We start from the raw sequence: 57,671 nt of genomic DNA, 5'->3' as shown, positions 1-57,671 counted from the left end.
TTCAGTAATCCAAAAACATGGGTGTGTTTCTACAGACATGTTGTACCTACATTTGAGTAATTTTCAGTCGAATCGCCTTGGTATAGGCGTAAAAAAGGCTTCCGTGTGGAAGCCTACGGGTCTTTAAAAGCCAGCGATTATTTCAACAATATTAATCCACTAGCTTAGATGCCGACTCAATGCAGATAGCATCATGTCGCCAATATTCCAAATCACAATCAATCAAACCAGCGTGATTATCATAGTTAAGACGTTGCACTAACATCGCGGGCGTTCCCGCTGTGGCTCTGAGTTTTTGTGCCACGTTGCCAAACAATGAGGTTGTACTCACCCGATAACGGATCTCTGAGTAACGTACGCCAAACTGCTCACGATAAATATCAGTCAAAGACGATGATAAATCGCAGTCGAGTAAGGTTGGTGTTAGCGCCGGTATCACATAGTTCTTCACAAACATAACCGGACGCTGCTCTAAATAACGCACACGCTCTACCTGAAATACATCAGAAAATGCTGGTAAACCTAGCAATGCTGACACATGTTTATCTGCCAGCATGCTTTTGGCACTGATCAATTCCGTCAATGGCTCTCGGTTTTGTAATTTCGCCATATCGGCAAAATTGAGCGCAAGCGTTGGGTCATAGCGCAATGGCGCTGGAGAAATAAACCAACCTCGACGATCTTCTCTGTATATTCGGCCCTCAGCTTCAAGCAGAGATAAAGCCTCGCGCAACGTCACGCGAGTCGTATCAAATAGCTCAGCAAGCTTTCGCTCAGCGGGCAATTTTTGTCTTGGGCTAAGTTGTCCTGACTCAATTTGTTCTACGATAACGTCTTTAATTTTTACGTACTGCACTGATTTTCCTTTTATCGTTTTCGCCAGGCTTGTGTTTTCTTTCCTAGTAACTTATCCAAGCCAATATGTACTAGCTTTGCCACTGCGGCTGAAATCATGATCATTACTGCCATTGCCGCCGCTGCGCCAGTTTGGCCGGTATCGTCCATATTTAACACTGAAACAGACGCTGGGATGGTGTCGGTAGAGTATAAGAACACTACCGCCGAGGTCGTGGTTAAAGCGTTGATAAATAAGTATATCGCAATATCTAATACCGCAGGTAAACAAACTGGAAGTGTCACCTTAAAAAACAATTTATATTGCGGTAATTTAACCGATGCCGCGGTTGATTCAATTTCAGCAGGGATTTGTTTCAATGCTGTAATCGCGGTCATATGCCCAACGGTATAATAGTGAACCACCGTATTCACCACCAAAAATGCCATGGTGCCATACAAAAAGTTTAATGGGTTATTCGCATCATTAAAGTAAAAGATGTAGCCCAAGCCCAGCACCATTCCTGGTACGGCCATAGGAATAACACTGACCATTTGCATTGCTTGGCGTAAAGGAGCAAAACCGCGTCCTTTTTCAATGCAATAAGCACCGATGAAGATAATCACCGTACCAATAATTGCAGCCCAACCTGCCAAAGTAAGAGAGTTGTAATAAGGGTTCCAGCCATAAGTGCTCAGTTCGCTAAAGTTATAATTACTTAAAGTCAGCGCCTTATTCCACGGCCAGAAAGTGACTAAAGAGCCATACACCGCCATTCCCAAAACAGCCAACACAGCAATACTGATGGTGATGCAATACAGCAAACACAGTCCGTCACGTAGCGCATGAGGCTTTGGTTCGTAGGCGACAGAGCGCGTATCAAATAAGTTCTTTTGTTTCTTTTGCACCCAGCGATCCACCGTGAACGCAAATACCGCAGGCAGTAGCAGCAAAATACTAGTTACGGCACCCATAGCAAAATTTTGCTGACCAACAACTTGTTTGAAGATATCAGTTGCCAATACGTTATAGCTACCGCCAATCACTTTCGGCACACCAAAATCACACACCACCAGTGTAAAGACCACAATTAAGGTACTAATGACGCCATATTTTGCTGCAGGCAAAGTGACGATAAAAAAGGTTTTTAATGGTGAAGTTTTTAACGCTCGGCTTGCTTCATATAAACGTGCATCCGAGGTGCGCAAAGAGGTAATTAATATCATCAAGGCATGCGGGAAAGTCCAAAACACTAACCCCATGGTAATACCAATCAAACCGTAAACGGACGAACCGCCTAACCACTCTTTCAATACACCTTGGTTGCCAAACAAGAAGATAAGACTAATTGCAGGCAGTAGTGACGGCGCTAAAATAGGCGCCATACCTAGCACTTGAAAAAAGGTCTTAAACGGCAAGCAAGAGCGAGTGATGGCAAACGCATAACCAAAAGCTAACACTCCAACAATCACGGTCACCAACAGCCCAACTGTTAAAGTGTTGGTCAGTGAGTACCACAAACTAGGTGATGAAAAGTAAGTGATGAAGTTGGATAACCCAACAAAGTCACCATTTGAGTTTTGTACACTTTTGGTCAGCATTGCCCACAATGGCATAGCGACAAATAGCATCATGAACAATGACAGCAATGCCAAAATAACTAACAGCATTACGTTGTCACGGCTCATTTTACTCAGCCAAAACGTCCATATATTCGGACTAGGAACAGAGTTCTGATTCAAAATCGTCTCCTCGTTGACACTTACCACTGCGGTTTTCATATTATGCAACCTCTCGGATAACTGCGCTTGGTAGCGGGTAAGCATGCATATGCTTGGTCACTAGTTCGATGCGACGCTCTTGATCCAGTTGTAAATTCAACTTACGAGCTTCACGAACCGGAACATCTACAGCAATTAATGGCAATTCTGGATGCCCTTTTAAGCGACAATCAACGCGAACATAAGCGCCTTGAAACTCAATGATTTCAATCGTGACTGCTAAAGTGTTGTATTCAGATTCAGTAAAGAACAGGCTTTCAGGGCGCAGAGCGAGTTCAAATTCCTGCCCTAAGTCTTGTTGCATGTATCGTGCACATTCCACATTGATGATGTGCTCATGCACCTTAATTTGTGTGTCATTTAATCGCTGTGCGTGCAAAAAGTTCATGCTTCCCACAAACTGCGCCACAAAGCGAGTTTTCGGGTTTTCATAAATGTCTTGCGGCGTCCCCACTTGCTCAATCACGCCATGGTTCATAACCACAATTCTGTCGGCCATAGACAGAGCTTCTTCTTGGTCGTGAGTCACCATGATAGTGGTTATGCCTAGCTTGCGTTGCAGCTGACAAATCTCTTCACGTAGGTGAGTACGCACTTTCGCATCTAGCGCCGATAAAGGCTCATCAAGTAGTAGCATTCCTGGAGATAACGCCAATGCACGAGCCAGAGCAACACGCTGCTGCTGACCACCAGAAAGTTGATTTGGGTATTTTGTATTTGAAGTTGGCAGTGCGATGGTTTCAAGCCATTGTGAAACCGTTTCTTTAGCTTGTGCCTTTGAAGCACCTTGGTTTCTAAGCCCAATCGCAATGTTCTCTTCCACCGTTAAGTTTGGAAACAAAGCATAAGACTGAAACACGATCCCAAAGTCACGTTTTTCTGGGGGTAAAAAAGTAATGTCTTTGCTGGCTTGTTCTATTTGACCATAAGTCGGCAAATCCAATCCTGCAATAGCTCGTAGCAGAGTTGTTTTGCCACAGCCTGAAGGGCCCAAAAAGCAAACAAACTCGCCTTTATCGATCGTTAGCGATATATCATTTAAAGCCGTGAACTGGCCAAACTGCTTCACTACGTTATTGATTTTCAAATAGTTTTGGTTGATTTTCATAACACTCTCCAAATGGTATATACCAATAATAGAGTGTGACTATGACAATGAGATTACACCTGTGTTAGAGAATAATGACAAACATAAGTAGTGTTGAAATTTGCAAGACAGATGAAGAAAGATAGGGAAATTTACAATGTAAATTGTTCGTCACAACTAGCAGGCAACGGTGAATTAATAAACAAAAACACCCAGATTCAATTAGCGGTTTGAACCTGAGTGTTTCATTTACAGTCTTTCTAAAATGATTGCACCTACCGCCGTTTATTCAGCGACAGGCCCAACTAAAAAGTCTTACTTCGCTTCTGATTTACCATCAAACTTGTCAGACCAAGTTTTTAGTACATCAGCGCGCTCACTGCCCATGCGAGCAAAGTCCATTTTCGCCATCTTCTGTTGTACATTAGGGAAGTTAGCAACTACAGCTTTCACGTCTTTGTGTCCTACCACTGGGTACATTTCAACGTACAGCTCATTCGCTTCTTTTGAAATAGACCAATCCACTACGCGCTGCGCCGCTTTTGAGTCTTTTACTAGACCAACTGCTTCAGATTCCCAACCGATACCAGCAGGAGTAATCACATCCAATGGTGCGCCTTGAGTCTTTAATTTAGCGCCGCGACTTGCCATGGAAATACCGATAGCCACTTCACCCATACCTGCTTGCACACAAGGCTTAGAGCCAGAGTGCGTATAGTGTGTGATGTTGCTGTGTAGGTTTTGCATGTAAGCCCAACCTTTGTCATCACCCATATTTTGTAGCCATGCTGATACTTGCATGTAACCAGTACCCGAAGAAGCTGGGTTAGGCATGGCAATGTGGCCTTGGTAGACAGGTTTAGTCAAATCTTCCCATGAAGTTGGCTTAGGTAGGTTTTGTTGTTTCGCTACGATTTCATTGAAGCAAATCGCGTTGAAGAATGCATCGTTACCGTACCAAGCTTGAGACGATTGCGGGTCATTAAGTTCAGCATGTAGCTTATCTAGGCCCTGTGGCGTATACGACTTTAAAATACCTTCTTCTTTAAGCAGTGCCATAGATGAACCAGCAAGGCCCCATACGACTTCTGCTTGTGGGTTCTTCTTTTCTGCCAATAACTTAGCCGTCATGATGCCCGTAGAGTCACGAACCCAATTAATTTTGATATCAGGGTTAGACTTTTCAAATGCATTCTTATACTTCGCCAGAATATCTGTTTCAAATGCAGTGTAAACCGTCACTTCAGTTGCGGCCAATACGTTGGTTGACAACATCGCGATCATTGTTGCCAATGAGCCTTTAATAAAACGCTTGTTCATCTCTCTTCCCTTATTAAAATATAATTTGGTCTGCACCAGTAAATTTAGCGTTAGATTAAGCACCAAAGATGACGAATCAATGAACAAACAATGGCAGTTTTACGATAAACCGCTGAATAAACCGTCGAATTTGACGCTAATATGAAACTTTCGTTAAATACTGCAAAGTAACTTGCAGGTATGAATGGTCATGCTAAAGTGCTGAAAAACCAATGGTATACTCCAAGATTACATGGACAATAAAGAGCAACGAATGACATCAAATGCACTACTACAGTCACAAGGAAAAGGTTCTGCTTTAGTGAGCGCGGTAAACCTTGAACTATGCAGCTTTCTACTTGGTGGATGTTCGTTTGTAATGATGCTTGTTTGCAATAAAGACGAGACTTGCTCACCGATTTCAGCTTTATGCTAAGTCGTCACTTTTCCGTGATTAGCAAGGAAATGGCTCTGACAAAAATGTACCTAGGGTAGTTATCTAGAAGATTCATGCATTAATTAAGTATTCGCTAACAGAACTAAAACAAATTCAATAATACTATATCTGTTAAGTTTCCCCTCTAAATACAATAAGTTTGGACACCCCCTCTTGCTTAAATAAAACAACCAACTATTCAACCTCTTATCTAAAATAGAAAATCAGCCTACTCCTCATATCAACAGATAGCCACCACAACAAACTTACCTCAACAAAAACAATAACTTACATTAACCACAGATAATATAGAGCTATTAGACATCTATATTTCCACAGCTATTCACTTAATTTACCCTTAGATCATAATATAAATCAAAAAGATCATTTAAATAAAGAAAATGAAATATTACTGCAATGAATTTTGTTTACCTTAAGTCCCGTGCATTATTAATGGCGCGAATAATATAAGTAACATTTATAATCTAGTATGAACTTACTCCATTCCCATTTAATAAATTTCGAGTGGAGTAACCGTTACTCTTGGATATAGAAACATCTTAGTGAATGAATTTGTTTAGATTAATCTAAAGAACTGAAGGGACATATTGTTGTAATGAAGCTTAACTCTTTTGCCCGTTATTAATGCACAACCAAAGGCAACTCATAGCAGAAGAATTTTAAATGTTGCCTCGTTATCCAGTGTATTCGTTAAAAATTTATACATTCATCATATAAAACACCACAGTGTACATTAATAAAAGAAAGTACAACGAAGTGTTATTTTCAATAAAACTTAGGACAATATAATGAAAACCGTAAAATCTTTTCAACGTAAACTTGCTACTTCAATTCTACTTCCTGTATTAGGCTTTAGCAGCCTAGCTTCTGCGGCAATTGATAACAGCTCACTAAACCCAACCGAATTCAGAGAGCACGTGGCAACTTACGGCTTAGTATACCGCTTACCGGATGCTGTTAACGAAACATTGAACAAATCTGTTGTCCCTCTAGTGGACAAAAAACTGGTAGAGCTAAAGCTAACCGAAGAGCAAAAAACAAAGAATATCCCACACATCACTGTTGTGCATATTCACAGCGCAGATCCAAGCACTCCTGAAAAAATGCTAGAAGTGCTACCAACACCACCTAAGCCACTAACAGTTACTCTTCAAGATTTCACCATCACTGAAGCAGCAAAAGGCGCTGGCCACCCATGGTGGGTTGACCTTGGTGTTAACAAGCAAGGTAAAGGCTACAACGAGATGATGGATTACAACACAGTAGCTACTGCTGCCCTAGCACCACTGCGTGACGGTCCACTACCACGTGTTACTGGTCCAGTTTATGCAAACATGAGCGATGCGGGTAAAAAATTGGTTAGAAACGTAGGTGTAAGCGGTGTGAACGTTTCTGAGAACGGTAAAACGTTAGCAGTACATAACCCACACAACACATTGGTATACAGCATGACTCGCCTAACGCCAGCTCTACAAGCTAGCCTGGATGACTTAGCTGTAGATCTAAACAAAGCTCAGCCTGAAGGTATTAAAGCTGAATTTAAAGACATTTCTATCGTACAACTTGGCTTTGCAGGTAACGTATTTAAAGAAATCTACCGCATCGACCTAGCGAACGGCAAAGTAACTGACATGCGTAAATAAGTCTAAAGGATTCCCTTTAGAATAATTAGTATCAACAGATAAAAACAAGAGTGCATAATTAATAAGCTTACTTGTTAATTAAAATGCATGATATGAAAATTGATTAGGCCTAGTTGAATAATGACTAGGCCTTTTTTGTTTTCTTTTCGCTGGGAAGTATTGTAATCCATATATTAAATAATGTTTAATATTAAGTAGGGTGACATCCAATTAGTAATAATGATCTCTTACTCACAGCTATTTATAGTATAGAAACTACAACCAGAGTATCGTCTTTTATAGTAATTAACCTATAACCATTAATACCATCAGAATAGTTTGCCGGTTTATTTATAAAACCGTTATCTTCCTATAATTAAACTATTGTGAACTTCTGAGTATATAAATCTCGGAATGTAATACATGGGGTTGAAGAACGGCAATACATCGAACTCTGTCGCTTAATTTTCAGCACCAACGCCTAACCTAAAGTTCGACTCATTAACTTATACGACATTTAATCCCGAATTTAACTCTGAAGTGAGGTTTAATCGAATGCTTGGATCGCACAGAAAACTGTTAAAGCGTTTAGCAAAATAATCGATATTGGTGAGTGCTATAAACCGAAGTTCTAAGCATGTTTGCAGAAGTAGCCAAGCAAGAATGCTGAGAAGTAATCACAGCTAATGTTTTATTTACCCAGTTATATCAAATAATCCACGCATAAAAAAACACCCAGCTCCAATAATCATATTGAATCTGGGTGTTGCATTTGCAGCCTTTGTAGAACAACTGCACTTAGCGCTATTTATTCAGCGGCAAACCCAACTAAAAAATCTTACTTCGCTTCTGATTTACCATCAAACTTATCAGACCAAGTTTTTAGGACATCAGCGCGCTCACTGCCCATGCGAGCAAAGTCCATTTTCGCCATCTTCTGTTGTACGTTAGGGAAGTTAGCAACTACAGCTTTCACGTCTTTGTGTCCTACCACTGGGTACATTTCAACGTACAGCTCATTCGCTTCTTTTGAAATAGACCAATCCACTACGCGCTGCGCCGCTTTTGAGTCTTTTACTAGACCAACTGCTTCAGATTCCCAACCGATGCCAGCAGGAGTAATCACATCCAATGGTGCGCCTTGAGTCTTTAATTTAGCGCCGCGACTTGCCATGGAAATACCGATAGCAACTTCACCCATACCCGCTTGCACACAAGGCTTAGAGCCAGAGTGCGTGTAGTGTGCGATGTTGCTGTGTAGGTTTTGCATGTAAGCCCAACCTTTGTCATCACCCATGTTTTGTAGCCATGCTGATACTTGCATGTAACCAGTACCCGAAGAAGCTGGGTTAGGCATGGCAATGTGGCCTTGGTAGACAGGTTTAGTCAAATCTTCCCATGACGTTGGCTTAGGCAGGTTTTGTTGTTTCGCTACGATTTCATTGAAGCAAATCGCGTTAAAGAATGCATCGTTACCGTACCAAGCTTGAGACGATTGAGGGTCATTAAGTTCAGCGTGCAGCTTATCTAGGCCCTGTGGCGTGTACGACTTTAAAATGCCTTCTTCTTTAAGCAGTGCCATAGATGAACCTGCAAGGCCCCATACTACTTCTGCTTGTGGGTTCTTCTTTTCTGCCAATAACTTAGCCGTCATGATGCCCGTAGAGTCACGAACCCAATTAATTTTGATATCAGGGTTAGACTTTTCAAATGCATTCTTATACTTCGCCAGAATATCTGTTTCAAATGCAGTGTAAACCGTCACTTCAGTTGCGGCCAATACGTTGGTTGACAACATCGCGATCATTGTTGCCAATGAGCCTTTAATAAAACGCTTGTTCATCTCTCTTCCCTTATTAAAATATAATTTGGTCTGCACCAGTAAATTTAGCGTTAGATTAAGCACCAAAGATGACGAATCAATGAACAAACAATGGCAGTTTTACGATAATTCGTCGTAATAACGAACAAATCACCGCTTTACATGAAACTTTTATGAATTAATCAAAACAGACTTGCGAGTAGGTTTCGACGTGTTAAAGTAAAAACAAAGCAATGGTATAGTCCAAAATGAAATGAAAAACGAATATCTACTACTTACTCCAGGTCCACTGTCAACCTCAGAATCAGTACGTTCAGCAATGCTCAAAGATTGGTGTACTTGGGATGATGACTACAATAAAGACGTTGTAGAGGTAATCCGCCGCAAACTGGTTAAATTAGCCACCTCGCGCATTGGTTATACGAGTGTATTGATGCAAGGGAGCGGCACTGCATCAGTCGAAGCGACTATCGGTTCAGCGATTCCGAAAAACGGAAAGCTATTTGTTATTGATAACGGCGCATATGGCGCACGCATCTCACAAATTGCCGAATATTTGCATATTGATCAGCATGTGATGAGCTCAAGTGAAACCACTTTTCCTTCTATTGAGCAAGTAGAACAAATTTTCATTAACGACCCTGATATCACTCACTTTGCTATCGTACATTGTGAAACCACCACTGGGATGTTAAATCCGGTACAAGAGCTTGTGGCACTGGCAAAACGTTACAACAAAGTGGTCATTATGGACGCTATGTCCAGCTTTGGCGGAATTGAAATGGATATCGGCGACATGGATATCGATTTTATGATCAGCTCTGCCAATAAATGCATTCAAGGCGTACCCGGCTTTGGCTTTGTCATTGCTAAACAATCCCAATTAGAACTGTGCCAAGGTCAAGCTCGCTCGCTGAGCTTAGACTTATATGATCAGTGGCAATGCATGCAAGAGAACCATGGTAAGTGGCGCTTTACCTCTCCGACACACACAGTCCGCGCATTCTATCAAGCACTGCTTGAACTAGAAGAGGAAGGCGGAGTTTCCGCTAGAGCCCATCGCTACGCCACCAATCAGCAAATTTTGGTGCAAGGTATGCGTCAATTAGGGTTTCAGCCTTTGCTCGATGAGCCTTTGCATTCGCCGATTATTACTTCATTTTACTCACCCTCGCACAGTGAGTATCAATTTAAAGAGTTTTACGACCGCCTTAAAGCGCAAGGGTTTGTAATTTACCCAGGCAAAGTGTCAAACGCAGATTGTTTCCGCATTGGCAATATTGGTGACGTCTTTCCTGATGATATTCATCGACTCATTAACGCCGTAGCTAAAGCAATGTATTGGAACTGATCATGACGACGTTTACTGATGCGCCATCCTCGCATTTTAGAAGTGAGGGAGATATCAATACCACAGATGCCCGTGAGCAGTGGAATAGAGGTTTACAACACGCACGCACCGATGAATTACTGGCACGTGACAGCCAAGTATTTCTGCATCAGGCCATGTCGACGCCTTGTTTGGATGCATTAGTTGGCGCGAAAGGCATCTATATTGAAGATGCGCAAGGCAAGCAATATATGGACTTTCATGGTAATAATGTTCATCAATTAGGTCATGGTCATCCAGCGGTGATTGATGCTATTCAAACGCAGCTACAACAACTGCCATTTGCCCCGCGACGCTTCACCCACTCGACGGCTATTGAGTGCGCGGAAAAACTGACCCAAATTTGTGGTGGAAACCTAGACCGAGTGCTGTTTGCTCCCGGTGGCACCTCCGTCATTGGTATGGCGTTGAAACTTGCCCGTCACGTAACTAAAAACTACAAAGTGGTTTCGCTATGGGATTCTTTTCATGGCGCTTCATTAGACGCGATTTCGGTTGGCGGAGAAGCCTGCTTTAGAGAAGGCATGGGGCCTTTAATGGCGGGCGTTGAACGCATTCCACCAGCGGTAAGTTATCGCGGCGCACTGCCCTCGCCTGACGGCAGTGATGTGCACTATGCAGACTACCTTGAATATGTGATTGAAAAAGAAGGCGGCGTAGGCGCTTTTATCGCTGAAGCGGTGCGCAATACCGACGTACAAGTACCCAGCAAGGCGTATTGGAAGCGCGTCAGAGAAATCTGTGACAAATACAACGTGATGCTGATTATCGATGATATCCCCAATGGTATGGGCCGCTGTGGCGAATGGTTTACCTACCAAGCGTACGACATTGAACCGGATATTTTATGTATCGGGAAAGGCTTTGGCGGCGGCGTTGTACCTATTGCCGCTATGGTCACTCAAGATAAGTACAACACGGCAGCTAAGGTCTCTTTAGGGCACTACACCCATGAGAAAAGCCCTCTGGGATGTGCCGCGGCGCTTGCCACTATCAATGAAATTGAGCAACAAGCCCTACTACCAAAAGTGCGTCAAGATGCGCAATTTATGCAGCGCGAACTAGAAAGAATGCAACAAACCTATGCTCTAATTGGCGATGTGCGAGGCATCGGCCTGTTATGGGGCGTTGAACTAGTGTGTGACCCTATCACCAAACAAAGAGCCTTTGATGAGGCTGAAGCGGTGCTTTACCAATGCCTCAATAATGGTTTGAGCTTCAAAGTATCACAAGGCAATGTTATTCAACTGAGCCCGCCTTTAATCATTACTCGAGAACAACTTACCGAAGCGTTAACCCTCTTCGAAAATGCCATTAAAAAAGTATCTAAGGACTTTAACTATGTCTAATTCAACTGTTCAAGCTGTCATCTTCGATTGGGCGGGAACCATTGTCGATTTTGGCTCATTTGCCCCTACCAGTATTTTTGTTGAAGCGTTCAAGCGTGAATTCGATTTCGAATTATCTCTTGATGAAGCCAGAGAGCCAATGGGTCTAGGTAAGTGGGATCATATCCAAGCTGTTGGGCGCATTCCATCGGTTAAGCTACGTTGGATTGAACGTTTTGGCAGTGCCATGTGTAGCGAAGATATTGATCGCATCTACCAAACCTTTATGCCACTGCAAAAAGCGAAAGTTGCCGATCATGCAGAGCCTATTCCTCATGCGTTAGAAGTTGTCAACGCATTGAAACAAAAAGGTATTAAGATTGGTTCGTGTTCGGGTTACCCTCGACAAGTGATGGATATACTGGTCAATTCAGCCAAAGATTATGGTTATCATCCTGATTGCGTGATCGCTACTGATGATTTACCACAAGGCGGACGCCCTGCTCCATTTATGGCACTGCAAAACGTCATTGAACTGGGCGTTACTGATGTGCGTCAATGCATTAAAGTCGATGATGCCGCGCCGGGGATCGACGAAGGCAATAACGCCGGTATGTGGACAGTAGGACTGCTACTTTCTGGTAATGAAGCAGGTCTTACTTTAGAGCAATACCTTAATGCAAATGAAGAAACTCTTGCTCTAGCTCGCCAAAAAGCCAAAGTTAAGCTTGAAAAAAGTCAGCCTCACTATCTGATTGATACTATTGCAGACTTTCCAGAAGTTGTCGCTGACATCGAGCGCCGACTAGCCGCTGGCGAACGCCCTTAAATTAGTAAGCACAAATAAGGCGTCCGCTGCTGCGCGCGACGCCTTCTCCCCCCGAAGACCTCATTTTTAAAAAAGGATACACAGTGACTCAGTCTCTATACGTTTTTGATCTAGACGATACACTTATCGATGGAGACAGCGCTATGCTCTGGCATCAATATCTAGTCGAACATGCCATCATTCAAGACCCTGATTTTTTAGCCGAAGACCAAAGATTGATGAGCTTATATGCCAAAGGCAAACTGGATATGCAGCAATATTTAGATTTTGCCACTGCGCCACTGACCAAGATCAAACACGCTGATCTGGCTGTGCTCGCCGATAACTTTACTCAGCAATGCATTGCGCCTTTGGTTTTTCCACAGGCCAAAGATCTGCTGGATAATTTACAGCAGTCAAACACGACTGTGGTGCTTATCTCAGCCACCGTTGATTATCTGGTGCAAGCGATTGCCAAAATGCTAGGTATAAAGCACGCCTACGGCATTCAACTGGAAAGCAATCATTCTTACCTGCAAAGCCAAATTAAAGGCATTGCGACTTATCGCGAAGGGAAAGTCACCTGCTTAGAGCAATGGCTAGAACTGCATCCTAGCTATAAAGAGCATCACATCGTGTTTTATTCCGATTCTATTAACGATAAACCCATGTGTTTACGTGCCGATAGCACATTTGTGGTCAACCCTTGCCCACAACTTGCCGTAGCCGCGCACATCAACGGCTGGCCAGCACTAAACTGGGCTCTATAAGGCAATGCATGCTTGCTTCACCTAGATAGTTCCACTAGCATGGAATTATTATCAGGAGAGAAGCATGCAACTAGAATACGTCGCCAAAGCACTAAAAGAACTTGGTCATCCCACACGTCTCAGTATTTATAAATTGACGGTAAAAGCCGGTCATCAAGGTGTGCCTGTTGGCGATATTCAGCAACAATTGAATATCCCTAGCTCTACGCTCTCTCATCATATTTCCAACTTATCTTCTGCCGGATTGCTTTCTCAAAGACGTGAAGGTCGCACCTTATTTTGCATTGCTCAGTACGAAAACCTGCAACAGGTTATCGATTTCCTACAAGACGAATGCTGTCTAGACGAATATTGCCTCAGCGAATCAAAATAAAATTTCACTATAATTCAATGCATTACCTTATATTTCGACTTTTGTAGAAATAAACACTTGTAATAGCGACTCATATTTCTATAATTCCAATTTTATCGAAATATAGAGAGCAACACCATGAACAACCAATTATTAAGCATGGCGCAAGAAGCAGGACACATGTTCCTATTTTTGGCCGCAGAACTGACCCTTTTATTTCTTGCCATTAGTTATTTGGTAGGAGTACTACAAGAATTCATTACACCGCAAAAGATCCAATCGATCCTGAGCTCAAAAAATGGACGAGGATACTTTGTTGCCGCTCTTTTAGGCTCGATAACGCCGTTTTGTTCTTGCTCAACCATTCCCTTCTTAAAAGGTTTACTAAGAGCTCGCGCAGGGTTTGGGCCTATGATGGTATTTCTATTCGCCAGCCCGTTACTCAACCCCGTCATTATTGGCTTATTTGTGGTCACCTTTGGCTTTAAAGTGGCGATATTTTATTTTGCCATTGCTATGTTAGTGTCCGTGGTATCAGGGTATGTACTGGAAAAGTTGGGTTTTGAAAAGTATGTACGCCAAGAAGCTTACCAAGCAGACAGTGCGCAAACCTCTTGCTCTGCAACAAATACCTGTGCTGAGAGCAGTAGTGAAAGTTGTGGTGAATCTAATGTACCTAATGAACCTAATAAATCAAAGATAGCGAGTACTTCTTGCTGTACTTCAGGCACGGCAAATGCCGATAAAACACAACAACCAGAACCAACACTGCAATTAAACACCAACTGTGATGGTACGGTTTCACTACAAAAAACAGAGCCAAGCCGCTGGGTTCGTATTTGGGCATCCACTTGGAAAGACTTTAAGCAAGTACTTCCTTACCTTTTGGTCGGTATTTTGATTGGTTCATTCATTTATGGCTTCATCCCAACCGACCTAATTGCAAAATACGCCGGTGACAAAGTGTGGTACGCCATTCCTATTGCCGCCATTATTGGTATTCCCCTTTATATTCGCGCAGAAGCCGTGATTCCTTTAAGTGCGGCATTGGTGCAAAAAGGCATGGCACTAGGGTCAGTAATGGCATTAATTATTGGCAGTGCAGGCGCAAGTTTAACCGAGGTTATTTTGCTTAAATCTATATTTAAGAACCCATTAATTGCGGCCTTTTTAGTGGTGATTTTAGGAATGGCAATGGGCGCAGGTTATCTATATAACTTCATGTTTTAAATGAGTTTAGTCTGCTTGGTGTGACCGTCAGTAGCTGACTACACCAAGCTATATATGCAAGATTACCGTATACAAAGTTACTGCATTCAAGATTACCGCATATAAAACAGGAGGAATAGATAAAAACCTATGGTTTAACGCTTTGTGTCTGTAGGATAGTTCACTCTATTAAAGACTCATTCTAAGGACGAACGTGAGCTGGATCTTTTTCACCTTTTTGGCCGCTTTTAGCCAATCATGGCGCAACGCTTTTCAAAACCAATTGAGTAAAACCCTAAATGTCAGTGGCGTTACACTGGCACGCTTTCTATGGGCAAGCCCCCTCGCCTTATTGTATTTAATCGCCCTCTATCAATGGCAACCCGCCGCTATGCCAACCTTTACCGGTTATTCGTGGTTTTTCCTAATTGCGGCGGCCATCATGCAAATTGTCGCCACCGCGTTAATGGTACTGTTGTTTAAACAAAACAACTTTGCGATTGGCGCAGGACTGGCAAAATCAGAAGCGCCTGTTGCGGCGTTTCTAGGGGTACTGTTTTTTGGCACTAGCTTGACCTTTTTAGGTTGGGTGGGAGTTTTGCTGGGCGGTATCGCGGTTTTGATCCTCAGTTGCCCGAAAGGATTTCGGGGTATTTCGCTTAATACAGCGGCATTAGGTTTAGCCTGTAGCACCGCATTCGCACTGACGTCATTATGGATAAGAGAGGCAAGTTTAAGTCTAAGTTTGCCATTTCCACATCGCGCAGCATGGGTGCTGTTCATTGTTATCTTGCTACAAACCCTTTTGTTGACAGGCTACTTACTCATAAAAGACCGTAATACACTCAAACAGATGTTTAGCAAACCTAAACTTGTGGTCATGACTAGCTTAGCCAGTTTTATAGGCTCTTTTGGTTGGTTTAGCGCCATGTCGTTGCAAACCGTGCCTTACGTAAAAACATTGGGACAAGTGGAGATTTTCTTCACTATGCTTGTGTCGTACTTTTATCTTAAAGAAAGCATTCCAAAAAAGGATATCTTCGCACTAGTGTTGGTCGCCTGCGCGGCGGTATTGGTGATGTGGCAGTAGCTCGCTGTTATTGCGAATACTGTTATCGCTCATAAAAAAGATGCGCTACATGCTTGAGGCAAGATTTAGCGCATCCCTTTCAATGACGCAATTGAATCACTTGAGTTTTGGACTACTACGCCCTTTCACTGGCAAGTAATTTATCTTGCACCGCAGACACCGCCCGCTTGGTCGACTCAAACGCAAACTGAGACAGATCTATCTCTGCTAACGGCAACCACTGCAAACTTTCAACATCATCATTAGCCACAACCTCGGCACCGTCGGCCAATGTCACGATAAACACCATATCGCAGGTTTTATAGGTGACATTTTTATAAGGGTAAGTATTAGGAAAAGACGTTAAATATTGCGCCGAGGCGAGCTCTGCGCCAATTTCTTCTTTTAACTCTCTGTGCAATGCAAACTCCGCGCTTTCATCGGGATCAACAAATCCACCCGGTAAATCCCATAGCCCTTTACCGGGATCGCGCGAGCGAGTAGCAACCAACAACTGAGTGTGCTGTTGTGAGTCTTGCTTTATCACCGCCGCCATCACCGCGGCGGCCATATTTTGAAAGAAAGTGAAGTCACAATCACTGCAAATAAATTGGTTATCGTGAACGGCTAAACGTTGCGCCCCACACGCAGGACAATAAAGCATCTTCTAAAACCTTAGATAAAAATATTAACTTCTGTCACTTTATCATTGATAGAAAAAGGAAAGCATGACATTTGGCAGTATACTTAGTGATATAAGCATTGATATCAGCCATACTGAAAGGATTAATCATCCTAGATGGCCTAGACTAGTTTGTCTGGTGTTGAAGCCAAAATTGGCGCTTCATAGGAACACTATATTCCGCAGTAAAAGGACTTCATCAAACAACAGAAACACAGACTCGCGAGCCTATAATCAGCATCTTGTCATGCGACAATGTTTTTCGCACTGTGTTTTGTTATTCCTAATTGGCAATGAGCCAATATGTTGTAATAGGTAAAAATTATGTACTCAATTTTTGATATCTACAAAATAGGTGTCGGTCCTTCTAGTTCGCATACTAACGGCCCAATGTTAGCAGGCTATTACTTTACGCAACTTATTCAGCAAAATGTGGCACAAGTCGCGCGCATTCAAATTGATTTATACGGCTCACTGTCATTAACGGGTAAAGGTCACCACACTGATCGCGCTTCTATTTTAGGTTTGTTGGGAAACCGCCCCGATACCATCAAAATCGCTAGCGCCAATGCGCAAATGCACAGTGCAATTGAGGATGGAAAGCTCAACATCGCCAATCACCATGTGATTGATTTTGATTACGATAAAGACATTTTATTCCACAGCAACAATCTGTCATTACATGAAAATGGCATGACTATTTCGGCATTCGATGAGCAACACTCTCGCATTGGTTTTGAGACTTACTATTCCATTGGCGGCGGATTTATTGCCACGGAAAAAGAGCTGCAACAAGGCAAAAAATCCTCTGATGTTGATGTGCCATTCCCTTTCAATAGCGCCGAACAAATGCTGGCACAAGCAGAAAAGAATGGCCTCAGCCTTGGCGGCATGATTCTGCGCAATGAACAAGTATTCCAAGACATGTCGGCAATTGATGCCAAAGCCGATCAGATTTGGAAAGTAATGCGTTTGTGCATGGAGCGCGGTTTTGAGACCGAAGGTATTTTAGATGGCGGATTAAACGTCACGCGCCGCGCGCCTAACTTATTGAAAAAGCTAGAAGCAAATGCTCTTGTAGAAAATGACCCAATGGAAATCCTTGACTGGATCAACCTGTTTGCCTTTGCCGTAAGTGAAGAAAACGCCGCTGGCGGTCAAGTGGTCACCTCACCGACTAACGGTGCGGCTGGCGTTATTCCTGCGGTACTGATGTATTACCATCGCTTTATCAAACAGCTCGACACTAAACAGCTTAAAGATTTTATGGCGGTGTCTGGCGCGATTGGTATTTTGTACAAAACCAACGCTTCTATTTCTGGCGCAGAAGTGGGTTGTCAGGGCGAAGTGGGAGTGTCATCTTCCATGGCGGCGGCTGGATTAACCGCCCTTCGCGGTGGCAGTAATGAGCAAATTTGTATTGCGGCAGAAATTGCCATGGAACACTCATTAGGCATGACTTGCGATCCGATTGGCGGGCTAGTACAAGTGCCGTGTATCGAGCGCAATGCTATGGGCGCAATGAAAGCGATTAACGCCTCACGTATGGCATTAAGACGCTCTAGTAAGTGTTTGATTTCGCTAGATGATGTCATCGACACCATGTATCAAACCGGTAAAGACATGAACAAGAAATACCGAGAAACCTCATTAGGGGGCTTGGCAATGATTCATCTTGCGCCGCCTTGTGAGTAACAAGTCAATCACCTAGTAAAAACCAAATAGAAAAGGCATACCTGTATAGAGTATGCCTTTTTAATGTTTGCTCTAAGCGAACGCTGAAAATTTAGCTAAGACCAGTAATATTACCATCTTCATCAATATCAAGATTCATAAAGGCTGGCTTATCAGGAAGCCCCGGCATGGTCATTACGTTGCCACACAGCGCGTAGATAAAGCCTGCACCGGCGCAAAGTCGAAGCTCACGAATCGGCACATCAAACTGTGACGGTGCGCCTTTCACTGAACCATCGGTTGAAATAGACATAGGCGTTTTTGCCATACAGATGGCTAAGTTATCAAAACCCAAGGCTTTATATTGAGCCAATTGCGATTTCGCCTTGTCACTCAAGGTAACAGACGCCGCGCCGTAGCCAATTTCACTCACCGCCATGATTTTCTCTTCAAGAGGCTGATTCATGCGATACAAAGGAGTAAATTGCGCCGGAGTGTTATGGCACTGCTCAACCACTTTATTGGCAAGCTCAACCGCGCCAGCGCCACCTTTCGCAAAGGCTTCACATACGGCGACTTCCACCGAGTACGGCAGTGCCTCAACCATGTTCTTCAGCTGTTGCAACTCTTCATCGGTATCTTGCGGGAAACGGTTAATCGCAACTACGGCAGGAACGCCATACTTAGTCACGTTTTCAATATGCCATTTTAAGTTCGCAAAACCGGCTTCTAATGCCGCGCTGTCTTTTTCATACATGCTGTCAGGGATCGGTTGACCCGGTTTTAAACTGTATAACCCTGAGTTTGCTTTTAATCCACGTAAGGTAGCGACAATCACCGCGCAATCAGGCGCTTTATTAGAGGCTTGCGCTTTGATATTACAGGCTTTTTCAAAGCCCATATCCGAACCAAAACCGCCTTCAGTGACAGTAAAGTCAGCCAATTTGGTGGCAATATTATCCGCAATAATTGAAGAGTTACCGTGCGCAATATTGGCAAATGGTCCAGCATGAATCAGTGTTGGAATGCCTTCTAAAGTCTGCATCATCGTTGGCTCAATCGCCTCACGCATGCTCACTGTCATTGCTCCGGCAACACCAAGGTCTTCAGTTGTCACCGCTTTACCTTCAAGGTTGTAACCGACAACAATCTTACCAATGCGCTGGCGCAAATCTTTAAGATCGCTCGCCAGTGCCAGCACTGCCATTAGCTCTGAAGCCGCTGAAATATCAAAACCATCTTCACGCTCATAGCCGTTAATGGTTTTGCCTTCATCATTAATACCTACTGTCACTTTACGCAATGCGCGATCGTTGTGGTCAATAACGCGTTTCCAAACGATAGAGTCAGTATCAATGCGCAATGCGCTAAGCCCTGTGCGAGCTTCAAAATCGTCATAGCCTTTGCGCTGCTCGTGATAAATACGGGCATCAATAGCCGCAGACGCTAGGTTATGCGCAACCGTAACGGCGTGAATATCGCCAGTCAGGTGCAAGTTTAGCTCTTCCATAGGCGCGACTTGAGAATAACCGCCACCTGCTGCGCCACCTTTGACGCCAAATACAGGCCCCATAGAAGGTTGACGAATACAGGTCATGACGGACTGACCTACTTTGAATAAACCTTGCGCAAGTCCAATGGCAGTCACCGTTTTCCCCTCGCCCAGTGGCGTTGGAGTAATGGCAGTAACAACGATCAATTTACCCGTCTTTTTGTTTTCAAGACGTTTTAAAGCTTTGAGGCTAATTTTTGCTTTATGTTGACCGTGAGTTTGAATCTCGTCGCTGTGCAACCCTATAGCGGTTGCGACATCTGAAATGGGGCGTAAAGGGGTAGAGCGTGAGATTTCAATGTCCGACAGCATATGGTCCTCTGGAGGGATAAAAAGACAATCTGATATGGGCGCAAATCTTAAAGAATTTTTAGGATAAGTAAAGAGCAAACGTTTGCGTTACTTGAATAAACGGTAAATTTCATTTTGCAAAAACCGTTAACTAACAGAGTTTATCATCACTGATTACTTTTTTTTAATACACGTCTAACCCAATACCCTATCCCACGATTTTGTTTAGATAGTGCTTGCATCGTCTCTTTACCTTCATAATAAGATTTAAGCCAATCACTGCGAAGCTGGTTAGCTGATAACGGTAAAAATGGGACTAAAAGATCACTCGTTTCAGTGGCGTAATCACATGCCAAAGAGTAATCAATCTTCATCTGCCCTTGTACAAAAAGCCATAAGTGCATACTCAACCAAATGTCGATAATTAAAGGAGACTTGAAGCAATTTGCATGTTCATTCTCAAGAGAATCATCAATCACTTGTTGCATTGCCAATAAGCTGGAGTGCTGAGAACGTAGTTGTTGTAGCTGCTTTTCACGGTGTAAGGTCAATAAACCTAACAATAGTTGCTGATCTGTATGCTGTGGATATTGAGTTTTTGAGCGTTGATACAAGGGCAGTAGCCTCTCGCACAAGGCGTTTAAGTGTGACGCGTCACAAGCAATGCCTGCCTGATCTTTAGGAACAGCAAAGCCAATGCTTTGCATCGTAGTAAATAGAGCGTTATCGGAAGGCATGAGATATCAAATGACTGAGAAAAGGTAACCATACCTTATCTATTTTGCAATATCTAATACCAATCACACTAAGTAAGTGATCAGAAATAGCGCAGGAAAAATGCTCGAGAACAAGGCAGGAATTTTTGATATTCGTGGGCATAAAAAAAGGCAAAAGTGTGGAAAACCCAACTTTTGCCTTTATTCTCTATCATCGCTTCTAAGCGCGACGCAGTGCGGCAGAACGCCCTAAAATAGAAAGGGTTGTGCCATTGTGCAGTAGCGCACTTAAGGTCGGGTTCAAATAACCTAACGCCGCGGCTAACATGATGCCACTGTTAATGTACTCTGCTAGTTTGATGTTAGAATGGATCACTCGCATTGCAATATTTGCCAGCTCTCTCGCTTCAACGACTCCGTAAAGTCCATCTTTTAGCAACACAATATCCGCTACTTGCCTTGCCAGTTCCGTTCCACGGCACATGGCAACACCAACATCAGCTGCGGTTAAAGCCGGCGCGTCATTCACACCATCACCAATGAACATGACCTTTTTACCTTCTTGTTGCAACGATTCGATGATCGATGACTTTTCAGAAGGTACGGTTTGAGCGTACATACGATCAAGCTGTAATTCATCCGCTAGAATCTGAGCTTTATACGTACTGTCACCTGTGATCATGATTAACTCATTAACACCCAGTTTGCGAAGATCAGTCAACGTCTGCAATGCGTCTTCACGCAAGTGGTCACGAAGCCCAATCATCCCTATCAATGTACTCTCATTTGAGATGTAAATAAGGTGACGACCTTCTGCTTCATACTGTTTGATGATCTCCTCAACAAGACTGAAATCGACATTTTCATGCGACTCAAGGAAGTGACGGCTACCCATAACTAGCAGGTTGCCATTTAAGGTTGTTTTTAAGCCGTGAGCAATAACATACTCGACTTCACCATGCTCAATATGAGGTAATTCATTGTGTTTTGCCGCATTGACTACTGCTTGTGACAATGGGTGATTACTGTGCTCTTCTACCGATGCAGCAATCGCCAACAAGTCACGTGCATTCTTGCTAGGACACAAAGGAATGACATCTGTCACTTCCATATCACCATGAGTGAGCGTACCGGTTTTATCGAACACACAAGTATCGATGCCGATCATTTTCTCAATGGCACTGCCCCCTTTAAATAAAATACCTTGCTGCGCAGCGCGGTACATTATTGATTTAAAGGTCACAGGGGTACTCAATTTCAGTGCACATGAATAGTCCACTAAGAATACCGAGGCCACGCGGTTAATATCTTGGGTAAGAGCAAATACAGCAGCGCCAATACCTAATGTGATTTTAACTCGGCGATCAGCCATATCTTGAGTTACGCGCTGAATTTCACTTTTTTCACTCAAAGAGTCATAAATCAGTTTCGCAATCTGCGCTGTGGTCGCTTCACTACCCACTTTGTCCACGCGAACAAGAATGGTGCCTTCGTGAACAAGAGTGCCAGAATAAACTTTGGCGCCTTCTTCACGGCGAACAGGTACGTTTTCACCCGTCAGTGAAGACTGGTTGATCAGAGCCGTCCCTTTGATCACAGTCCCGTCAATAGGGATGAGAACACCTGGAGCTAACTCAATGACATTACCTTCTTGTAAAGTACTTGAGTTAACTTGCGTTCTTACCCCATCTTGCACAAGCCAAACAATGGTATCTTTAGGACGCATTAAGTCAGCCAATAGTTCATCACTATTGCGGCTGGTTTTCTGCTCCATATACTCGCCAAGGCTAATTAGGCTTTGGGTCATCATCGCCGTTTTATAGTCACCACGCCAAGCAGAAAGCCCCACTGCGATAGCATCTAAAACTTCCACGGATACGTTTTTGTCTTTTAGCTCTTTAACACCTTCAAGTAATGTTGGTGCAATCAAGGTCGCGGTGGTCACTGCGCCCCATTTTTGAGGTAATAATGCTGCTGATATAGTGCCAATGACATTCATTGCTATATCACCACGGGTGAACTCATGTTCGCTTTCTTCAGTGGTTGCTTCTGAAAAATCAAGATGCGATAACCTTTGTTCTACAATGCTGTAGTCAAGTAATTGTGTCTCATATTCGACAACAACAGAACAAGCGGCCTCATTAACGCGAACGAGAGAGATTCCTTGAATAGCCATTAAACTGGTTTTAATCCAAGCACCTATATCAGCATGGTGTCTTAGTTTAGGGACCTTAAAGCGAATTCGTCCTGGGACGTGATGCTTTAGTTTAATGGGGTTCATTCTTCACCCTTATGCAGGTTACGGTAGTACTCAAGTTCAGCTTGAGTATCTTCTAAACGTTCTTTTAATTCTTCAACTTCACCGCGTACGCTAGACCATGCTTTCTCACCTGTGGTCACAACGCCTTGCTTAAATTTCTTATTTGTCAGTAAGTAAGCAACAGCAGCACCGGCTGCTAAACCCATAGCAAAATGAGTCTTAGTATTTTGGTTTTTATATTGAGTAGTCTCGCTTTGCGCAGCTTCATCTTGTGATGATTGCTCTGCTGGTGCACTACTTGCAAATGGATTAATTGCCATTTTTTGATCCTGATGATTGATCTAATAAATACAAACTTGCCGCTCCAACACTCAAAATAGTCAGCATAGATAAAGCAGGACGGCCCGCCATTTTCTCTGCGACAAACGTTGTAGCGCCAGAAGCGATTCCTGTTTTTAGAGCCGTTTTGGCTGCATTTCCAACCAGTTCATTAGTTGAGATTGCGCCTTCCTTATGTTGGTTCCATTGACGAATAACGGTGGTGCTACCACCTGCGATAGCACCGACCAACATTGCTCTATTTGCAGAACTCAATCTATTTGTTGAGTTACTCATAGGCTTATAGCTCTTTTGTTTCTTCAGGTTCAGCCGTTTCTTCTTTTACTTCTGTCTCAGCTTTATGCTTCTCTACAGACTGTTGAAAACCTTGTTTACCCGCTGAAACAGTATCTCGGAAAATTTCGCTACTTGTGCTGATGTTCTCTTTTACTGAAGAGGCTGTATTTACCGCAGTATCCTTCACACCTTCAGTACCTGATTTAAGCATGTCGCCAGCACCAGAAACGAGACCCATTAGTTTGCCTCGAACATTTTCATTACCCAATAACATTGCCGCTGCTGCGCCAATCATTGCGCCTTTCCAAAATTCTTTATCACTCATACCAAAAGTTCCTAATATTTCATTAAACGTACCCGCATCTTCACCTAATGCATCATCCAGCATGACTTGTGCTTGCGCAAAAAGAGCGTCATGAGTGTCTGAAGATTCGGTAGCCTGCGGCTGTGGTTGTTGTGCCTGAGGTTGCGACGCCGGAGACGGCGGTTGTTGAAACTGCTGTTGCTGCATAGGCATCGGCGGCTGGCTACAACATTGATGTGGCATCATGTTGGGTGGATATTGTGAAGCCATATATGGTGACATCATTGGTGGCATCATTGGTGGCATCATTGGCGGCATATTTCCACCCAATTGTTGCTGCATAGCAACATAAGACTTTGCCATTTCTTTTTGCATTTCTAACATCGCATGAAAATACGCTTCATACGGATCAGAAGAAGGGTGCTTATCTTCCATTAACAATCTCCGCTATTATTTATACGCTCAGCAATATTGCGGCAAGCCACTTCTACATCGTCTTCATTAACGGAAAAGAGTAAATCGATCCAATCAGGTTCTATTGTGACCGGATCGTATTCTATGAGGATGCTTCCTGTTTTTGCGTTGAGCTGATAGTTTTTAAATGCAGGTACTGACTGAAGTGCTTTTTCAATATCTTGGCTTTTAAAGGTGCTAAGTTGTGCGACGATACCAAGCTTATACTTAAGTCGCACTCTACCAGGTATATGATGGCTAATTTTTACCCATCGTCTTAATTTCAATACCCTTGAAACGTACTGTTCCATAACCATTAACCTATGATTTATAAGAATTAACACAAATCGTTACATAAAAACTCATACGACCAGTGTTTGTATGCAGTTTCTCTAATTGTGCACTCAATTACAAGTTGAATTGAATTTTTTTGCACTGACTGAACTCAAATGCTAGTATCAGAAATGTAAATGATTATCATTTGGTGTGCGATTATTATGAATACTTATATTCACAAGACAAATCAACGAGTTAGAGTGCGATCTGACTATATCAAAAATAACCCTAAAACCGTGATTGAACTCATAGAACAGCTAAAAGAAATCGATTCTATACAGAAAGTAACCTACAAAAAGCATGCAGGTTCTGTGGCTATTCACTTTGATGATAAAGAACTGGATTGTGAGAGTTTAATTGAGATTTTAGAAAGTCATCACTGGATGCAGAGTACGGAAAAACCGTCACTGATTGAAAATGCAGCCATAACTGGCACTAAAACTTTAGCAAAAAGCATTGCTGGAATTGCACTCAGTCGCCTAGTAGGTCCATCACTTAGCAGAGCTATACTCAACTTCGCCTAACAGGCTGAAGAATAATCCCGCTCTATATTCAAATGATATCTATCCAAACAGTATTTATGCTGAAAGCTTAAAACGTTTAGCCGCACACTTACATATGCCATTTTGTAACGCAGGACATCGTTTGCAAGGTGGTGACTTAAGCGCAACATGCAAAATAGATTTTTGGGGACTAGGGATTGGTTTCGAAGATGAAGTAGAATTTTCCAGCTGCTCTCGCAAAGGCGATTCCACCACTTCAATCTTGTGTTGATGATCATTAAACCATGATAATACTGGCAACAAAGGCGTTGCAAGTTCATGAACAACACCTGTAATAGCTCTATTGACACTATCATTGATGTCTTTTTTTAGGGCGCTACTTGAGTCATTACGACGGCTATTAGTGGCATTCACTTTGAGCTTCTTAAGCTGCTCAACCCCTTGCTTCTTAATTTTTTTCTCTGATTTCTTTTTCAGCTTTTTTAGTGCTTTCTTAGCATTCATTTTCAGCACCTTCGCTTTCAATAACTTATTAATGATAACGATTACTGTTAGCGTTTGCAATATTCAAGCTCACGCAATCACGTTTACATTTCGGTGCAACCGACTTAGAAATCCCCCCCCTACTTAACTCAACCATAAGCCAAATCAATGAATAACTTTGATGTTCATTCAACTTTTCATACAAAATATCAATAATATGATGCACCTTTCATATGTAGCCATTATATTGCGAATGATTTTCATTAGCATCGATTAATCGTTATTTTGTAGGGAGTTACAAACATTATGATCAAAAAATATCTGGCAGTCGTTATCGCAGCAGCATTTGCTAATGCGACATACGCAGATAATCATGATCCAAAAAATGAAGCTGAACATGAAACTATGGTAGTCATCGGAAACCGCGTTGATACCCAGCAGCAAGAGTATGTAGGTTCGGTCAATATAGTCACTGAAGACGAACTGGCCACCAGCGCTAATCTTATGGATAGCTTAAGCGCGGTCCCTGGTATTAATGCAGGATCAGATCTAGGTCGTAATATCGGGCAACAGTTTAATATTCGTGGTTTCAATGATGACGATCGCGTCATTATTATGCAAAACGGTGTGCCAAGATCCAGTGCATTATTTTCCAACCAAGTTTCGAGCTTCAGAAGTGACACTGATTTACTAAAACGCGTTGAAACAGTAAAAGGGTCATCCTCTATTTTATATGGTAGTGGCGCTATTGGCGGTGTTATCAGCATGAGATTAAAAGACGCATCAGACTACCTTGTCAATGACGAAAACTTTGCTGGAATGGTCGGTGGGCGATACGAATCTAATAATATGCACAGCTATAGAGGTGCGATTGCAGGACAAGATGACAGCGGGAAATTTGACTTTGTCTTATATGGCAAAGAAGCCAACTTTGGTGATATTAAGTTAGCTGACGGCGGCACCCAGTCATACGATACCGTTGGAAATGATGAGTCAGCCAAAACCGCCTATGTGAACCTAGGATGGAATATTTCGCAAGAACAGCGTCTTGCGCTCGGCTTATTCCACTATCACAGCGACGTAGAAACAGCTTGGAATAGCCTAAATCACCCAGATACTAGCATTCCAACGGTGGGTGAACTGACTCAAACTGACTTGACTGTTAATTATAGCTACGCTCCATTTAGCAATGATCTTATTGACCTTGAAGTTGCGTCTTATGTAAGTCAATCAGAGTATGATCGCGACTACATCAATACCAACAATAGCACACACATACACTATGCGAACGAAGAGTCTCGTGCTGGCCTATCGGTTAAAAACATCTCTCGATTCTACACCGGTAGTTTGTACCACACTGCGGTGATGGGTATTGATTATCATCATCGTCAAGACGACGCGTCGTACAGCTCCAATGGTGTTGCCTCACAGTTTCACACCATGCCTAGCGAATACAACGATTGGGGTATTTATGCCCAAGATCTACTCGAAGTTGGAGATTGGGAATTTACGCTCGGTGCCCGTTACGATTACTTCAATCGCAAAGTGGACAACAACCCTGATGCCGACTTCACTGGCGATGCGTTTTCGCCACGTATTGCAGCCAGCTATGAGATTGCAAATGGCCTGCATTTGTTAGGGGGCTACTCCGTTGCATTTAGAGCGCCTTCACCTCATGAAACAGGCGCAGAAGGACCACTAAACATCCATTATTGGTACTTACCAAACCCTGATTTAAAGCCTGAGACGTCAGAAGAATTTGAAGGGGGTATCTCTTACGTTAACAATGCACTCTTTACCCAAAGCGATCGACTGTCTATAAAACTGATGTATTTTGATGCCAATATTAACGACATGATTGCGCTAGAAACACTGCCAGAACTGGGCGAGTCTCCTGATCAAAGCATGTACGCGCAATACACCAATATTGACAATGCAAAACGTAAAGGGGTAGAACTCACTTCGACCTATGATCTAGATAACATCAGCGTGTCAGCCAGCTATGAACACCTTGATCTTTATGACAAAGAAACCAAGGAAAAAGTCACGCCATTTGCTGATAAAGTCCGCATCGCTGCCGCTTATACTTTCCAAGACATAGGCTTAACTCTTGGAGCTGATGTCAATCACTGGTTCGAGCCGGATCAAAATCCAGAATCATTCATGTGGGGAACAACCGAGTACTTTTACGTCAGTGATTCATACACTCAAGCCAATGTCTCTGGCATATGGCGCATCAAAGAGTCTGGACTGCCATTGGGAGTGCTAAATGACGCCACATTGAAATTTGGTATTAACAATATCTTTGATGGCCAGTATATCAATGCTGAAAACGTCACCACCACGACTAAAGTGGGCAAAGAAACCAATTACTACGTTGATCTTGATCTACGATTCTAATGGTCTCTAGACGCAGTGGGGCCTAACGCCTCACTGCATTTTCACGGCTAAATGTAGAAATGAAGAAGCAATAAAGAGCTACAACTTCACAACAACACTGCCATTGTCGTCTTTTTCTATTTGAATTAACGTGGCATTTTCAGGATCGGCAATCTCACTCAATCGACTAAGAGGAATATCTAAATAGTGAGCAAGTATGGTTTTGATCGCTATCCAATGAGAAACCACCATAATATTTGTGCACGCCTCTTTAGCAAAAATATCGTCTAATTTCGCCACCAGCCTAGCTTGAAGCTGCTGAAAAGTCTCCGCACCTTGCAGTGCAAAATACTCAGAACTGTTTAAAAAAAGTTGATATTGCTCCGGCGTTAAAACCTCAGCCTCCCCTCTTAGTTTACCTTCCCATGATCCAAGGCTTATTTCCATCAAGGCTTCAGAAGTAACCACCTCAACATCTCGGCCTTCCAATACGATGTCACTCGTATCCACCGCACGCTGCAAAGGACTGACATACGCCTTATGTATTTCAAATTGCTCCAACAGTTTTCGAGCCTGAATAGACTGCTGCACTCCCACCTCAGTCAATGGAGAATTTTTCTGTCCTTGAAGTCGCCCCTCAACATTCCATTGTGTTTGACCGTGTCTAAGCAGAAAAATCTTTGTTGTGTTCAATGTATTGTCTCTACGATGTAATAAATCTACAGAGTGAGCAATATATCACTCTGTGGATTTGTCGGGAATGTGTGTCTGCGATAGCATTGATTTTCAAAGATAAATATTCAAATATACCGAACGTTAGTAACCTCATGCTTGGAGTACATTATGCCTTTACCAGACGAGAGACTATTGCCACTCATAAATTGGCATAAACTAAAGCACCCTCAATTTTCAGGGAATAACACTCCTAATGAAAATAGTACTCAATATTTACAGCAACTCACATCCGATATCATCGTTCCACTCCAAAAGCAATTTGGCACACTACATATCAGCTACGGTTTCAACTCAGCAGAGCTTTTACGTTGGCTCACGAAACATTCCCCCAAAGATATGGGACCTAAAATAGATCAACATGCATCAATGGAGCTAAATTTGCGAGGGAACCGTATATGTAAAAGAGACGGGGCAGCCTGTGATATTACGTTGAGTGAATATGAAAATAGAATGAATGAGATTGCTAAATTCATTATCGAGCACCTAAACTTTGACCGATTGTATTATTATGGAGCAAATAGACCACTGCATGTCAGCATAGGTCCTGATAATACGCGCTATGTTCAATTTAGAAAAACTAAAGCAGATGGAACTAGAGTAGCAGGGCAATCCCGTATAGGAGCTTCTGCTCTGGAGCTATTTACTGACTAAGAAAAATGCAAGGATGCCTCATGAACGCCTCTCAATTTTCAAACCTTGTATCAGACATCAAAATGGGTAAGCACTTACCTGATGCTGTATACATTCACCGAGACGCATTTGAAGCTATCCCCCCTGCACTACAAAGTTTTATCCCTGCGGTAGCCAAAGCATTAAACTTTGATGACAAAAACTGGAATTTAATCAAACTATTCAAAAAAGATTTTCGTTTATCGTTACTATATTACCCAACCTTTTATACTGATTCTTATCCAGCTCTAAAGCACAGTTTAAACGTCAACCTAGCCAAACTAACTCATAAACTGACCAATTATGAAGATTCGGATAATCCCCCCATCTTGCATCGCAAAGAGACTATGGTTTTATCAACCAATGCTTACTATGAGCACTTTATTACTCTTACCCAAGAAGGGAAAAATGCAGGCCTTTATGAAAATAGTCGCCTTATTGGCTTTAAACAGTCTTGGGAAAACTTAATAGCACATCATGGTTATGAGCTAGTTGACGGCCGCTTGTTTCGTAGCTCAGCTGTCATACAGGATAAAGCAAAAACCATAGATAGGCACAAAACAGCACTTGTTAGACATGAGCTATCAGCTCCGATGAAAACTCTTGTGAAACATGGCTACCTAAATGGTTCTTGTTCTATCTTCGATTATGGCTGTGGCCGAGGTGATGACCTCACCGAACTAGAGGCACATGGTTTAGATGCATTAGGTTGGGACCCAAACTTTCAACCAGACAGCGATAAAGTCAATTCAGATATTGTTAATTTAGGTTTTGTACTGAATGTAATTGAAAATCAAGATGAAAGATTAGAAGCACTACTCGGGGCTTGGGATTTAGCCGATAAATTTCTCGTAGTCTCCGTCATGCTTGCTAACGAAAACCATATCGCACAATTCAAGCCTTATAAAGATGGCGTAATCACCTCTCGCAACACCTTTCAAAAATATTATGCTCAAGCAGAGATAAAGGCCTACCTCGAAAGAAGCCTGCAAGAAGAAGCCCTCGCTGTCGCTCCTGGCATTTTCTACATTTTTAAAGACAAACTAGAAGAGCAGCAATACCTACAAAGTAAGTATAAACGTTACCATAAATGGCAACAGCTAACCTCACCCGCTCCCATTGAAACCAAAGACAAAGCTAAACTACTCATCACCCAACACCAAGAGCTCTTTAATGAATTTTGGAGCACCTGTTTATCTCTAGGTCGCCTCCCCGCCAATGATGAATTTGAACAGTCTTCAAGAATTCGAGAACTTATCGGCTCGCATAAAAAGGTGTTCAACCTACTACAAGAAATATTTGATGCTAAAGAGTTTGAACATGCAGAGAAAAACCGCAAGGAAGACCTTCTTGTGTATTTTGCTATGGCGCTATTTGAAAAAAGAAAACCTTACACCCAGCAACACGAAACTCTTAAGCGCGACATAAAGGCACTCTTTAATGATTATAAAACTGCAGTCAATCTAGCGGCTGAGTTGCTATTTGCTATTGCCGATGTTGACTTAATCCAGAAGCAATGTGAAAAAGCTCACGAACTATTGCCTGCGAGCCTTTTAAACAAAGGTCACTCCCTCATTCTGCACCGTGACTATATCAATGATTTACCACTCCTATTACGTGTTTATGTAGGAGCTGGACTACAGATGTATGGTGAATTGGATGAAGAGATCGACCTCATAAAAATCCATATTCGGTCAGGGAAACTCACCCTCACAGCATATGATGATTTTAACCAGTCAGTCCCCTTCCTAAACGAGCGCATAAAAATAAAAATGGCCGAACAAGATATCGATTTTTTTGACTATGTGAATGAAACTCGTAGGCCCCCACTACTTAACAAGCACCTTTATATGTCTTCTAAGCATGAAAATCACAAGAAACAGTTGAGCTTCGATAAGCGATTAGCAAAACTCATGGAGTTTGATTTTACCGAAGAAACGCAGATGACAAGGCCGGAATTTGAAGTGCTTCTAGACAAACATAATCGAAAAATCAAAGGCTTTACATTAAGCACAAGATAAGGACTTTAAACAACGGTAAAAACCTATTTTTTCTATAGAATTATGAGCTACATAGCGGTAAAATTACCAATCGATTTTGACATACCTATGTATCAATTCGCATAGATAAAACCAAAAAATGACAAACCAAAGGATCAGTTTGTCATTTTTTTGACATATACTTTATGTCATAGACAAATATGTAACTGCGAGCTAACTATGCAAAATCAAGATTCTGGCTATTGCTACTCTTTTCCTGCTGTTAGGGGTATCCAAGCGGGACGTCCATTTTACATTGCGACATGTCCACTTCGAATTATCCCTAAGATATTTAGTTACAACGAAGATGATGTTCCTCCTGAGCTAAGAGCTCAACGTACACTCAATAAAACCCGCATTCCTGACATGGTTAAGTATCTACTCGACAATCCTAAGGAATATGTGTTCTCAGCGTTAACTGCTTCTGTTGGTGTCGATATATCATTCAACGATCATCAAGGTGCTCCTAACTTAGGGACACTTCAAATACCGATGGATGCACAAATTTTAATTAACGATGGGCAGCACCGTCGTAAAGCAATAGAAGAAGCATTAAAAGAGAACCCTGATCTTGGTCAAGACAACATCCCAGTTTTGTTCTTTATTGATGAAGGCTTAGACAGAAGCCAGCAAATGTTTGCAGACCTCAATAAGTACGCTGTAAAGCCTAGTCCCTCACTTGGTACATTATATGACCATAGAGATCAAAGCTCTGAGCTTGCGCGTGAATTAGCAACCACAGTTAAACCTTTCATCGGTATGACTGAAATGGAGAAATCCAACATAAGTCCGAAGAGCAATAAGCTTTTCACTTTGAGCAGCATCAAACAATCTACCCGCGCCCTTCTAAGTAAGGGCCCTAAAGATGGCTTTAGTGAAGAAGAAAAACAATTAGCATTTGAATTCTGGGAAGAAGTGACTCGCCATATTAAAGATTGGCAAATGGTGATTGATAAACAAGTATCTCCAGCACAACTTCGCCAAGAGTACCTGCACGCACATGGCGTTGGTTTACATGCAATAGGTGTTTTAGGTAAACACCTATTGTGTCAAGAGCCAAAGCTATGGAAAGAAAAGCTTCAACAACTTGCGGATGTCAATTGGTTGAAAACCAATCCTGAGTGGATAAAACGAAGCATGAACCACGGAAAGTTGAGTAAGTCGAATATCAATATTCAACTCACAGCCAACGCATTAAAAATAGAACTTGGGTTACCTCTAACCCCAGAAGAAAAAGCTCTAGAGAAGCAGTTATCATGATACACGAGCTAAAATTGGCAGAAGATCTTGCCGAAGAATACCAAGAATTTATCAATATTGAAGAGTTCGCAAACAATAAACTCAGTCACTACGTGGCTGATGTACAACGCGTTTACTGCGCAGACAATCGCCCTTGGGTAATTGGCTATAGTGGGGGCAAAGACTCTTCAGCGGTTATGTCTTTGGTGTATATCGCACTACTTGGTTTAAAGAAAGAACAACGCCATAAGCCCATCTTTGTTGTTTCCTCTGATACCTTGGTTGAAACGCCTGTCGTTGTAAACCACATTAAAGACTCTTTAGCTGCAATTCAAAAAGGAGCGCAAAGAGACAACTTACCAATTACTTGTCATAAAGTGGTACCTAAGTCCGATCAAACATTTTGGTCAAGTCTTCTTGGTAAAGGATACCCAGCACCAACTCGTTCATTTCGTTGGTGTACAGAACGAATGAAAATTGATCCTGTTAGTGATTTCATCAAAAGTAAAGTATCGCAGTTTGATGAAGTCATTGTCGTTCTAGGATCTCGCAGCCAAGAAAGTGCGTCACGTGCTCAAGTCATTGCTAAGCATAAAATTGATGGTTCCCGTCTAGCTCGTCATACTACTTTAGCCAATGCATTCATTTATACCCCTATTGATACATGGGCTGTCGATGATGTGTGGAAGATTTTGCGCCTATGCCATCTAGAGACAAAAGAAACGCCATTAGGCACAAGAAATATCTGGAAAGATAATTATGATTTGGAATGGGAAAATCCTTGGGGTGGCAAAAACCTAGTTCTTTGGAATCTTTACAAAGATTCTTCAGGCCAAGGTGAGTGCCCTATGGTAATAGATGAAACAACCCCATCTTGTGGTAATTCTCGTTTTGGTTGTTGGACATGTACTGTCGTAACCAAAGACCGCGCTATGGAAAGTCTTATCCAAAATGGTGAAGAATGGATGTCACCGCTTCTTGAGTTCCGAAATAAGTTGTCAATGACTACAGATCCGGCCAATAAAGCAGAGTATAGAAACCACAAACGTCGTACCGGTAAAGTAAGCTACCAATACGCTAAAGAAGGCGAAGATATTGCAGTAGAGCGTAAACATGTTCCTGGCCCATACTGGTTAAAATATCGTCGCCAATGGCTCCGCGAATTACTTGAGCTAGATAAGAAATTTAAATCGGAAGGACGAGAGATTGAACTGATCACTGTCCCTGAGTTACACGCTATTCGTCAGGAGTGGATTCATGATCCAAACGAGCCTGATTGGGACGACTCTTTACCGACTCTTTTTAGAGAAATCTACGGTTATGACCTTGATTGGGTATATGACGATAACGCAAGCTTCGGTAAAGATGACGCACAATTAATCCAAGAACTTTGTGAACACTTTGATATAACACCAGAGATGATCATGAAGCTCATTGAGCTTGAGGTTTCTATGGAAGGTTTAAGTCGTCGTAGCGGTATTTCAAATAAAATCGCATCACTGTTAAAACGAGACTGGGGAAGCTTGGAAGAGATCAAACTAAAGCATGCTTCATTACAAAGCAAAGCTGAATTTGATATTCACCAAAACGAAATCGAGCGCTACAACGAGCAGCTTGCTGACCTAGATAAACAGCTTCAAAAAGAGTTTTAAATACTGAAATGTTGATTACAAAACTAACTTTAAACAACTTTCGCGTGTTTCGCGGGGTGCATGAAATTAACTTGCGCCCAGCCCCTGCTCGTCTAAGTAAAAACGGCCCGATTGAAGGGACAGAAAGACCAATTATTTTATTTGGCGGCTTAAATGGCGCAGGTAAAACGTCAATATTAACGGCGGTTCGCTTAGCCTTATTTGGACGCCAATCATTTAGCCACTTACTATCAAATGGCGAATATGCAGAAGCACTATCGGAGCTGATTCATAAAGGAGTTGGCCATGGTGGCGTTCAAGATAACGCCTCTATTGAGCTTGAATTCCAGTACAGCCAAAACGGTAAAGAGAATACGTATAAAGTAATACGTAGCTGGAAGCGAGGCAAAAAAGATAACCTCTGTCTTGAAAAAGATGGTTTGCTAATACCCGAACTAAACTACGAACAATGCCAAGGCTTCCTTAATGAGCTCATCCCAACAGGTATCGCAGACTTATTCTTCTTTGATGGCGAGAAAATAGCTGAATTAGCAGAAGATGAATCTGGCAGTGTATTAAGAACCGCTGTTCGTCGTCTACTTGGCCTCGATGTTATTGCCAAACTCAAGAGTGACCTTAACATCTTCTTGAAAAAACAAGGCTCAGCCGCACTAAGTCAGTCTTTAAAAGCAGAGATGAATGCGCTAGACGAACAACGTATAGGCCACGAGCGCAATGCAGAGAAACTGCGTGGCGAAGCTGACATTGTTGATACTCAAATCGAATTAGTATCACGTGATATCGTTCACTTAGAGAACAAACTGTCACAAAATGGCGGTGCTTGGGCTAAAACTAGGGAAGATGAACAACAGAAAGTTGAAAGTTTGCTAAGAGAAAAAGTCGAATTAGAAAAACAAATTCGAATGGAAATGGAAACAAATCTTCCTTTTTCTTTGGCACCAAAAGCAATGCAAAGGTTACAAACTCAGCTCAAGCAAGAGCAGAAAATCAAGAAGAAACAAAGTTTTGGCAACGAATTAGAGTCGTTCTTAGAAACACTTTGCTCTAAATATCCTAGCTTTGATACCGAGATTGCACAAAATGCAATCGCCGACAGTTTCAAGGCCCACGTAGGCAACTTAGACTCTACAGAACTTCTATTAGATATATCTGATCGCCAAGCAAATACCATTGATTACCAGATAACAAAACTATCTGAAGACTCTTATTCTCGTTTTGATAAGGCACGAGTGCGCCTGCAAAAGGTCGAAGAAGAAATAGACTACGCATCTAATAATATTGCCCGTGCTCCCGAGCAAGAGCAGGTACAAGAGCTATTTGCTGACGTACGAGCGTTAGATAAGAAAAAAGAAAAACTGATCGTTGAATATCACAGCTTACTTGAAAAGGCTAAACATGAGCTACGTCTGGCTCTAGACACTGCCCGCGTAATTCAAAAACTTCATGATAAACATAAAGATCAGTCCAATAAGGATCAAAGCGTTAGCAACGCTCAAAACTCTATATTGCTATTAGAAAAATTTGCTGAACAACTCACCAAAGCTCGTGTTAACCAGCTAGAAAATGAGGTTGTACAATCATACAAAAAACTGGCACGCAAAGAAGACCTACAGCTGTCTGCTTCGATTAATCCAGTGACATTTGACGTAGAATTAATCGATGAATACGATATTAAAATTAATCGTAAGGCAATGTCTGCCGGTGAAAAGCAAATTTATGCAATTTCAATTTTAGAAGCACTTGGACGTACTTCTGGTCGTAAATTACCAATTATCATTGATACACCCCTAGGCCGACTAGATTCACATCACCGTGATAAGCTTGTTGAGAACTACTTCCCAACAGCTAGCCATCAAGTTGTGATTCTATCAACGGATACAGAAATCGATAAAAATTACACTACCCTTATCCAAGACGATATAGCTCGTACTTACGAGATTTGTTTTGACGGAGCAACTAAGTCTTCAACGCTTAAAGAAGGATACTTCTGGAAAGAATCAACCAAGGAGGCTGTGTAATGCTACCTAACCGCATGAACTTAACCCGCACAACTGAAGAGCAGCTTAAAAAGCTAAAAGGTTACACGGGAGTTACGCCAAACGTATCAGCACGTATCGCTTTCTTCCGTTCAATTGAAAGTGATTTCCGATACCAAGGGCAAGAAGCAAAATTAGACGGCTCACTTGTACTAGATAAATACACTTGGCTTGGTGAGACTAGTGATGTGACTGAGCTAATGTTGAAGATGTACTACCCGGAGCTTGATACTAAAGAGTATCAACAAGCTTGGGCAGCACATGTTGAGGATGGGATTGCTTCAATTCGAACTCATAAATCTTGTCAAGAATTTAGTCGCTCCCTTTAAATAATTCAGTATAATTAGAATTTTAGCTATTGAGAGCTTACTTATTTCAATAGCTAAAATTATCATTTAGAATCCTCTATACTTATAAACAGCATAGCACTAAAATTTATCTAAAAGCTCTTCTTTAAATCGAGTCTGGCTCATCTTTCGGACATCTGACGTATCTTTATCGACTTTATATCCTCGGACATGGCTTTCCAGAATATCCATTTTATGCTCAATTGAAACTTCCGGAAATATCTGGTTAAGGTAAATAATATAATAGTGTTTGATATCTAAGCTTTCATATGATGAATTGTCATATGCGTGTTTGATGGAGTAAAAATCAGTCACAAGCATCTCAGATTCATCAATATCAAAATTTTTGTCACCAAAAACTATATTATAATTTTTAGTAAAAATACTCTTCTTACTACTTGTGGATTTTTCAGGAAAACCCTGCTTAGCATATAATAACTGACCAAATTTTATCATTGTAATGCTGCGTTCGTAATTCCCATCACCTTTACCCAGATCTCCTGACTTCCTAACATAATTAATATTTTTTTCTTTCAGGTATTTCTCTATTTGAATTTGTCTTTCATCAGAAGACTTAAGATCAGCAGGTGAAATAGAATTTTGGCTATTGGTGAATTCGGCAATCTTATTAATCTCTCCGGTATTTGATTTCCCCGTCATAAATATCCTTACAAGTACCTCACTTGACGGTAAATAGTCTGTTATGTGGTCTTCATGTTGTGAATTAAAGTTATGGATAGTTCTTACAGTTTGACCACCATTTAATACTTGGAAGTTATCAATTATTATTTTTTGCTTAGTATTACCGTTTATTGATTCTGTTTCGATACCTTGAGCAACGATTGTAATTCCATTGTTATACATGAAGAATTTTGAAGGGTTATCTTTTAATGTTTCTCTAATATTTTCATTATATTTTGATTTTTGAACAAATCCTCGAACATTGTCAAATAAGACACCGAAGTCAAGCTTTACATCACTTAACTCTTTATAATTCTCCAAATTATGATTATGCCTTAGATTTTTGTCATTACATGTAATCCGAACAATCTCACTACTTTTAAGCCTCGCAATATATGAAATTGAAGATGACAAGTCACTTTCACTATATGACATCAATGCATTATTAGGCAAAACTAAAGTCGCACTGATTGGTTCAGGTCTTATAGAAACCATTTCTGAAATTTCTTTAAGAGAAATAGCACTGACTTCTACATCAAAAGAATTAGCAATATTTTTAATATGCGGATCTGAAACATCTACGGTAGACATGTCATTGCTTACAAAGTATATTCGAGTTTTCCAAACTTCATTAGAATTATATAGTTTCTTTATTTCCTCTGCATATTCACGAGGTTTTCCTGAAAAATGGCCAATATCACCTTCAGCTAACGCTGTAATATATTTTAACGAAGTTGTCACATCATTTAATTTTTGTTTAGAGTCTATATTAAACTTTTCTCTATACTTAAAGTTAAATAAATTAACCACTTTCTCATCATCATCAATATATACTGCATCAATACCACCATCATCATCTTTATTACCTAAGATAATATGATTAAAGTTGGTATCTGTTATAAACCCTCTAGCTTCTTCAATATCATTCACACCATAAAGAATATCTAACATAAAAAAATAAAAACCAAACCTTGCTTGCTCTACTTGATTAATTATTGATATTCCTAGAACTCTTTCCGCTTCTTTATAACAATTAACAGACTTAATTCTAAGTAATTTAAAATCGTTAATATTAGCCATTTTCCGCCTTTATACTTATACAATTAATTTAGATAAAGAATAAGAATTAATTCTTCTAATCATTTGTAAAAAAATTCTTATCCACTTCAAATATTTTATAATTATTGGCAACTGCGACACCAAGACCATACTGTACTAATAACTCAGTTAATGATTCACCATTAATTAGTGTTATAGTCATATTCTGAGCAGCGTATGCATGTTGAGTAGCTTGATCTGTAAATTTAGAAGAGGTGAAGAAAACTCCTTTTCTAGCTCCTTTTATTGCCATAGCTCCAATAAAGTCCCTAATTTCAGAAGGGCTTACTTTATTATCAGCATAACGTTTAGCTTGTATGTATATTTTCTCTAGGCCAAGTTTATCTTCATTAATAATACCATCTATACCCTCATCACCTTTACCACCAACGACATTTCCAGAAGTGGACTGATCCCAACCATATCCCATTTTTAATAACAACTTGACAACTAAGAATTCAAAAAACTCAGGTTCAGATGACTTAATATGTTCTAATAGTTGTTCACTAACAGCACTTATGTGTGCGATATAGGCAGAATGTATCTTTTCCTCTGGAAGCTCATCTCTTTCAACCATATGGCCTGAGACGAGCTCCTTCTTTTTGCCATCCCAAACTTGGTATAAAGCATTTCTTGAACTTACTTGACCATTAACCTGCATGAATAGCTTTTTAGGGCTAGCACTCGGAAAATCTATACCATAACAGTGCTTTCTTATTTTGCTTCTAACAACAGCTTGAGGATCCTTAGCACCAAAAGAATAGTATGATCGGGAAACTATCTTTCTATAAATTTCCTTATGACCTAGCGGTTCTTTCGATTCTCTTAAAACTTTTGTTATGGCATCAGTTATCGTCATTAGACAATCCAAATTTAGAATAATATACAGAGCTTCATTCTATATAAATGTTTTATTGATGCATCAAATTGTAATAAGAAAAATCAAAAAGTGCGTTTTAAATCAAAGTTTTACTAAAATAACTCCCAAAACGCTCTATCTCTCATTGGCAGTATCTTCTTCGCTCCATCAATATATAAACTACAATGTTTCTCTAGCTTATTGATGGTTTCCATTAGCTTGTCTTGCTCAGCTTTTTCATTAACACCAAGCATGGCTTTAAGCTCTTGTGGGCGAATCTTTGCCACGCGGTGGATAACCCATGTCAGAACATAACTTGAGTAATCATTTTCACCCGTTTGGAAGTGTGTGATCTCTTGTGTTGAAAGAATGACACCTACGCCATATTCACGACCTTCCTTCAAGATCTTACGTAAACTTGGGAAGTTCTGAGACATGAAGTTATCTGCTTCGTCCACCAGGATCATCTTCGTAATTTGACGTAAATCACCCTGCACTTCAGGCTTACCTTTCTTCTGCATTTGCGAGTAGAAAAGGTCTAAGGTAAGTGCAACAACAAGGTTCTGGATCTCTGAAGGATAACCTGCAAGTTCAACCACCGTGATGCCATCAACCAAATCATAAAGGCTCATGCACTTGGTGTTGTCGTCTTCAAAAATCTCTAGCTCATATAAGCTCTCAAGTGCCGCATATAATGAGTCTTCATCTGGTTCCGTCTCAATAAACAAGTCCCACACCTGAGAAATAGTTGGGGCAGGCTTTGACCATGTACTTGGATCAGCCTTACGAATACCCGCTAACTCATATGCTTCGCCCACCAGCTTACGCAAACGTAGTTGTTGTTTTTGCCCCAAGCTAAATGCTTTACCCATAGTTTCTGAGAAGCCACGGGCTGTGTGCACAGGTAGCATTGGCGTGTTACCAAATAAGCTCAATGGATTATATGGCAGCTTATGAAGATTAAACTTCTTACCAGCAGTAGCTTGTTGGAATTTATCGTCAACATAGTCTGATTTATAGTCGAAAATAAGGATACCAATTGGTGCACTGTTTACATTATCGGTTTGATTGCGGTGAAGTTGGGTAATAACTGATTTAGTAAACTGGGTTTTACCCGTACCCATGGTGCCAATTATGCCCGTATTAGTATTCATAAATTTGGCGGTATTGGTTGGTTCCCAATTTAATGGTGCTTGTGTTAGAGCATTATGACCAAATAACACATTCAAGTTGTTGCTAGACTCAACCTTCAATGTCTCAACAATTGGAGTAGGCTTCTCTTTCACAATAGATTCTTTACGTTCAACTGACCTTTCGGCGTCAGACTTATCAATTACCGGTGCTGGTTTGTCTGTTGAAAGTTCAGATAATCCTTCTAATTGAGTTCCACCATTTAGCACATATTCACTTGGAACATGACAAAGCTTCACTACATCTAAATCACCCAGTACCTCTTGCAAAGGGGTTTCTACAAGACGAGGAAGTAGCCCCATAGGTAAATCAACCTTTAGAACTCCATCCATCATCTGGTAATCTGGTTGCAAGCAACTTGCACCCTCAAGGTGGCTAACTACAAACCCTTCTGGATATTCTGCTATTTTCGCCAGAGAATAATCACCCTTTAACCACTCTTCTTTGTTAGCCAATAGTGAATCAAAGTAATTGTCAGAAAATACGCTATACAAGCGGTACTTATCTATCTGCATTAAAACCTGACGCATAAATAGACCACGGTAAAGTTTACTCGCAAGATCATCTTCGCCTAATAGATCTTCACTCAAATAACGGAGTAATTCTTTAGATTGTTTTACCGCTTTTGTGTAGTTAGGTACTGAGCCGGTTTTTACTTCCACAGGCAACAGGTACATATTTTGGCCCTTGAAGCCTACAAGCAATACATCATCAGAGATTTCGCCTTTCTTATACCCTTGAACATTACGAGAAAACTCACTATCTGACATCTTGAGGCCGATATTACCCGATACTCGGATCATCTCAGCAACTGAAAGTGGTACCCAAGTAATATCAGAGTCGTGCACTAGGCTAGTCACAAACTTGTAGGCACCAATAACGCCTTTTCGCTCTTTATTGATGGTTGGCGCACAAGTCATCATTTTCAGCAACCAATCACCATTGAATGCATTAAATTCATTGATTTGGCCACCATCACCTTGCTTAATGACTTTTTCGAACAAATCTCTTTGTGCCGTTACAGTAATTGCATCGTAACTCGATGAGCTAGTGTACTGATCTGAATAATGAATCAATACCACATCTTCATTGCTGTGGAAGAAGTCCAATGTGACTTTAGGGTCAATAATAGTTGTCCAAATAGAGCTATCGTATGAACGCTCCAGTAACCCTTTAAAATCTTCACTTACCGCAAGTGCGACGGCATTTGCGCCGTGATATTGGGTGTTTGGTTTTAATGCAGGTTTTAATAGTGCGCCTACATACTTAGCCATCATTAAGTGTGGATGATCTTGATAATCTGTACCCTTTAAGCCAAAACCTGTGAAATACGAACCAGATTTACTTTCGGAAGCATCCCCCGTTAATAAACCGTCACATGCGATACCTGAAGCCATATCTTCAATAGCAATATCAGAGCAATCCACTTTGCCATTATTGCGGAAAAAAGAGAGATGAGCATAAGACTGCCCCTCTTTATCAGCCTGAGCATTAGTAAATTTGCTGTAAGTCAGACGTGTGCGAAGAATATCGATAATGGTATCTGCCACTTCTCGAATTTTCCCTTTATTCAACTCCAACCATTCTTTTAATTCATCATAGTTGGCTGTTTCGGCAAATCGGTCAAACGCATTAAAAGCCAGCTTATCGTCATATAGGTTAATATGGATAGAAGCGGCCTGTTCTTGGTTGCTACGGATATAATCCACTAGCCCCATAAATAGCTCATCAGCACTGTCTTGGTTGACTGCATTGATAATGATGCTCTTTTCTGAACCAGTAAAAAGTTGGCTAAATGCAGTTTGAAATTCACCGATTTTTTCTTTTACAAGCTTACGAACGAAAGTAAGTGAGCTTTTTTCTTGCGGTACACTCTTAATCCAAAATGAATTCTCTTTTACCTGCTGATTATACGCAAACTCATGTTTTGGATGATAAACATAGGGTAACAATCCCTTTGGTGACAAACGCTCAAACGTTACATCAGGCAGCTGTGCAAAGCTTTGGTCAGCACTGATTTCATTTCTTAAATTTAGATAATATGCCAATATCAACGGATGGAATGGTGAGTAATACTCTTCACCATCGGAATGCACTAAACCAATCTGTAATGCTATTTTCTGATCTTTAGTCAGCATACTGCCTGTTGGGATCGCTGAAAAATAGGCTAAACATGCATCAATGATGTTTTGTACAAGATTGGTAAACTCATCACCCCAGGAAACAAGTGACGGCGTGCTACGGCGTTTCTCTAGATAATCAAATAGTTCGGTATAAGAAGTAAAAATAGCAATATCAATAGCTTTTAATTCTTCAAGCTCAATAGAGCCATAGTCCGAGATAGAAAGCACTTTTTGATTAATAAACTCTTCTTCCCAACGAAGTAACTTTAAACGAAGGCCAGGAACGACAAATTCACTGTTATCAATGCCGACTTTACCTTTTTGCGAATAAAACTCGCCGTTATAAGCGTCTTTAAACAGCTTATGGTAGCGACCTCTATTTACTAATAACGGTAAACTCAAAGAATCAGTAGCCACTGCCCCTTCTACATTAAACTTGAGTTGGTTATCACCAGATCTAACTGAAAAATCAATTTCATCGGCTTCATTAGCTAAAGCTTCAAAGTCCACAACTGAGTAATTTGCTACATCAACCACCTGCTTCGCATCAGTTAATGAACAAGACAGACCTTCATTTGATCTGATTTGCAGTTTGTTCTTTTCCATATTCAACGTTAAACGTTGTTTCGCTTTTGCCGGCTCAACTAAAAAGATGTTTTTAAACGGTTCGATATAAAACTCACCTTTGCGAACGACTAAGCAACGAAAGTTATATACCTCTGATTTATTTTCACGCTTCAATGCTAAGTTAAAAAATAAAGGCTCGTGTTTATATGTCCCTTTTAAACTTGCACGTGACGTTTTCAAACCATTGTGAGTAGTAATTAGCTCATTGTTGTGAAGTGCTTTTGCTGGTTGAATTTTGAATTGGCTTTTATCTAAGTTACTTACACCTTGGAAAATCAACTTCAACTCAAAGTCGTTTATTCCTTCATCTAACTCAATGATTAAATGTCGATCACGCATGCCTGCTTTTGTTTCAGAGCGATGACGAGCGGTAATAGTCATACCTTCACTAACCTGCTCTTCTTCAAGGACAAGCTGTTGTTGTGCATTACGCTTTTTTTCTTGCAAATACGCTTCAAATTCGACGTCTTTCCAAGCGTCTGTTTCTGAGAAATTTTCTTTAATAAACTTCTCACCGAATAATTTCAAACGATCTTGAAGCTGCCCGCTAAAATGCTCTACCTCAAAGGAAAGGTCTTCATAAAGCGTACGGTTATCTTCTAAACGCTTTTTGATTTGTTTAGGATTACCTCTCATTTCAGCAACAAGAGGATCATCAAACATGCCAAGTTCATTAAAGCGTAAATCACCATCTTCAACAGCCTTGTAAAGAGACTCAAACCCAAACATAGTGGCACCATCTTCGAGGATTGCATCAAATTGGTCATCAAGCAGGCAATATGAAACATCCTTACCTTTGTCCTGTTGATCAATTAACCCCTTCATCGCCTCTTTGATTTTTTTGGCGCTCCAAACTTGTCCTACTTGGGCTAAGTCTTCCGCTGAGTTAATCAAAGTGTCCAGCAAACTATTATGAATAACCACCAGCGCACAGCCTTTCAAGTATCCAGACTGGCTAGCCACTTCATCACGTAAATGTGAGATATAGTTTTCTGTAAAACCATCAAATTCAGCAGGGTTCTCACTATGTATGATTGGCACAATTTTACAGCCAGACAATTCAATAAACGGCAGTTTAATGTCATTAGATGCATCAATACTGCTTAATGAATGCGCAACCATAGCCTGATATAGTCGCTTGCTATTTTCATTATCTGGTGACTTAAATTGATAGCGGAAACCAGCCTTAATGTGTGTTTTAGCATCCGCTAAAAACTGCTCTACTAGAAAGGTCTCAAATTGTTTTACGGACATAAACTGCGTCTCCACTATCACTCATGCGCTCTACATTTCCGATGCGCTCATAGAATTTAATTAGTTCTTGTTCTGTTTGTTTATCAACGAACACACCTCGCTGCTCAAAAGCGGCTATCAGTTCATAGAAGCGAATTTTGTCCTTTTCTCCCACAACTAAATTAGTCAATAAAATCAAGTAGTCTTGATTTAAAACCAGTACTCGACCACTGCGTCCTCGACTTTGAATGAAAGGAGAGGCAAGAGCTTTCTCAACTTCTACTACATATCTTTTATTGATATTAAATCGTTCACCAACACTAAACTGTGCTACTGCTAATTTCATTACATTGTCTAACCAATCAATTGCGGAATCTGATTCAATTAAAGTGGTATCTAAATTTCGCTGTGATTTAAATGCTCTAGCAAAGTTCTCTAATTTATCTTTTAGATGAAGGTATTTTGAGTCTTGGATATCCCTAGAAATTGCCCAAAGTGGTACTTTTAGCACATTCTTATCGCCGGACCTTGGCTGAAGAAGTTCAAGCATGGTTAACATTGGAAATAATCGAGTTGAGGACTCATTGAATAGTTTGTAACCATGGTTTTTAATATGAGTACGTTCGTTACTGGCACGCTCGTGATCCATAATGAAATACAATGGTTTAGCCACAGGCTTTTGACCGCTATACCAGTCCGTTAATGCTAGGCTCAACTGGGCTGTATAAGCAAATCCATAGAAGGATAGGAAGGCCTCTATTTCATTGAGTAAGTACTTAGGACGACGTGCCAAAAACTTAAGATCGTCACGAAATGCTTCCGATAGATAAGGTAAATAAGGTTCTTCACTTGCCTTTAGTGATGAGTCAGCTTTCATTTTATTACGTAAGGTAGAAAGCATTTCACGTTCAATAAAATTCAATTTGGCATCAAATTCTTCAACACGTGTATTCTGCAGTAGGTTTGTAAACATAGAAGCAACACGCGAGTCACCTGCTGAAAACTCACCTTTTTGTGCACGAAATAAAAGGAGCTCAGGACTAACTGTAAAAATGTCCTTATTATCAAAGTACATTTCTTTTAATACGTGCCAGAATTCATCTTCACCAAGTTTTTCTGCAAATGCTTCTTGGCAGTCAGAAACAAATTCTTCGTAACTATAACCTTCGACTTTTTTACGCAGCAAGCCTCGTAGTACCAAGCCGATAACTGCATTTACATCAAAGTCATTACCTTTAGTTCTAATTGGCAAGTAGCTACTCAAGCTATTTTTGTTGGGCACTTCCTCTACCGATTGTGGTAAATATGGATTAAATGGTTGGGTGAAATTATCCATTGTCATTTTATAAACCACTCACTTCAAAATATTCATTGTCTTCATTTATAACCTTGTAGCGCTTATCATCTTTCAGAATAAACAAAGTGTTTTTTTCGTTCGCTACGGTGATAATTTGCTCAATCACCTCGTCTAATAAAAGAACGGCATTCTTATCATGCTTATTTGGACGATACCCTTGGTTAATTTTTTCCAATAACTCAAGTAAATTGATACTGATTGGCATTGGTGAAAGAGAGTGTTCATCAATTTTTATATGTGCATTAAATGAACCAATTTTATTTACAGCTTGAGTTTTAATAGAGAAGAAATCTGGTTTTACCTCGAACTCTACGGCAGTTTTAAAGCCATTGTATTCAGAGATAAAAAACTGGTCTTTATCAAGTGACGGGGAATTACGATTACAATAACGATGTACTGCTGCTATTAAAGTATCTTTATAGAATCTATTGAGCTCTTTTTTCTGTGGAGCCGAACCATCAAATTCTCGATGTAGTAACCATATGTTTGCATATTTATCGACTAGCAAATTATCAAAATCTACCTTTAGTTCGTTGATATACTCATTTAAGAACTCTTCTTCATCTTTTAACAAGTAAACCATACGCAAATATGAAGCTGCGCTTAGCACATCAAACACACCTAGAGCTTTAACTTTATCTTTAAGCTGCACAAAGCCTTTATCTTCAATACCTAGTCCAAACTGAAGAACAAACTCATCCACCTTACGAGTATGAATATTGCTTGGATCAAAACTTTGAATATGCTCAAGCAATTCGTTATCTGCTCCAGAGAACAAATTATCAAATAAATAGCCATCACCCGCTAAAATCTGGAAAACAAAATCAAGTAGAGCTCGCGCCGTCAGAAAGCGATCTTTTATCAAACGTGTTTTCAATAGCAAAGTGATCACGTTTTTTTGAACGGAGTCTAAACCCAACAAAGCGTAATTGGCGGTAAGTTTGTTGTGCCCTGATTTATGTACTTCATTTTTATACAGTGCATAAAATGGGTTATCTAACGTTGAATCAGTTAATCGCGCAAGAAACCTAGCAGCAAAATCAGACGTGCAAGTCTCATGGCTCAAGGTAAACTTAGGGTACTGCTCAAAATCTAAGAATATATGATTGTCAGGAATATTAGTTGGTTGATGTTCTAGGAATGCTTTGATCGATGCTTTAATATCATTGTGTTGCTCTGCACCTTCTTCAGCATAATTTCCTAACATCCCAATATTAATGCCTATAACAAGCGGCTTATCAGTTTCTTTAAATTGGGCAAACCTTTCATCCAACGCATTTATCGCGGTCTGACAAGGATTAAAACTGTGCGTTGCATCAAGATGAAATTCATGAGTCGCTTGGTACGCTTTACTGTACTGCGTCAAGATTTCAGATTTACCGTCTCCACTACTACCACACAAAAATATGATGTCGTTTTTCTTAGCTGAAGTTAACGATTTTTTAAAGTCACTTTCTATGTCTGTAGTGATGTACATATAGCTTTTAAAATCAGCCAAAATGTCTTGGTTATGCTCTCTTTCTGTACTTACCGCATAAGGCGATGATTTAGAAAGAATACTTAGAGCTTGCTCTAATTTCATATTGATGTTCGCTCAACAGTTTTAGATATATAAATTGTACCAGTTTTTAAATTGCAATGACTTAGCTGTTCTCAATAATGATCACAACAAAATTAAATTTATGCCGGCTGCTAAAAAGAACAGCTACATAAGTGACTTATAAGTAGCTGCTCATCGTACTCGATTAGCCAATTATTCCAAGGTTGCTAACGTTTGATCGCCAAATGCAAACAACTTACTTAGGATTCGTTCTCCATCCATACGCAAGCCGTTGTGTTCATACTCATTCGTGATCCACGCTTGTGAGTTCGGGATTCTATTGAGCGTTTCAATGCTCAATGCCATTTCAACAAACATATCGTCGGCATACACTGCGCAGCTTAAAGGCACTTTGTTGTTTGCCAATACCTCTGCGTGATACAAAGGTTGCCAGTCGTTTTTATTGGCCAGTGTGTTTGCGGCTTCTTGCAGTGGTTGTAAGTTTTTATATTGCTCAAACATCCACGGGAATGCCATCTCGCCAGTGAAGTAAAACGGCTGCCCCGACTGGTAGTTAAATTGTGCATGATTTTGCCTAACTCGGTGCGCACTCCACTGCGAAGCAAAACCTTGGCAATAGATAGATTCATGCAAGATGGCATAGATAGGATTGGTTTGAAACGCTTGCTCTGAGAGCATGGCATTTAAAAATTCATAGCTTAGAACTTGCGATCCATTAACTTCGACAAAGGCGCTTTCTAGCAGATAGTAGGTGGGTAAAAAGGTGTCACTGACACCAAAATTAATACCGATTTGCTGAAATTGTTCCACTGTGAATCTTTGCCCGTTCGGCAGAAATTCTTCATGACTTAGCAAATGGTCGGCAATCTTCTGGCACAATGATTGTGCTAGTGGGAACTGTTTGAAGAACGCTTTATTTTTTTGCATTGTACGCTTGAACGTCGCTTCATAAACATCATCAATGGCACGGTCGATAGAGGGAATGCCGCCAGTGACATAACATTGTAATAAGCTATCTGGAAACAACGAAAGGTAAGTTAACGTACAAAATCCACCAAAGCTTTGCCCTAATGTCGCCCACTTATCGATACCTAACTGCTGACGAATGGTTTCCGCATCGCGAACGATATTATCCGCGCGAAAGTGCGTTAAATACTCAGCTTGTTGTTCGCTGTTTAGGTGCGCTAAAGTTTGATGAGTAATTACACTGCTGTGACCTGTACCGCGCTGATCAAGTAACAATACACGGTATCGTTGCAACGCGACTTTTAACCAGCCTGAATGCCCATTAGGTCTAGGCGATGGAAATCCCGGACCTCCTTGAAAAAACAGTAACCAAGGTTTGCTGCTGTTTTCGTCACCTAATAAACGCACTTCTCTGGCAAAAAGTGACAATGTTTGAGAGCTTTCATCGCTGTAACTAAGTGGCACTTCAAATGTATGGTTTTGATAACAGCAACCATCATTAATAAACGTATTTCCGAGCATGGTACTTCCTTGGATTGGATGATGCACATACCCTACTGATTGTTCGATCAATTTCCAAGTCATAGCCACAAGAAACTCAGCTTCTAACGTGTTAGAATGCCCCCGTTTTGTTTTGATTGCCTCAGAGTATTTATGCCTTCTTCCGCCAATTCCGTTATTGTCCTCGATTTTGAAACCACAGGTCTGTCACCCAATATGGGCGATAGAGCTATTGAGATTGGTGCGGTTAAGCTGATTGACGGTCAAGTGATAGACACCTTTCAACAATTAATGAACCCCGGTTTTCGCGTCAGTTCATTTATCGAAAGCTACACTGGCATTAGCAACAATATGTTGCGTAGCGCACCGAGTTGCGCCGAAGTGATGAGTGAATTTGCCACATTTATTGGCGATAGCAACATGGTGGCGCACAACGCCTCTTTTGATAAACGCTTTTTAGATGCAGAACTTGATTTATTGGGACTTAAATATTCGGGGCAATTTGCATGTTCTATGCTTATTGCACGACGCTTATATCAAGAAGCCCCTACTCACAAGCTCGGTGATCTCATTCGCTATAAACACATTGAACATGATGGAGTATTTCACCGCGCATTAGCCGATTCAGAAATGACCGCCAAACTGTGGATGGTAATATTAGAAGAACTCAGCCGCAGAGGCATTTCCAACCCAGAGTTCACCTTTATGCAAAAGCTGTCAAAAACCAGCAAAAATGCATTAGATTCACTCATTAGCAAGCACGTTAAGCTTACCAATAAATAATCCTCACTACCGCTGGTATCCATTCGTGAAGCTCTGCGCTTACGTAAGCGCCATCGTGCCTGAGTCTATATAAAGCAAGGGCTTCTTTACACTGTAAATAATAGTACTAACACCTCACCGGCAAAGGGTAACGCCGCAACATAAATAGTTGAAATGTGAGCCAAAGCCACATGAGACAAATTGACTAAGATCAATTTTTCATTCAGCATGGTGCTCATTATTTTTACACTCTGAGCCCCAACCTATCCATGAAGATCATTCGAATTATCTTAGGTAAGATTATCTTACTGCTTAATTTTCTTTTTTCACCTAAAGGCGTCCAGCGCACCACTGAAGCTCAGCAAAGTGCCGATACTAAGGCAAAAGACCTGACTTTGTATCAATTTGAAGCATGCCCTTTCTGCGTAAAAGTTCGACGTGAATTGAAACGTCAATCAATCAACATTGAGCTAAAAGACGCCAAAGATGACAGCCAAGCACGTGAAGAGTTGCAAGTTGGAGGGGGGCGAATCAAAGTGCCTTGCTTAAAAATTACCGCGGATGGCAAAGAAACTTGGATGTATGAATCCTCAGATATCATCACTTATCTGCAAAAAGAGTTTGCCTAGGCTTTATCCTCGCCTTTATTGCTGATTCTGCGAAATACGCATTTCCGAGTACTGCCTATCCGCTACTTTTAGTCGTGGATAGGTGCGATACATCGGATAACTCAAGTGCATTGCGCAACGCTTTTCGATAAACCCTTGTTCTACTTATAAAAAATCAACGCTGTTATCGAATATTTTAACCCACTACACTGAACCGCTATTTACTGCGATGGGTTTTTATCAGAGCACCTAACAAAAATGCAAGATAGCCTTACCTTGTATTTGAGAATTGGATTGCTACTATGGCGCACAAATTGCCGAGGCAGTTTGATTGCGGTTTAATAAAAGGGGGACTCTTTTTTAAACTAACGCGTCAGATCTCATCTGAGCTCACCCCATTTATAGACCTCATATCCTATGATACACAGCTTTTTTCAACGTAAGTTTTATATCCTTACGTCTCTGTATACTTTCACCGTCTTCGTCAGTAATGACTCTTTTTTACCGGCGATCCCAGAAATAGCACACTATTTTGGTTTTGCCGAAGGCGATTATGGCACGGTGCAACTCGGGGTTTCCGCCTTTTTATGGCTCACCTTAGCTTTTCAGCTAATTGCAGGACCGCTGTCTGACCGATTTGGTCGTAGACCGACCCTACTTCTTGGTGCAACACTGTTTATCGTCGCGAACTCGATGGTTACCTTCGCCCCCAGCATTGGTTGGTTCCTGTTTTGGCGAGCAGTGACAGGGCTTGCAATCTGCGCCATCTTTGCCGCGGCCTATGCCGCCATCAACGAACACTACACGAATGCAGACGCTATCAAAGCCCTTGGGCTCTCTGCCACTATTGTTATATTGGCGCCAATGGCTGGGCCAGTTATCGGTCTCGCTCTTATGAAAATCGGCGGCTGGAAATTTACCTTTTGGGCAAACTCTGTGTTTATGGTGTTAATTTTACTGTTGCTTAATGCGTATATGCCAGAAACACGTAAGCTACCAGAAAATGGTACAACGCCCTCTTTGCGCCAGAATATCTGGGCGATATTTAAGATGAGTCGAGAGCGTGATTTTTTACTGATCTCAATAAGCTCAGCGTTTTGTGGAGCGGCTTTTTTAGTGTGGATAACGGCGGGAGTGTCTATGCTGTGCTCCAACCTTGGTCTTTCAGAAGCTGAGTTTGTACTCTACAACATACCCGTGATGCTGGGCCTAATGCTGGGTAATTTCCTGTCCGCCTACATAACCAAAGACGTGCCTAAAACCGTCTACCGCATGATGTTTTGCTCTTCCGCACTCATTCCGCTGTTTGTTTTTTTAGGGTATGTACAAGTACACCATCAGTTAGCTTCAGAAATCAGTATTTTAACGCATTTAAGTGCGCCAATATTGTTTATTGTTCCCATGGCTTTATTTAGCTTTTTCCGTGGTGTACTCAACCCACCTTTAACCCAATTTATCTTAAACAAACAAAACACAAATAAAGGCTCGGCTTCTTCTTTTATGTCATTTATCGGGATCATAGGCTCAATTACGGGAGCAACCGTTGCAGCTAGCTTATCAGGTGCTGGTAACAACGCTTACTACTACACCATCTCAGCCTTTATCCTATGTGCGCTGGTTTTCTTTTTGTTGGCGGAGCGTAGTGTGAAAAGAAGTATAGTGACGATCTAATACCATTCGTACGAAGTAACGCCTCACTCAAGCTTGTTAAATAACAGCGTTAGAATTTTCGATTGTAGAATAACGACTTATCAAGAAATTCTTCCTTGTTCTCGAGCATTTTTTTGCGCTATTTCTGATCACTTATTTGGTGTAATGGGTGTCAATCTTTCATTAATCTAAATAAAAACCAGCCTCTTGAAGTCGCTCCCAATAATTGCTGTTCAATTATTGGGGCGACTTTCTTTTCAGGCTGGTTTTTGTATCTTCAGACTCTCAACTAGCTGTTGTGATGATGAGTCGTCGGATCCACTAAATGGTTGTCCATCTGATCATGAGCATTGTGGTTGCCGTTGTGGCTGCCTGTCTCAGTAAGATCATGTGGCTTAGTATCATGATGCTTGTCACCTTTATGGTCATGCTTATCCTCAAGTGGATTCGCAAACGCATCATGCCCATGATGCTGTCCATGGTTAGGGTCTTGGAAATCATCGGCCAGCGGATTGTGCGCAAAGTGCTTCTGAGTATGAAGATGATCATCCCCATGCTTCTTGTGCTCAACCTTCACCTCTTTTGCATCGACACCAACCATATTAAGGTAATGGCTAGCACCATCTGACACACTCGCGCCTTGCACATGACTTGCCACAGGAGCAGGAGACGCAGCTGCGGGCACGTCTTGATGCTGATGTGTTTGCTGCGTAGCATGAGCTTGCACCATATCTAGGTATGGGTTACTCGTTGTCGCGACATCATGCTGCTCTGGTGCTGCAATGGTGACTGTAGGTACGTCATCTGGCACATCACTTTGCTCTGGCGCGGTAATAGTTACCGTTGGTATATCTTCTGGCTCATCACTTGCACTTTGAGGTGTCGTTTGCCCGACAACGTCGTTTTGTGGTGGTGTACCTATCAATATCTGATCGTTGGTAAATAGTTGGCTAAGTACATCACTCGCTTTACCACTGTGGTGTAACACTGACTGAGCGGTTACCCCCTCTAAGGTAATGCTGGTTAGATGTGCACCAGAACCATGCGTGATGACAAGGTTATTGTGTCCGTCAAAACTTGCAACCAATTCATTTTTTGACGACACCATACCTCGCATGTCTAACACATCACCAGGATGGACGATCTCAGAATGAATTTTGTTACCATTAGTTTTTGTACCAACTACTACATCTTCGGTCCATTTCACTTCAAAGTCTTTAACCGTATCATGACCTGTATCACCATCACGCCAAACGAAAGTATCACTTGAACTGCCACCATCGAGCTGATCATCGCCTACTCCGCCACGTAGTGTATCTTCACCGCCCTCACCGAACAGTTCATCATTCCCTGCGCCACCGTTGACGATATCATGACCTTCTCCAGCATAAACCGTATCATCGCCGCCCTTCGCATCAATTACATCAATGCCCGCAAGACCCGAAATATGATCACCGTGCTCGGTACCATCCTTGTGTACAGGCTGTTGAATTTCCCATACACCATTTTGATACGAATAGAACACACGCTCACCTTGTTTCTGTGCTGCTTGTTCATGCTGGAAAATGGCGATCTTATCTGTCGGATCTTCACCAAGAACAGGGAAGTCAGTATCACCGTGCTTACGCATCTGCACTTTTAAGACTGCGTCGATAGAAGCGTCCCAATACAGAATTTGTATCTGATGCTGGCCTGCATCTAAATGGAAGTGGAAGTCATCTGCACGAGCCGAGTGCACTGAATCCACTTTGCCTACTTGCATGCCATCGATGAAGAGTACAAAACCATCATCTGAAGTCACTTTTAGGTCATACTCACCCGACTCAGCTACGGCTAACACGCCCGATAGTTTAATAATTGCATCTGTGGTTGAACCAAAGCCTGAAGTGCGATGGGAATCAGGACCATCAGCTTCATGACCACCATTGCTATGAGCGATTAAAGTATGACTGTCGGTATTTTGACCAAGAGGTCCATCTAAGAAATCTAGCATAGCAACCTGCGTAGCGTCGCCATGTGCATCAACATGATCACCCGCTTTGACATAAACACCTTGTTTAAGATCTTGATGGTTTTTATCATGTAAATGGTTCAGATCGGTATTCCCTAATCCCCCCTGACCTGCGCTATTAGCTGTCTTAGCTCCTTTGAAGTGATCTCCTTCTTCCAGTTTATAATCTAATTGGTTAGCGACAAACGTTGCGTCAGGATTGCCCTTCCGATCCGCAATAACATGCTCAACTTCGTCAAGATTAGCAATATTGCCATACTTAGCATCGTCGTCATGCTTGTACCAATTAGGAATGTACGGCTCTACTTTATCGCCTACATATCTATCGTTATGCGCCGTTGGGTGGTCGGCATCATCGGGGACGTCACCAATTTTTCCACCAATATGATCATTATAACCATAGTAGTCACCCTTAAGACCTTTATCCTGATCAGGGATAGCTTTCGGCGCCGGTGGCGTGGCTGTTTTTTCATCTGTATAGCCATCTACTGCCACAATCACCGTGGTAGGCTCGCCTTTGGTACCAGAAGGGGGAGTCACGGTAAAGCGCTCTTGATTACCATGAATTGAATGCTCATCTGTGATCTGATATTCCCACTGGCCATTCACAAATTTGAGTTCACCTTGATGACCAATATTATCAGGGGTCGCTGTACCACCCTGTGCCAACTCCGCAGGTACACCTGTTAACGGTACATGCTGCGTATGAATAGCATCTTTATCCGTATGATGACCTAAACCGCCTTCTAGATGCAGCACTTGAAGCTTGGGCACATGCACACTAGTGAGCTCATTATGGGTGGTATTAACCCCGTTGTGATCATTATGTTTCTCTCTGCTTGTTGCTCGAACGGTGAGATCAAAGGCCGATGTAATGCCTCCACTGGTTGGAACATGCAGTGTCACATCATCAAGATGCGACGTATCTAGATCCCAATGGCCATTTTTTGCATCGACTTTCTGTCCTGACTGCCACAGTTCTGTATTAAGAGGCAAGCCTTTCGTATCAACCTGAACACTCAGTTTTTCACTACTGTCTGTATCTGTCAGTGCTGAGGTGATTTTCAATTCATGTTCTGTATAAGCTGACGAACCTTTGCTTTTAGCGTGATAAGTAACATCCCCCAAATCTACCGATAAAGTCGGTTTATCTGCAACCGAATCAACTTCGATCTTCAGTGTATGCTGCGTTGAATCGTCATTATTTGCATTATCACGCACATGATACTTAAGACTCACATTTTCATCTGAATTTGATAAAGGAACGAACTTGAGAGCGCCACTGCTAATATCACCACGATCAATCGCTTGATGTAGTGTCACCGTATGACCATTTAGCTGTAGCTGACCTCCTGCTGGTAATTCATCAATCACTACATAGCCTGTATCAGCAGCATTTGAGCCATCAGCATCATGATAAGTACCAAAGTCAGTCACTGTCAGCGTGTGAGAGGTGTCTTCATTTGTTGAGAAATGGCCGTCAGTGGCTGTAGGTGGCGTTTGCAGCGTCACATCCATACTCGTGGTATGTGTTTCTTCCCCTTGCGCCTCTTTAGTTTCCAGTCTGGCGGTCAATACCAGATCGCCTGTATAGCTGTCAGGTATTTTAATATGTAGATTTTTCAACTCTGTTTGGTTTAGGCCAGATAGATCCCAATGCTTATGACTGCCACTGCCGACAACACTAATCTCAGCACCTTTCGCGGTATACAAGTGCATATCATCATGTGCTTCAAGGCTTAAAGTGTGCGTTTCAGAACCATCGTTATCATAGCCATGGGCAGACAGATCCACAGCATAACTGCGTGTGTGTGTCGCCGGTTTTGCCCCGCCCGATGCCGTTGGCTTAATTGAGTGTGTCTGCAAATTAAATACTGGCTGTGACGCATGAGCATGTAAGCTCACACTTAGGTGATGAGAACTGCTTTCATGCCCCTTTGCATCCTTAATATGGAAGCCAATATGACCCGTCATATCTGCTTTTGCCACTTGTGAATCAGGTACAAACTGCACATGACCGTCTTTAATATCCGCTACCGATAATTCAGTATTCGCTTTAACCGCTTTCCCATTTAGCTCGAGATGACCATTATTAGGTAATGACTCGATGACAATGTGAGCATGAGCTAAATCCTCATCTTGTGGGCTACCAAAATCAGGCAATGTCATAGTATATGGCGCTGTGCTAGACGGAGAGTGGTGCTCATACAAGGCTAATGTCGAATCAGATGTCGTTGGATCAAGATCCACTGTATAAGGGTGCTTAGTTGTACTACTTGCAGTATTACCCGCGGCATCCGTTGTATCAATCTTCGCAATGACCAGTGTATCAGTTTTTAGATCGGAACCTGCGACAGGAATTTTATAATGACCAGACGCATCGACAACGCCCGTTACTTTATGATTGTTAACTGTCAATGTAACAGTATCACCATCAGTAAAGTCACCCGTAACTTTACCTGAAACAAGAACTTTACCACCCGCTTCACTTGTATCAATTACATTATCTTGCGTGATTGGATCAATTGTAATTGTTACTGAGGCAGATGTGTTAACAGTGACATCTATCGGCGTGCCGATTGCTGTATTACCGTGCGCATCTTTCACTTCGGTGTGCAAAGTATGCTGACCGTCTGGCAAAGCTGTGGTATCGGTATGGAAAGTCCATTGTGTGGCACCATTGCTACCTGCTGTTGAGCTAAAGGTACCTGTAATGATATTACCAGCTGCGTCTTTAACCACCACACCACCGTTTTTCGGTTCAACATCTGGATCAACAGAGCCCAGATTAAATATGAGCTTGCCGTTGGCATCACCATGGGTGATGTTATCTGTGTGACTTGAACCTGAATCCGTACCATCGGTTAGATCGAGCGTCACAGGCGTAATATCGGTATCAACACTAAAGTGGCTATTGGCCGGTTGAGTAAAGGCATTCCCTGCGACATCTGTACCTGTCACCGTTGCTTTTACTTGACCAGACGTCACAGCATGACCTTTGCTATCTGTCGTAAACTCACGGCCATCAACATCTAAATTAAAGACATTGCCTTTTTCGACCAACACATTGTTGTGCGTATGACCGTTGATCTCAATGCTAACGTGATCACCCACACTAGCATCTCCGCCAACCGTGCCTGATACGTGAATATTGCCTTTGGCATCCTTTTGGTTGATGGGATTTCCACCATTGATGCTATTAATGCTGATACCTGCATCCGCATGCAAATCCGTTGTTAAGTGACCGTCAGTTACAGTCGCAGGGTTGCCTGCTGCATCACTTACTGAAGGGGTGATCTCAAGCGATGCGCCATCTTTAATACCAACAAGATCGGCATGGGGCACAGTCAATGTCCACTGGTTGCCGTGCACTTCGATAGGTGCACCTGAACCCGCGTCGCCGTATTTATGACCATTGAACTCCACAGTGACATGCTGACCGTCTTCAATGCCCTTGGTGCTACCACTAATGACCAAGTCTTGTCCTTGCTCTGCAAGGTTTAGGACGTCATCTTTATTGACTGTGAGGCCAGTATTGACTGCAATGGTGCCTGCCTGCGTATCGACACTGAATTGGCCATTGTGTGTCGCACTTGAAGTCGATCCCACTGGCGCTGTACCTGATATCGCTTGAGTAAATGCAGATTGA

General features: G+C 41.6%; 43 protein-coding genes (1 of these 43 running past the window's edge). 20 read left to right on the top strand and 23 right to left on the bottom strand.

What is annotated here, in order from left to right:
- The 5 genes from VEZ01S_RS10220 to VEZ01S_RS10200 all read right to left on the bottom strand — a co-directional run.
- A protein-coding gene (locus VEZ01S_RS10220; protein ID WP_021713968.1) for an FAD-dependent oxidoreductase crosses the window boundary here: on the bottom strand, nucleotides 1-39 show its 5' end (the start). 1,365 nt of this gene lie to the left of the window's left edge; 39 of the gene's 1,404 nt are visible here — the first part of the coding sequence; its start codon is at nucleotides 37-39; its stop codon lies off the left edge, out of view.
- A 112-nt stretch (nucleotides 40-151) separates the two neighbouring features.
- The gene (phnR, locus tag VEZ01S_RS10215) at nucleotides 152-856 is read right to left on the bottom strand and encodes a phosphonate utilization transcriptional regulator PhnR (protein WP_021713967.1); all 705 of its coding nucleotides are present in this window, start codon (nucleotides 854-856) and stop codon (nucleotides 152-154) included.
- Between the two features lie 11 nt (nucleotides 857-867).
- Nucleotides 868-2,580 (bottom strand): putative 2-aminoethylphosphonate ABC transporter permease subunit, encoded by a 1,713-nt coding sequence (locus VEZ01S_RS10210; RefSeq protein ID WP_040890696.1) that lies wholly within the window; start codon nucleotides 2,578-2,580, stop codon nucleotides 868-870.
- A 37-nt stretch (nucleotides 2,581-2,617) separates the two neighbouring features.
- On the bottom strand, nucleotides 2,618-3,724 hold the full coding sequence (locus VEZ01S_RS10205) for a putative 2-aminoethylphosphonate ABC transporter ATP-binding protein (protein ID WP_021713965.1): 1,107 nt from the start codon (nucleotides 3,722-3,724) through the stop codon (nucleotides 2,618-2,620).
- Between the two features lie 294 nt (nucleotides 3,725-4,018).
- The gene (locus VEZ01S_RS10200) at nucleotides 4,019-5,023 is read right to left on the bottom strand and encodes a putative 2-aminoethylphosphonate ABC transporter substrate-binding protein (RefSeq protein WP_021713964.1); all 1,005 of its coding nucleotides are present in this window, start codon (nucleotides 5,021-5,023) and stop codon (nucleotides 4,019-4,021) included.
- A gap of 1,224 nt (nucleotides 5,024-6,247) precedes the next feature.
- On the opposite strand from VEZ01S_RS10200, the gene VEZ01S_RS10195 reads away from it, so the two are divergent.
- Nucleotides 6,248-7,102 carry a hypothetical protein gene (locus VEZ01S_RS10195; protein WP_021713963.1) on the top strand — a complete coding sequence of 285 codons (855 nt, stop codon included), beginning with the start codon at nucleotides 6,248-6,250 and terminating at the stop codon, nucleotides 7,100-7,102.
- Between the two features lie 817 nt (nucleotides 7,103-7,919).
- On the opposite strand, the gene VEZ01S_RS10190 is transcribed toward VEZ01S_RS10195, so the two are convergent.
- Entirely contained in the window at nucleotides 7,920-8,924 is a 1,005-nt protein-coding gene (locus tag VEZ01S_RS10190) for a putative 2-aminoethylphosphonate ABC transporter substrate-binding protein (RefSeq protein ID WP_021713962.1), read from the bottom strand.
- 232 nt (nucleotides 8,925-9,156) lie between these two features.
- Here VEZ01S_RS10190 and phnW point away from each other — a divergent pair, with 232 nt between their 5' ends.
- The 7 genes from phnW to VEZ01S_RS10155 all read left to right on the top strand — a co-directional run bounded on the left by phnW (nucleotide 9,157) and on the right by VEZ01S_RS10155 (nucleotide 15,850).
- Complete coding sequence (phnW, locus tag VEZ01S_RS10185) at nucleotides 9,157-10,254, top strand: 2-aminoethylphosphonate--pyruvate transaminase (protein WP_021713961.1); 1,098 nt, start codon at nucleotides 9,157-9,159, stop codon at nucleotides 10,252-10,254.
- A 2-nt stretch (nucleotides 10,255-10,256) separates the two neighbouring features.
- Complete coding sequence (locus VEZ01S_RS10180) at nucleotides 10,257-11,642, top strand: aspartate aminotransferase family protein (RefSeq protein ID WP_021713960.1); 1,386 nt, start codon at nucleotides 10,257-10,259, stop codon at nucleotides 11,640-11,642.
- Nucleotides 11,635-12,450: a phosphonoacetaldehyde hydrolase gene (gene phnX / locus VEZ01S_RS10175; protein WP_021713959.1), complete on the top strand. Its 816-nt coding sequence runs from the start codon at nucleotides 11,635-11,637 to the stop codon at nucleotides 12,448-12,450. The genes VEZ01S_RS10180 and phnX overlap by 8 nt, the downstream gene beginning before the upstream one ends.
- A gap of 83 nt (nucleotides 12,451-12,533) precedes the next feature.
- On the top strand, nucleotides 12,534-13,199 hold the full coding sequence (locus VEZ01S_RS10170; protein WP_021713958.1) for an HAD family hydrolase: 666 nt from the start codon (nucleotides 12,534-12,536) through the stop codon (nucleotides 13,197-13,199).
- 64 nt (nucleotides 13,200-13,263) lie between these two features.
- Nucleotides 13,264-13,572: an ArsR/SmtB family transcription factor gene (locus VEZ01S_RS10165; RefSeq protein WP_021713957.1), complete on the top strand. Its 309-nt coding sequence runs from the start codon at nucleotides 13,264-13,266 to the stop codon at nucleotides 13,570-13,572.
- Nucleotides 13,573-13,689: 117 nt separating this feature from the next.
- The gene (locus VEZ01S_RS10160; RefSeq protein ID WP_021713956.1) at nucleotides 13,690-14,781 is read left to right on the top strand and encodes a permease; all 1,092 of its coding nucleotides are present in this window, start codon (nucleotides 13,690-13,692) and stop codon (nucleotides 14,779-14,781) included.
- A 193-nt stretch (nucleotides 14,782-14,974) separates the two neighbouring features.
- On the top strand, nucleotides 14,975-15,850 hold the full coding sequence (locus tag VEZ01S_RS10155; RefSeq protein ID WP_021713955.1) for an EamA family transporter: 876 nt from the start codon (nucleotides 14,975-14,977) through the stop codon (nucleotides 15,848-15,850).
- 115 nt (nucleotides 15,851-15,965) lie between these two features.
- On the opposite strand, the gene VEZ01S_RS10150 is transcribed toward VEZ01S_RS10155, so the two are convergent.
- The gene (locus VEZ01S_RS10150; protein ID WP_021713954.1) at nucleotides 15,966-16,493 is read right to left on the bottom strand and encodes an NUDIX hydrolase; all 528 of its coding nucleotides are present in this window, start codon (nucleotides 16,491-16,493) and stop codon (nucleotides 15,966-15,968) included.
- 342 nt (nucleotides 16,494-16,835) lie between these two features.
- Here VEZ01S_RS10150 and VEZ01S_RS10145 point away from each other — a divergent pair, with 342 nt between their 5' ends.
- Entirely contained in the window at nucleotides 16,836-18,206 is a 1,371-nt protein-coding gene (locus VEZ01S_RS10145) for an L-serine ammonia-lyase (protein ID WP_021713953.1), read from the top strand.
- A 91-nt stretch (nucleotides 18,207-18,297) separates the two neighbouring features.
- Here VEZ01S_RS10145 and VEZ01S_RS10140 read toward each other — a convergent pair whose 3' ends face one another.
- The 7 genes from VEZ01S_RS10140 to VEZ01S_RS10110 form a co-directional block, all read right to left on the bottom strand.
- The gene (locus VEZ01S_RS10140) at nucleotides 18,298-20,049 is read right to left on the bottom strand and encodes a formate--tetrahydrofolate ligase (protein ID WP_021713952.1); all 1,752 of its coding nucleotides are present in this window, start codon (nucleotides 20,047-20,049) and stop codon (nucleotides 18,298-18,300) included.
- 146 nt (nucleotides 20,050-20,195) lie between these two features.
- Complete coding sequence (locus VEZ01S_RS10135) at nucleotides 20,196-20,765, bottom strand: hypothetical protein (protein ID WP_021713951.1); 570 nt, start codon at nucleotides 20,763-20,765, stop codon at nucleotides 20,196-20,198.
- Between the two features lie 199 nt (nucleotides 20,766-20,964).
- Nucleotides 20,965-23,025, bottom strand: a complete 2,061-nt coding sequence (locus tag VEZ01S_RS10130) for a heavy metal translocating P-type ATPase (RefSeq protein WP_021713950.1) — start codon at nucleotides 23,023-23,025, stop codon at nucleotides 20,965-20,967.
- Nucleotides 23,022-23,324 carry a YtxH domain-containing protein gene (locus VEZ01S_RS10125; protein WP_021713949.1) on the bottom strand — a complete coding sequence of 101 codons (303 nt, stop codon included), beginning with the start codon at nucleotides 23,322-23,324 and terminating at the stop codon, nucleotides 23,022-23,024. Before VEZ01S_RS10125 ends, VEZ01S_RS10130 begins: the two co-directional genes overlap by 4 nt.
- Nucleotides 23,314-23,619: a magnetosome protein MamC family protein gene (locus VEZ01S_RS10120; protein ID WP_021713948.1), complete on the bottom strand. Its 306-nt coding sequence runs from the start codon at nucleotides 23,617-23,619 to the stop codon at nucleotides 23,314-23,316. Before VEZ01S_RS10120 ends, VEZ01S_RS10125 begins: the two co-directional genes overlap by 11 nt.
- Nucleotides 23,620-23,623: 4 nt before the next feature.
- Nucleotides 23,624-24,358: a hypothetical protein gene (locus VEZ01S_RS10115; RefSeq protein WP_021713947.1), complete on the bottom strand. Its 735-nt coding sequence runs from the start codon at nucleotides 24,356-24,358 to the stop codon at nucleotides 23,624-23,626.
- Nucleotides 24,358-24,687, bottom strand: a complete 330-nt coding sequence (locus tag VEZ01S_RS10110; RefSeq protein WP_021713946.1) for an HMA2 domain-containing protein — start codon at nucleotides 24,685-24,687, stop codon at nucleotides 24,358-24,360. The genes VEZ01S_RS10115 and VEZ01S_RS10110 overlap by 1 nt, the downstream gene beginning before the upstream one ends.
- 159 nt (nucleotides 24,688-24,846) lie before the next feature.
- Here VEZ01S_RS10110 and VEZ01S_RS10105 point away from each other — a divergent pair, with 159 nt between their 5' ends.
- Nucleotides 24,847-25,236: an HMA2 domain-containing protein gene (locus VEZ01S_RS10105; RefSeq protein WP_021713945.1), complete on the top strand. Its 390-nt coding sequence runs from the start codon at nucleotides 24,847-24,849 to the stop codon at nucleotides 25,234-25,236.
- Between the two features lie 54 nt (nucleotides 25,237-25,290).
- On the opposite strand, the gene VEZ01S_RS10100 is transcribed toward VEZ01S_RS10105, so the two are convergent.
- Nucleotides 25,291-25,719, bottom strand: a complete 429-nt coding sequence (locus VEZ01S_RS10100) for a hypothetical protein (protein WP_021713944.1) — start codon at nucleotides 25,717-25,719, stop codon at nucleotides 25,291-25,293.
- Between the two features lie 285 nt (nucleotides 25,720-26,004).
- On the opposite strand from VEZ01S_RS10100, the gene VEZ01S_RS10095 reads away from it, so the two are divergent.
- Nucleotides 26,005-28,098 carry a TonB-dependent receptor domain-containing protein gene (locus tag VEZ01S_RS10095; protein ID WP_021713943.1) on the top strand — a complete coding sequence of 698 codons (2,094 nt, stop codon included), beginning with the start codon at nucleotides 26,005-26,007 and terminating at the stop codon, nucleotides 28,096-28,098.
- A 78-nt stretch (nucleotides 28,099-28,176) separates the two neighbouring features.
- On the opposite strand, the gene VEZ01S_RS10090 is transcribed toward VEZ01S_RS10095, so the two are convergent.
- The gene (locus VEZ01S_RS10090) at nucleotides 28,177-28,770 is read right to left on the bottom strand and encodes a histidine phosphatase family protein (protein WP_021713942.1); all 594 of its coding nucleotides are present in this window, start codon (nucleotides 28,768-28,770) and stop codon (nucleotides 28,177-28,179) included.
- Nucleotides 28,771-28,920: 150 nt separating this feature from the next.
- On the opposite strand from VEZ01S_RS10090, the gene VEZ01S_RS10085 reads away from it, so the two are divergent.
- The 6 genes from VEZ01S_RS10085 (at nucleotide 28,921) to dndE (ending at nucleotide 36,776) form a co-directional block, all read left to right on the top strand.
- Nucleotides 28,921-29,463 carry a hypothetical protein gene (locus VEZ01S_RS10085; RefSeq protein WP_021713941.1) on the top strand — a complete coding sequence of 181 codons (543 nt, stop codon included), beginning with the start codon at nucleotides 28,921-28,923 and terminating at the stop codon, nucleotides 29,461-29,463.
- A gap of 20 nt (nucleotides 29,464-29,483) precedes the next feature.
- A complete protein-coding gene (locus VEZ01S_RS10080) occupies nucleotides 29,484-31,502 on the top strand; it encodes a DNA phosphorothioation-associated putative methyltransferase (RefSeq protein ID WP_021713940.1) in 2,019 nt (672 codons plus the stop codon).
- Nucleotides 31,503-31,700: 198 nt separating this feature from the next.
- On the top strand, nucleotides 31,701-32,780 hold the full coding sequence (gene dndB / locus VEZ01S_RS10075) for a DNA sulfur modification protein DndB (protein WP_021713939.1): 1,080 nt from the start codon (nucleotides 31,701-31,703) through the stop codon (nucleotides 32,778-32,780).
- Nucleotides 32,777-34,411, top strand: coding sequence for a DNA phosphorothioation system sulfurtransferase DndC (locus tag VEZ01S_RS10070; protein ID WP_021713938.1), 1,635 nt, complete (start codon nucleotides 32,777-32,779; stop codon nucleotides 34,409-34,411). Before dndB ends, VEZ01S_RS10070 begins: the two co-directional genes overlap by 4 nt.
- A gap of 8 nt (nucleotides 34,412-34,419) precedes the next feature.
- On the top strand, nucleotides 34,420-36,429 hold the full coding sequence (gene dndD, locus VEZ01S_RS10065; RefSeq protein ID WP_021713937.1) for a DNA sulfur modification protein DndD: 2,010 nt from the start codon (nucleotides 34,420-34,422) through the stop codon (nucleotides 36,427-36,429).
- Entirely contained in the window at nucleotides 36,429-36,776 is a 348-nt protein-coding gene (gene dndE / locus VEZ01S_RS10060; RefSeq protein ID WP_021713936.1) for a DNA sulfur modification protein DndE, read from the top strand. The genes dndD and dndE overlap by 1 nt, the downstream gene beginning before the upstream one ends.
- Nucleotides 36,777-36,875: 99 nt before the next feature.
- Here dndE and VEZ01S_RS10055 read toward each other — a convergent pair whose 3' ends face one another.
- From VEZ01S_RS10055 to VEZ01S_RS10030, 6 genes are all read right to left on the bottom strand, one after another.
- A complete protein-coding gene (locus tag VEZ01S_RS10055; RefSeq protein WP_021713935.1) occupies nucleotides 36,876-38,555 on the bottom strand; it encodes an AIPR family protein in 1,680 nt (559 codons plus the stop codon).
- A gap of 55 nt (nucleotides 38,556-38,610) precedes the next feature.
- Complete coding sequence (locus tag VEZ01S_RS10050; RefSeq protein WP_021713934.1) at nucleotides 38,611-39,432, bottom strand: restriction endonuclease; 822 nt, start codon at nucleotides 39,430-39,432, stop codon at nucleotides 38,611-38,613.
- 113 nt (nucleotides 39,433-39,545) lie between these two features.
- The gene (gene dptH / locus VEZ01S_RS10045) at nucleotides 39,546-44,627 is read right to left on the bottom strand and encodes a DNA phosphorothioation-dependent restriction protein DptH (protein ID WP_021713933.1); all 5,082 of its coding nucleotides are present in this window, start codon (nucleotides 44,625-44,627) and stop codon (nucleotides 39,546-39,548) included.
- Nucleotides 44,608-45,948: a DNA phosphorothioation-dependent restriction protein DptG gene (gene dptG, locus VEZ01S_RS10040; RefSeq protein WP_021713932.1), complete on the bottom strand. Its 1,341-nt coding sequence runs from the start codon at nucleotides 45,946-45,948 to the stop codon at nucleotides 44,608-44,610. Before dptG ends, dptH begins: the two co-directional genes overlap by 20 nt.
- A gap of 1 nt (nucleotide 45,949) precedes the next feature.
- Nucleotides 45,950-47,545, bottom strand: a complete 1,596-nt coding sequence (gene dptF / locus VEZ01S_RS10035) for a DNA phosphorothioation-dependent restriction protein DptF (protein WP_021713931.1) — start codon at nucleotides 47,543-47,545, stop codon at nucleotides 45,950-45,952.
- A gap of 171 nt (nucleotides 47,546-47,716) precedes the next feature.
- On the bottom strand, nucleotides 47,717-49,012 hold the full coding sequence (locus VEZ01S_RS10030; protein WP_021713930.1) for an alpha/beta fold hydrolase: 1,296 nt from the start codon (nucleotides 49,010-49,012) through the stop codon (nucleotides 47,717-47,719).
- A gap of 132 nt (nucleotides 49,013-49,144) precedes the next feature.
- On the opposite strand from VEZ01S_RS10030, the gene VEZ01S_RS10025 reads away from it, so the two are divergent.
- The 3 genes from VEZ01S_RS10025 to VEZ01S_RS10015 all read left to right on the top strand — a co-directional run bounded on the left by VEZ01S_RS10025 (nucleotide 49,145) and on the right by VEZ01S_RS10015 (nucleotide 52,032).
- On the top strand, nucleotides 49,145-49,774 hold the full coding sequence (locus tag VEZ01S_RS10025; RefSeq protein WP_021713929.1) for a 3'-5' exonuclease: 630 nt from the start codon (nucleotides 49,145-49,147) through the stop codon (nucleotides 49,772-49,774).
- 248 nt (nucleotides 49,775-50,022) lie between these two features.
- Entirely contained in the window at nucleotides 50,023-50,382 is a 360-nt protein-coding gene (locus VEZ01S_RS10020; RefSeq protein ID WP_021713928.1) for a glutaredoxin family protein, read from the top strand.
- A 396-nt stretch (nucleotides 50,383-50,778) separates the two neighbouring features.
- Nucleotides 50,779-52,032 (top strand): MFS transporter, encoded by a 1,254-nt coding sequence (locus tag VEZ01S_RS10015; protein WP_021713927.1) that lies wholly within the window; start codon nucleotides 50,779-50,781, stop codon nucleotides 52,030-52,032.
- A 268-nt stretch (nucleotides 52,033-52,300) separates the two neighbouring features.
- Here the strand turns inward: VEZ01S_RS10015 and VEZ01S_RS10010 are convergent, their stop codons facing one another.
- Nucleotides 52,301-57,631 carry an Ig-like domain-containing protein gene (locus tag VEZ01S_RS10010; protein WP_217994656.1) on the bottom strand — a complete coding sequence of 1,777 codons (5,331 nt, stop codon included), beginning with the start codon at nucleotides 57,629-57,631 and terminating at the stop codon, nucleotides 52,301-52,303.
- Nucleotides 57,632-57,671: the final 40 nt, after the last annotated feature.

This window comes from Vibrio ezurae NBRC 102218 (genome assembly GCF_000467185.1).
In the GTDB taxonomy this organism is placed as follows: domain Bacteria; phylum Pseudomonadota; class Gammaproteobacteria; order Enterobacterales; family Vibrionaceae; genus Vibrio; species Vibrio ezurae.
The sequence above is the reverse complement of the archived record's forward strand: the minus strand, read 5'-3'. Positions and strand labels throughout refer to the sequence as shown.

Excerpts from the sequence above, each read along its gene's own strand:
- VEZ01S_RS10205 (WP_021713965.1), bottom strand. The coding sequence starts at position 3,724 with ATGAAAATCAACCAAAACTATTTGAAAATCAATAACGTAGTGAAGCAG.
- VEZ01S_RS10200 (WP_021713964.1), bottom strand. The coding sequence starts at position 5,023 with ATGAACAAGCGTTTTATTAAAGGCTCATTGGCAACAATGATCGCGATG.
- VEZ01S_RS10195 (WP_021713963.1), top strand. The coding sequence starts at position 6,248 with ATGAAAACCGTAAAATCTTTTCAACGTAAACTTGCTACTTCAATTCTA.
- VEZ01S_RS10190 (WP_021713962.1), bottom strand. The coding sequence starts at position 8,924 with ATGAACAAGCGTTTTATTAAAGGCTCATTGGCAACAATGATCGCGATG.
- phnW (WP_021713961.1), top strand. The coding sequence starts at position 9,157 with ATGAAAAACGAATATCTACTACTTACTCCAGGTCCACTGTCAACCTCA.
- VEZ01S_RS10180 (WP_021713960.1), top strand. The coding sequence starts at position 10,257 with ATGACGACGTTTACTGATGCGCCATCCTCGCATTTTAGAAGTGAGGGA.
- phnX (WP_021713959.1), top strand. The coding sequence starts at position 11,635 with ATGTCTAATTCAACTGTTCAAGCTGTCATCTTCGATTGGGCGGGAACC.
- VEZ01S_RS10165 (WP_021713957.1), top strand. The coding sequence starts at position 13,264 with ATGCAACTAGAATACGTCGCCAAAGCACTAAAAGAACTTGGTCATCCC.
- VEZ01S_RS10160 (WP_021713956.1), top strand. The coding sequence starts at position 13,690 with ATGAACAACCAATTATTAAGCATGGCGCAAGAAGCAGGACACATGTTC.
- VEZ01S_RS10150 (WP_021713954.1), bottom strand. The coding sequence starts at position 16,493 with ATGCTTTATTGTCCTGCGTGTGGGGCGCAACGTTTAGCCGTTCACGAT.
- VEZ01S_RS10145 (WP_021713953.1), top strand. The coding sequence starts at position 16,836 with ATGTACTCAATTTTTGATATCTACAAAATAGGTGTCGGTCCTTCTAGT.
- VEZ01S_RS10140 (WP_021713952.1), bottom strand. The coding sequence starts at position 20,049 with ATGCTGTCGGACATTGAAATCTCACGCTCTACCCCTTTACGCCCCATT.
- VEZ01S_RS10135 (WP_021713951.1), bottom strand. The coding sequence starts at position 20,765 with ATGCCTTCCGATAACGCTCTATTTACTACGATGCAAAGCATTGGCTTT.
- VEZ01S_RS10130 (WP_021713950.1), bottom strand. The coding sequence starts at position 23,025 with ATGAACCCCATTAAACTAAAGCATCACGTCCCAGGACGAATTCGCTTT.
- VEZ01S_RS10125 (WP_021713949.1), bottom strand. The coding sequence starts at position 23,324 with ATGGCAATTAATCCATTTGCAAGTAGTGCACCAGCAGAGCAATCATCA.
- VEZ01S_RS10120 (WP_021713948.1), bottom strand. The coding sequence starts at position 23,619 with ATGAGTAACTCAACAAATAGATTGAGTTCTGCAAATAGAGCAATGTTG.
- VEZ01S_RS10115 (WP_021713947.1), bottom strand. The coding sequence starts at position 24,358 with ATGGAAGATAAGCACCCTTCTTCTGATCCGTATGAAGCGTATTTTCAT.
- VEZ01S_RS10110 (WP_021713946.1), bottom strand. The coding sequence starts at position 24,687 with ATGGAACAGTACGTTTCAAGGGTATTGAAATTAAGACGATGGGTAAAA.
- VEZ01S_RS10105 (WP_021713945.1), top strand. The coding sequence starts at position 24,847 with ATGATTATCATTTGGTGTGCGATTATTATGAATACTTATATTCACAAG.
- VEZ01S_RS10100 (WP_021713944.1), bottom strand. The coding sequence starts at position 25,719 with ATGAATGCTAAGAAAGCACTAAAAAAGCTGAAAAAGAAATCAGAGAAA.
- VEZ01S_RS10095 (WP_021713943.1), top strand. The coding sequence starts at position 26,005 with ATGATCAAAAAATATCTGGCAGTCGTTATCGCAGCAGCATTTGCTAAT.
- VEZ01S_RS10085 (WP_021713941.1), top strand. The coding sequence starts at position 28,921 with ATGCCTTTACCAGACGAGAGACTATTGCCACTCATAAATTGGCATAAA.
- VEZ01S_RS10080 (WP_021713940.1), top strand. The coding sequence starts at position 29,484 with ATGAACGCCTCTCAATTTTCAAACCTTGTATCAGACATCAAAATGGGT.
- dndB (WP_021713939.1), top strand. The coding sequence starts at position 31,701 with ATGCAAAATCAAGATTCTGGCTATTGCTACTCTTTTCCTGCTGTTAGG.
- VEZ01S_RS10070 (WP_021713938.1), top strand. The coding sequence starts at position 32,777 with ATGATACACGAGCTAAAATTGGCAGAAGATCTTGCCGAAGAATACCAA.
- dndD (WP_021713937.1), top strand. The coding sequence starts at position 34,420 with ATGTTGATTACAAAACTAACTTTAAACAACTTTCGCGTGTTTCGCGGG.
- dndE (WP_021713936.1), top strand. The coding sequence starts at position 36,429 with ATGCTACCTAACCGCATGAACTTAACCCGCACAACTGAAGAGCAGCTT.
- VEZ01S_RS10055 (WP_021713935.1), bottom strand. The coding sequence starts at position 38,555 with ATGGCTAATATTAACGATTTTAAATTACTTAGAATTAAGTCTGTTAAT.
- VEZ01S_RS10050 (WP_021713934.1), bottom strand. The coding sequence starts at position 39,432 with ATGACGATAACTGATGCCATAACAAAAGTTTTAAGAGAATCGAAAGAA.
- dptH (WP_021713933.1), bottom strand. The coding sequence starts at position 44,627 with ATGTCCGTAAAACAATTTGAGACCTTTCTAGTAGAGCAGTTTTTAGCG.
- dptG (WP_021713932.1), bottom strand. The coding sequence starts at position 45,948 with ATGACAATGGATAATTTCACCCAACCATTTAATCCATATTTACCACAA.
- dptF (WP_021713931.1), bottom strand. The coding sequence starts at position 47,545 with ATGAAATTAGAGCAAGCTCTAAGTATTCTTTCTAAATCATCGCCTTAT.
- VEZ01S_RS10030 (WP_021713930.1), bottom strand. The coding sequence starts at position 49,012 with ATGCTCGGAAATACGTTTATTAATGATGGTTGCTGTTATCAAAACCAT.
- VEZ01S_RS10025 (WP_021713929.1), top strand. The coding sequence starts at position 49,145 with ATGCCTTCTTCCGCCAATTCCGTTATTGTCCTCGATTTTGAAACCACA.
- VEZ01S_RS10020 (WP_021713928.1), top strand. The coding sequence starts at position 50,023 with ATGAAGATCATTCGAATTATCTTAGGTAAGATTATCTTACTGCTTAAT.
- VEZ01S_RS10015 (WP_021713927.1), top strand. The coding sequence starts at position 50,779 with ATGATACACAGCTTTTTTCAACGTAAGTTTTATATCCTTACGTCTCTG.